This window comes from Leucobacter salsicius M1-8, from assembly GCF_000350525.1.
GTDB classification, from domain to species: Bacteria; Actinomycetota; Actinomycetes; order Actinomycetales; family Microbacteriaceae; genus Leucobacter; species Leucobacter salsicius.
Window position 1 is genome coordinate 1 of record NZ_AOCN01000027.1, and the last position, 57671, is coordinate 57671.

The following is a 57671-nucleotide window of genomic DNA, read 5'->3' on the forward strand; positions in this document are numbered from 1 at the left end:
CGCTCGGCATTCACTCACTGTCGAAATCGCAGGTCTCTCGCATGGCCACTGATCTCGACGAACACGTCACCGAGTTCCGCACCCGACCGCTCAGCGATGCCGGCCCGTTCACGTTCGTCGCGTGTGACGCCCTCACCATGAAAGTACGTGAGGGCGGGCGAGTGATCAACACGGTCGTGCTCGTCGCGACCGGCGTCAACGCCGATGGGCATCGTGAAGTGCTCGGCATGCAGGTCGCGACGAGCGAGACCGGGGCGGCGTGGAACATGTTCTTCGCGGACCTCGTCGCGAGAGGACTGACCGGAGTGCAGCTCATCACGTCAGACGCACACGCTGGCCTGGTCGAGGCCATGCGGGCCAACTTTCCCGGCACCAGTTGGCAGCGTTGCCGCACCCACTACGCCGCGAACCTCATGTCGGCCTGCCCGAAGCAGATGTGGCCTGCCGTGAAAGCAATGCTGCATTCCGTCTATGACCAGCCCGACGTTGCAGCTGTCGAGGCACAGTTCGACCGGCTCCTGGACTACGTCGGCGAGAAACTGCCTGGCGTGCACGATCATCTCGATGCTGCCCGCGCCGATATCCTCGCATTCACGGCGTTCCCGAAAGATGTGTGGCAGCAGATCTGGTCGAACAATCCCAACGAACGTCTCAACAAAGAAATCAGACGTCGCACTGACGTTGTCGGTATTTTCCCGAATCGAGACGCGATCACCCGGCTCGTTGGAGCGGTCCTGGCAGAGCAATCTGACGAGTGGGCGGAGGGCCGCCGATACCTCGGACTCGAGGTGTTGGCTCGTTGCAGGGTTCGCCTCATCACGGACAACGTTGCTGAGGAGGTGGCTGTGGAACTACCCCTCACGTTGACTGCGTAGCCAAGCTCATTCTCGAAGAATGTTCGTTACACCACTCCACGGGACTTGACCGGTGCGGCCGTTGTGGTCCCACAGCTCTGGCACCGTGGTCATAGCTCATTTCGGCGAAGTCGACCATGAGGCGCGAAAATCGCTTCGGGGCGGATACGCGGTACTGGAACCCAGGCAACGCTTTCGTCGGCGCAGTATGGGGAACAACATCGGTGAACGCGCCCACGACACCACGACATCAACGGGGCCAGCAGTGTGGAGCGCAGTAGTGACCGTCCACGATCCGCCGCCGTTATCTATGAGGTCGGTCGCACTGGTCCCCCAAACGAAGCCCCAGTTACTGTCACATGCGTAGGAATCGGAATCGACACAGGCCTCGTAGCCTAAGTGCTACCGCCCAGCCGCCCGTAGCCGTTGTGTCCCCAGGAATACGCGGTATCGTCCACAGCCAACTCGACCGAGAACTACGCGCCTGCACTCACCTGCGCAAACGTCACCCCGGGAGGGGGCGATAATGACCTCGGTGCTTCCTATTAGTGGCCCGCTCGCAGGAGTCAGCGCTGCGCTCACTGCGGCCCCCACCCCTGCGCAGGCTTCGGCGTGAGCGCCTCAATCACTGATTCAAGACCCGCGAGCCCACTCGACACTTCGATCTCCGCGCCCACCTTCCGGCTGCGTTCGGCATAGCCCGGGTCAGCGAGCACCCGCCGCACCGCAGCCCCGACCCGCTCGGGCGTCGGCTTGCTCGTGCGGAGGCTCACCCCAACCCCCGTCCACTGCGCACGCGCGGCAACCTCAGCTTTGTCTTCTGTCATACCCGCGACCACAAGCGGTACGCCGTGCTCGAGCGCATAATGCACTCCGCCGTACCCGCCGTTACTCACATACACATCGGTGAGAGGCAGCAGTCGGTCGTGCGGCAAATACTCGGCAACACGCACATTCGCGGGAAGCGGCGACGGCAGCGTCGACAGCGGCCGCCCACCCGTGCTCACCACAACAAGCACGTCATCATCCGCGAGCGCGGCCATAGTCGGGGCGATGAGCTCGTCAAAATCAGTGTTTGCGACCGTACCCTGACTCACATGGACCACCGGCCGCGGCCCATCAAGCTCAGCCCACCACTCGGGTAGCGGGCCGTCACTCATCGTCGCGCGCGACATTGGGCCCACGAAGTGCACCGTGTCTGGCAGGTCGCTTCGCTCGTACTCAAAGCCCGGAACAGTGAACTGCACAATCGCGTCAGCCTGCGATGCGCCCGACATGAAGAACCCATTGAGCTTCTTCCCGGTCGTCTCAAGCATCATCTGCTCGGCCTGCTTCTGCACCCCACCAAAGATGACCTTTTTGGTGAGCACGTCAAGCATTGAGTTGCGAATCCGACCGAGCGTTCCGGGCTTCGGGAGGACACCCAGGCCGAACGGTGCGGTGTCTTTGCTTTCTACCCCGAGCGGGATGATCCCGAGGTTCACAATCGCGGGGCGCTCTGCACGGGGTCTTGCCAGCAGCCCCACCGCTCCGATGAACATGCTCTCAACGAGGATCGCGTCGACAGGCTCCTGCGCGATCGCGTCATCGACCGCGCGAATCTGAGCCGGCGCCGGCTTCAGAAAAATATTGCTCACATCCCAGCGGATCCCCGCCACCCCGGTCTTGCCGACCCTGCCGGGGAACGCGACGTTCATGTCGGTGTCGTCGTAGTCCGCTTCTGCGGGTAGCGCCACGAATTCAGCCCCGGTGCCACGCACAGCGTCAGCGTAGCGCTGCCCGGTCATGAAGCGCACCCGGTGGCCCTGCCGCACGAGATGACGCGAAACCGTCAATAGGGGCGTGACGTGACCGTGGACGGGAGTGCTGCAAACGAGGAACGATTTCATGCGCGACTTTCATTAGGTGACAAACCAAGGTAGCCTGACCAGTGAAAAGTATTCACTAACCTTGGGGGCAAGTCAATATGTCAGGCGAGAATACTCGACCTCGCGGCCGCAGATATCAGTCGGAGCTGCGCACGAGTCAAGCCGCCGCAACACGATTCCGAATCTTGGATGCAGCGGCTGAGCGATTCACCGTCGCGGGTTACACCGGCACTTCTCTCGCCGACGTTGCACAAGCAGCGGGCGTCTCGGTCGAAACAGTGAAGCTCGGCGGCCCTAAGCGCCGCCTGCTACTCAACGCTTTTACACACACCTTTGCCGGACGCGAGGGACTTGAATCGCTCGCGAGCCATGGTCCGGTCGCCGACATTACCGCTGAACTCGACAACACTCGCTACCTAGCAGGTATTGCACATTTTGTCGCCGAGTCAAACCGGCGCAGCAGTCTCCTCTGGACCACGCTCCTGTCGGCTGCCGCTTCTGACGCTCTGCTAAGCAACGAACTCGACGAACTCCAGCGGCGTCGCCGGGCGGACATGCTGGTGCTGGTTGATGAGCTTCGCAGTCGCGGCCTCGCCGACAGAGCCCAGGCACGGGAAACGATCGCGGACACTGTCTCGTTTATCCTGTCGCCCGAGGGGTATAACCAACTTGTGTTAGGTGCCAAGTGGAGCCAACCCGACTATGAAGCGTGGCTCACACGCACAATACTTCTCACTTGCGGGTGAGGCGGACACCTGCGCGCCCTGCAGTACGCCGTCCTCCCGACACTTCCCGACCCGACTCAACCCAGCAGTTCGCGCACATCCTCGGCGGTCAGCGCCCGCGCAAATAGCTCCTCGTCATCAACCACGGCATCGAAGAGGGCTCGCTTGCGCTGCTGCAGCTCGAGCACCTTTTCCTCGATGGTGCCGAGCGCGATCATGCGGAGCACGTGCACCGGGTTGCGCTGCCCAATACGGTGGGTGCGGTCAATGGCCTGCGCCTCGCTCGCCGGGTTCCACCACGGGTCGAGCAGCAGCACGGTGTCCGCCTCGGTAAGGTTCAGGCCGAATCCCCCGGCCTTCAGACTGATGAGAAACACGTCGACCTCGCCGCGCCGAAATTGCTCGATGACCGCAGCGCGGTTGCGCGTGCTGCCGTCGAGGGTGACGGTTCGAAGACCGGCTGAATGCAGCCGCTCCCTCGCCCGATCGAGAAACGAGGTGAACTGGCTGAAGACGAGCGCCCGCCGACCCTCCCCCGCAAGCTCGGTGGCGTGCTCGGCGAGCGCCTCAAGCTTCGCCGAGGGCAACTCCGCATACTGTTCGTCGATGAGCGAGGCATCGAGTGCGAGCATGCGCAACAGCGTGAGCGAGCGAAACACCGTAAATCGATGGCGATCGAGATCTGCGATGAGCCCGTAGAGCTTCTGACGCTCCCGCTGTAGGAACGCGTCGTAGAGCTGCCTGTGCGCTGGGGCGAGCTCGATCTCGAGCACCTGCTCCTGTTTCTCGGGCAACTCGGTGGCGACCAGTGCCTTTGTGCGCCGCAGCATGAAGGGCCGCAGCTTGCGGCGCAGCTGCTGGAGCCGCTGGGCGCGAAGCCCAGCTTGCGTCTCAGGCCCGCTGCCGGCACCCTTGCCAGCTGAGATGCCCGGGGCCACCTGCTCGATGGTGCGCACGTACTCTTCCTCGAACCGGCGTGCGGAGGGAAAGAGCCCCGGCGCGACAACTCCCGCGATCGCGTGGAGCTCGCGTAGCGAATTCTCCATCGGCGTGCCAGTGACCGCGAGCTTCCAAGCCACCGGCAGCTCCGCCGACAGCTCGTTACTCATCGCGCGCGCGTTCTTGACGAACTGCGCCTCGTCGAGAATGAGGCCGGCAAGGCCACGATCCGGATCTTGCGCGATCGCGCGATACTGCTCGAAGTCGAGCCGAAAGAGCGCGTAGCTCGTCACAATAATGTCGGCTTCAGCAGCATCGTTCGCCACCGGTCGCCCCGACGTCGCCGCGGTCGCGGTGCGCACGCGCACCCGCAGCCCCGGGGCGAATCGGGCAGCCTCCGACGCCCAGTTGCCCATGACCGAGGTCGGGGCGACGACGAGAAACGGGCGGCGCTCGGCGGCACGCGGCGGCCCCTCAGCGGGCGCGGGGTCGCTCTGCTTGGCCCACGCAATCAAGGTGAGGCACTGCAGCGTCTTGCCCAGCCCCATGTCGTCGGCGAGGATTCCGCCGAGCCGGTGGCGCCACAGAAACGCGAGCCAGTGAAACCCCTCGCGCTGGTAGGGCCGAAGCTCTGCCTGGATGCCCTGCGGCACCTGCACCTGCACCGGGTGAGCCCGGCCGATATCGCGCACGAGCGCGCGCCAGTCGACCGCAGCCTCGGTTTCCTCGGCCAGGTCCTCAAAGTCGGCAAAGAAGGCTGCCTGGTGCCGGCTGATACGCAGCCCGGTCTCCCACTCGTCGAGTTCTTGCCCCTCAGCGATGAGCTCGGCCAGCGGGGCCAAGGCGGGGTGATTGAGGTACAGGTACGAGTTGTCGATCAGGAGCAGCTTCTTCGCTCCCTTTGCGAGGGCGCGAAACAGCGGCGCAAACGGCACGGTCTTGCCCTCGACGGTGACGAGCACGCCGAGGTCGAACCAGTCTGCGGTCTCGCTCGGTACGGTCGTGACTGAGAGCTGTGGCGTGCCCTGGGCGGCACGATACCTCGGGGCGGGTCCGGTCTGTCGCACCTCGATGCCCGGGGCGGAGTGGAGCAGGGGCGCAACGCTGTGCAAGAACTCTGCCGCGTCGGCGCCGCGCAGCTCGGTCGCCGCGGGCAGCGCGGGTGACTCATCGGCCCAAGCCGCGGGAACGACTTCCTCATCGAGTACCCCCTGCGGGAGCAGCCGTGCGACCACGGGACCGGGCGACCCCAGCGCCCCGGGCACGCGTTCTGCCGCCCATGTGAGCGTGAGGCAGTGACCCTGCTGCCAGGCCGCGGTCAGCACTGCGAGCGGCTGTCGGGGTGCCGGCAGCACGACGGACCCATCGGTACTCTCCACGGTGAACCCCGCGCGCAGCTCCGGAATGCCGTCGGCGAGAAACGCCTCGCGCTCTGTCGCGGGCAGCGTCACCGGAGCCGCGTCTTCCCGGCCCCCGAGCAAGGCAACCGCCGCGGCGCTCAGTCTCCCCGCCACCGGGGCAAGATGGACCTCGCGCCCCGCGTCGCGCTGCGCCAGGTACAGCCCGTGATCGCCAATGACGCCGCTGTCACGCAGCGGCACGTCGACCCCGTCCAACCGTAGCCGCGGGCGCAGCTCAACCCCACCCCCGGTTGTGGCTACTGCATCGAGGCTCAGCTGAGCCTCCGTGTGCAGCTGCACCGGCGCGTGCGTCCCCGAAACGATCAGTTTGATGCCCAGGCCCTCGGCCTGTCCCAGCATCGTCCAGAGCGCCGGGCTCACGAACTCATCGAGAAACACCCAGTTGGCGTCCTGGCCGACCGTGATGGTCGCGGCGGCCCGGTGCAGTGCGAACACCTGTCGAAACCACCGCTGCTGGGTGGCATCGAGGTGGAGCCGCCCGCCCTGGTGACCGATGTTGGACCAGGTGAGGGTGCCGCGCGCCCAGCCCCGCTGGGTTTGCATTGCCGGCCGGGTCCCGAGCCGGTACAGACCGCTCCCCACTTCTTGGCCCGGCTTCAGCGCGCGCGAGATGGGGCCGTTCCACAGCTCAGACGTGCGCGGAATCAGCTCGCGCACCTCGAACTGCAACGCGAGGGGGGTAACGCCGCCCGCATCGGGCGTCTCACTCGATGCCGAATCTGAAGCCACGGCCCCAGTGCGAGCATCTGGTGCAATCAGCTGACCGAGCCGCTCCCGCCAGCCAAGGGTGGGCGGCACGGGGGCTTCGCTGGCTGGCTGTGCTGAGTTCATCGTCCTGCCCATCGTAGAAGATCTGGCCGAGAATGCAGAAAACCCCCGGGTGAGATTTCTCTCACCCGGGGGTTTTCGATCCACGTGCGCGGAGGGGGACTTGAACCCCCACGCCCTAATACGGGCACTAGCACCTCAAGCTAGCGCGTCTGCCATTCCGCCACCCGCGCGAATCATTCTTGCCCGTCTCGCTCTCGCACTCACCGGCCGAACAAGTAATAATTTAGCACGGCTTTAAAGCTCCCTTCGAATCCCCCGGTGATCTCGCGTGTGTCGCGCGGAATCACGCCAATTTTCGGAAAGGGCCTAGGCCCGACCGATCGGGGCCCACGTCGCATCGCATGCGCGCGCCAGGTCCTCGGGGGCGAGTTCAATGTCGAATCCGCGCTTGCCACCCGACACCAACACGGTCTCGTGAGCCCGTGCGGACTCGTCAATCACGGTCGGCAGCGGCGTGCGCTGCCCCAGCGGACTAATGCCGCCCACGACGTACCCGGTCTTGCGCTCTGCGAGCGCGGGGTCGGCCATCACGGCGCGCTTTCCGCCACGCGCTGCGGCGATCGCCTTCAGGTCGAGCATGCCGCTCACTGGCACGACGCCCACCGCGAGCGCGCCGTCGACATCCACGAGCAGTGTCTTGTACACGCGCTCCGGAGCGATGCCGAGCTCGCGGGCGGCTTCGCCCCCGAAGTCGGTCTCTGCGGGATCGTGCGCGTAACTGCGCGCTTCAAACGCGATCCCGGCGCTCGCGAGCGCGACCGTCGCGGGCGTGCCCGCTGATCCGGATCCTTTTCGAGCCTTCTTTGCCATCCCTCCAGTGTATTGCGGCCCGCGCCTGCCCCGGCCGCCTACGGCCGCAGGCGCCTGCGCAGCAACTCGATACGCTTCTGAAGCTGCGTCACCGATGCTTGCGCCACCGCGGGGCCGCCGCAGACGCGGCGCAGTTCGGTGTGCACGTCCTTGTGGGGCTCCCCCGATACCCGCGAGTACATTCCGACGAGCTGGGACAGCAGCTTGCGCTGCTCGCCGAGGGTGCGGTGCAGCGCCTCGGGCGCCTCGGCCTTCTCGGGGGCGTGCTCGAGGATGCCCTGCTTCGACGCGCTGCGTTTGGCCTGGCGCGACTGCCTCGCCTGCAGCAGCGCCTTCACCTCCTGCGGCTCGAGCAGACCGGGGAACCCAAGAAAGTCGAGCTCCTCCTCGCTATCGACCTCGGCGTAGCCGCCAAACTCGACGCCATCAAACACCGCACGATCAAAGTGCGCGTCGGAGCCGAGCGCCTGATACTTGAACTCCTGTTCTAGCAGCTCAGACGAGGCCTGGTCACCGCGCTCAGCCTCGGCCATCATCGCGGCCTCGGCGTCCCACATCTCCTCGGCGCTCTTCGGGCCCTCGAGCACGTGGTTGCGCTCCTTCTCGAGCTCTGCCGCCAGTTGCATCAGGCCGGGCACGTTCGGAATGAATACCGAGGCGACCTCGCCGCGGCGCCTCGACCGCACGAAGCGCCCAATGGCCTGCGCAAAGAACAGCGGCGTCGCCGAACTCGTTGCGTACACACCGACCGCGAGCCGGGGCACGTCGACGCCTTCAGACACCATGCGCACGGCGACCATCCAGCGTGAGGTGCCCTGCGAGAACTCGTCGATGCGCGCCGACGATCCGTCTTCATCGGACAGAATCAGGGCGACATTCTCGCCGGTAATTTCGCGCAGCTGAAACGCATACGCTTTCGCCGCGGCGTGATCCGTCGCGATCACGAGGCCGCCGGCGTCGGGAATCTGCAGCCGCACCTCGCTGAGGCGCTTATCTGCGGCGCGCAGCACCTTCGAGATCCAATCGCCCGCCGGATCCAGCGCGGTGCGCCATGCCTGGCTCGTGACGTCCTTCGTGTTGCCCTCGCCCAGCGAGGCTTCCATCTCCTCGCCCGCGGAGGTCTGCCAGCGCATCTTGCCCGCGTAGACCATGAAGATCACGGGGCGCACGATGCCGTCCGCGAGGGCGCGGCCGTAGCCGTAGTCGTAGTCGGTGAGCGAGACGCGCGAGCCATCCCCCTGGGGTGCGTACTGCACAAAGGGAATGGGGGCCTCGTCTGAGCGAAACGGCGTGCCGGTGAGCGACAGCCTGCGACGCGCCGAGCCGTACGCCTCTCGAATCGCGTCTCCCCAGCTGAGCGCGTCGCCGCCGTGGTGCACCTCGTCCATGATCACGAGCGTGTCTGCGTTTTCGGTCAGCAGCCGGTGCTGAATCGGCTTCATCGCCACCTGGGCGTAGGTGACGACCACGCCGTGATAGTGAAGGCCGTACCCGAGTCCATCGGCGTTCGAGTAATCAGGATTGAGACGGATTCCGGCACGGGCTGCGGCGTCGGCCCACTGATTCTTCAGGTGCTCGGTGGGCGCCACCACGACGATCTGGCTCACCGTATGGTTGGAGCGCAGAATGGCCGCCAATCTGAGCGCAAAGGTCGTCTTACCGGCCCCGGGGGTAGCCGAGGCCAGAAAGTCGCGCGGCGAAGCCTCGAGGTACTGCCGAATCGCTTCCTCCTGCCACGCTCGCAGGGTGCCTGCGGTACCGTGCGCGGCGCGCTCGGGGTAAGCGGGAGGGAGCAGTTCGGCGGCACTCGTACCGGGAAGATGTAAGCCTGGATCCGAATCTGTCACAACGCTCTAGACTAGCTCGGAGAACCGGAGCGCACGTTCAGGTACGGTGCGCCACGAGTGACACGGGAGCAGTTCAGATGACATCGGTTGACGAAACAGCAGTCAGTGGGGGCGCCAGCATTGAGCTGCCCTGGTCGCGCTTTGTCGCCCTGGGCGACTCCTTCACGGAGGGAGTCGGTGACCCCGACGCCGACAGCCCGGGCGGGCTGCGCGGCTGGGCCGACCGCTTCGCCGAGGTGCTCGCGAGCTACGACGACGATTTTTCCTACGCTAACCTCGCGGTGCGCGGCCGCCTGATTCAACAGATTTCTGACGAGCAAATCGGAGTTGCGCTCGACCTGCGCCCCGATCTCATCAGCATCTGCGCGGGCGGCAACGATGTGATTCGCCCCGGATCAGACCCCGACGAGGTCGCCGCCCGGCTCGACGCCGCCGTCACCCGGCTCAAGGAATCCGGCGCCACCGTGATCCTGTTTACCGGCGTGGACACGGCCTTTCAGCCGGTCTTTCGCACGATCCGCGGCAAAGTCGCGATTTTCAACGAAAACGTCCGCAAGGTCGCGCTCAAGCACGACTGCATCGTGGTCGACCAGTGGGCGATCGAGGAGCTTCAGGACCCGCGCTACTGGGCCGACGACCGACTTCACCTGAACGCGCTGGGGCACCACACCATCGCGCGCACCGCGCTCGATGCGCTCGGAGTCCCGCACCACCTCACCCCGCTCAACCCGCCCCTACAGCCCCTCCACACCTGGCGTGCAGCCCGCAAGGAGGACGTCGTCTGGGCGCGCGAATACCTCGTGCCCTGGGTCATTCGGCGCATCAAACACGTTTCCTCGGGCGACGGGATCACCGCCAAGCGGCCCGTGCCCGAATACGTCAACGGGTCACGCCGCTCTTCGGAGTAAGAACTCAGCTGACAGCTGTGGCCCCAACGGATAGGCTGAGGCTATGGCACACCTCACGAAGGAAATTGCAGACACGCTCACCCAGGTGGGCGTCCACTCCGCCTACGGCGATCCGGTTCAGCTCGGCGACGCCACGATCATGCCCGTGGCATGCACCTCGTACGGCTTCGGTGCCGGTGAGGCCGGCGCCGGTACCGAGGGCGAAGGTTCAGGCGGGGGCGGGGGCGGCATGGCTGTCCCCGTCGGCGCATACGTCTCACGCGATGGTGTGACGCGGTTCGAGCCGAACATCATTGCGCTGCTCGTTGTTGGCGTGCCGTTCGTGTGTGTCGCTGGGCGCGCGTTGGCTCGGGTGATTCGGGCGTTGAAGCGGTAGGTTTCGCCGCAATCCGCTCTCAGTTGATGCGCTTAGACGCCCGGATGCCTTGGCGCGTTGACGCCTAGGGATGCCAGACCCAGGGGTCCCTGGGGAGTTGGGACGGGTCAAAGCGCGTGATGAGTTGCGTTGGCGTGACTCGTTCTGTTTCAGTTGCGAGGTTGAGCGAGCGGGCGAGTTGCGTAAGCACCGTCTGGGCGCTGGTTCCTACGGCTTCGAGTTCGCGCAGTGTGACGGCGCCGTCGCGCTTGGCGAGGCGAGCTCCCGTGGGCCCCAGCACGAGGGGTACGTGAGCGTAGCTCACCCTGGGCGGCGACGAGAAGTCGAGCAGGCGCTGCAACAGGATCTGACGCGGTGTTGACGAGGCGAGGTCAGCGCCGCGCACGATCTGATCGACGCCCATCTCGGCGTCATCCACGACGACCGCGAGGTTGTACGCGACGGTTCCATCGCCGCGGCGCAGCACGAGATCGTCGATGTCGCCGTGGACCTCGCCGAGCACCAGGTCGGTGAACGCCGGGGCCAAAGCATCGTCTGGCACCCGCAGTCGCAGCGCCGGGGTGCGCGGTGCGATCGCTGCCCGCACGGCCTCTCGCTCCGCCGAAGTACGGTCGCGGCAGGTGCCCGGGTAGGCCCCCGGCGGGGCATGTGGCGCCGAGACCGCCGCGAGAATATCCTTGCGCGTGCACGTGCACTCATAGACCAGGCCGGCGGCCGCAAGCCGCGCAATGGCGGCCTCGTGCGCCGCCCCTCGGTCGGTCTGCAACACGGGCTCGCCATCCCAGTCGAGGCCGAGCCGCGCTAGGTCTTCGAGCTGCGCAGCAGCTGATCCGGCATCGCGTGCGCGGTCGAGGTCCTCAATGCGCATCAGAAATGCGCGCCCCGTGGCCCGCGCAAACAGCCAGGCCAGCAGTGCCGTGCGCAGGTTGCCGAGGTGCAGATCGCCCGAGGGGCTGGGCGCATAGCGGCCCGCGCCCGTGGCGGGCTCGAGAGGTACGGGGAGTTCGCCACCGGGGCCGCGCGCAGACATGGCTCCAATTCTGGCACGCACGCGTGGTCGCCACGATACGCTGAGGCAGGAGGCATCAATGGACGATCGACACACACCCGAGGACGCACAAGCGAGCCTGCAGACTTTACGCGAACAGCTGGGCGATCGGTTACTCACCGATGCGCGCGATATCTCCGCATACGCGCACGATTCCTCGCGCGATGAGCCCCGCGGAGCTGCGCTGGCCGTTGTCGAGGCGAGGGACACCGCGGACGTTTCAGCGGCCCTTGCCTGGGCAAACGAGCGGGGCGTGCGAGTGAGCGTGCGCGGCGCTGGCACCGGCCTCGCCGGCGGCGCCAACGCCTATGACGGCGGGCTCATCTTGTCACTCGCACGCATGAACCGGATCATCGACATCAACGCCGACGACCGGCTCGCGGTCGTGCAGCCTGGAGTCATCACCGCCGAACTCGATGCCGAGGCGCGGCTGCAGGGGCTCTTCTATCCGCCCGACCCCGCCAGCGCCCGCAGCTGCACTATCGGCGGCAACATCGCGACGAACGCGGGCGGGCTGCGCTGCGTGGCGCACGGTGTCACCCGCGACGCCGTGGCGGCGCTCGAGGTAGTGCTTGCAGACGGACGCGTCATGCGCACCGGCTCCCGCACCCGCAAGGACGTCGTCGGCTACGACCTCACGAGCCTCATCGTCGGGTCGGAAGGCACGCTCGGCGTGGTCACCGAGGCGACCCTGCGCCTCAAGCCTGTACCCGAGGGCACGGCCTGCAGCTTTCGCGCCTCATTCGATGACCTCGAGTCGGCGGGGCGCGCCGTCACGGCGATCGTGGGCGGGCTGCACTCCCCCGAGATCCTCGAGCTCATGGACGCCGCGAGCGTCGAGATCATTGAGGCATACCGCCCCAGCGGCATCACCGTGCCGAAGGGAGCCATCCTCGTGGGGCAGACGGTGGGACCAGCGGCCGCCGCCGAGGCCGCCGCAATCGCCGAGGTGTGCACCGCGCACGGCGCAACCGAGACCGAGCTGTCAGACTCCGATGCACTGATCGAGGCGCGCCGGCTCTCAAACCCGGCGCTCACCGCGCGCGGACTCAAGATCTCGTGCGACGTGGGCGTGCCCGTGGCGCGCCTCGCCGAGATCTTTCACGGCATCACCGAGATATCGCGACGTCACGACCGGCTCGTGTCGACCGTCGCGCACGCGGGCGACGGCAATCTGCACTGCACCGTCGACTGCGCCGACGATGACGAGATCGCGGCAGACGCCTTGCTCGACGACGTCACCAAGCTCGCGCTGTCCCTCGGTGGCACGATCACGGGTGAACACGGCATCGGCTCGGTGAAGCGACACGAGCTGTCGTGGCAGCTCGACGAGGTGGCCCGCGCGACCCAGGTGGCGATCAAGCTCGCGCTCGATCCGCGCGGCACGCTCACCCCCGGGCGCGCGATCTAGGGGCAAGCATGCTTGGTTCAGTCGAACCAAGCATGCTTGGACCGCACTGGGGGCCAATGGCAGGATCGAACCATGCGAATCCTCTCGATCCAGTCATCGGTCGCGTACGGTCATGTCGGTAATTCTGCCGCGGTCTTCCCGCTGCAGCGCATCGGCGTCGATGTAATGCCCGTGCACACCGTCTGCTTCTCGAACCACACTGGCTATGGAGCCTGGCGCGGCCCGCTCATCTCGGGCAGCGATATCACCGAGATCATCACGGGTATCGAGGAGCGCGGCGGACTCGCTGGGGTCGATGCCGTACTCTCGGGATACCAAGGCGGCGACAGCATTGGAGACGCGATCCTTGACGCCGTAGCGCGGGTCAAGCGGCACAGCTCCGAGGCGATCTACGCCTGCGATCCGGTGCTCGGCAACGCGAAGTCGGGCTGCCATGTCGCGCCGGAGGTACAGAACCTCATTCGTGACCGCGTGGTGCCCGCGGCAGATCTCATTACCCCGAACCAGTTTGAGCTCGGCTTCATTACGGGCACCTCGCCAGAGTCACTCGAGGAGATTCTCGAGTCGGTCGACCTTGCCCGCGAGCGCGGCCCGCGCACCGTGCTCGTCACGAGCGTCGATCGCCCCGAGGCGGCCCCCGATTCTCTCGAGATGCTCGCGGTGCAGGGCGACGACGCCTGGCTCATTTCGACGCCTCGGCTGCCGATCAAGGCCAACGGCTCGGGTGACGTCACCGCCGCGCTGTTCACCGCCCACCTACTGCGCACGAGCGACGCGGCCGCTGCCCTGTCGCGCACGACCGCGAGTGTGTTCTCACTGCTTGAAACCACGCTCGCCGCGGGTACGCGCGAACTGCAGCTCGTCGCAGCGCAGGAGGCCTATGCCCACCCCGACGAGCGGTTCTCGGTGCGACGCGTGCGGTAGCGCGCGATCGCTAGAGCCCCGCTAGGCCACCAGCGCTGCCCCCAGTGCGATGCCGCCCACGGCGCAGGCCACCCCGGCCACGAGCACCCCGGCGCCATTCGCGAGGGCCGCCCCGAAGCGGCGTTCACCGAGCAGCTTGACGGTGTCGAGGCTCGCGGAGCTAAAGGTCGTGTATCCGCCGAGCAGTCCCGTGGCGAGGATCGTGTGCACCGGGTCTCCCAGCGCGAGACCGATGAGCAGCCCGAGCACGAACGACCCGGTGAGGTTCACGACGAAGAGCCCCCACGGAAAGATCGGCTTGCCCTTGGGAACCGCCTGGTCGACGAGGTGCCGCAGCGCGGCCCCCGCTCCCCCCGCGAGAGCGACCGCCAGCGCGAGCCAGGCGCCGGTCACGGCGCGCCCTCGCCCGGCTCAGCAGCCTGGCCGGGAACAATCCGCCCGCCGAGCCACAGGCCCAAAGCACTCGCGGTAAGACCCGTGACGATCGTCATACCGGCATACACGAGCCCTAAGCCTGCCTGGTCGCCGAGCAGCAGCTGCCCCGTCTCGGTCGCCAAGCCGCTATAGGTCGTGAATCCACCGAGTATGCCTGTTCCCATGAACAAGCGGATGTCGCGCATCCTCGCACCGCCAAATCGTGCGGTGCCGGGCATTCGTCCGATCACTGCTACGACGACACCGAGCAGGAGCGCCCCAACGACATTGACCGTGAACGTTGCTACGGGGAACCACCCCTCGACCTCATGGGTGCGCAAGGCCGCGCCGATGCCGTAGCGGGCGAGCGTTCCGAGGGTGCCGCCGAGCGCCACCAGGCCAAGATCGTTGAGTGGCGTCCGCAATCGAACCGCTCGCCCCGGACTCAACTCGCCTGACACGCTCATACACCCGCCTTTCGGCTCAATCCTAGACCCGGGAGAACGCGCGGGGCTCGCGACCATCGACTCTGCGCAGTGTCCGCGTCCTCGGAGGCGCGGTGGGATGCCGCCGGGGTAGCGCGGGCCGTAGCGTTCGCAGAACACGCACTGCGGTAACGACCCCGGCGGGGCCAGACACGGGGAGCTTAGGCAAGATCATCATTAAAGTTCGTGATGCCGAACTTTTAGGTTAGGCTGCACGATAGAGGCGGTGAGTCGCCCACCATCAAACGTCGCCCACCATCAAAAGGGAGCCAGGCAATCTTGATTCGGATCACACGCCACCCACGACCATTGAAATTCGTCGGCCTCGTGGCCCTTTCATGCACCGCAGCCATCGCCCTCGCGGGATGCACAACGACTACCACCGGGACCGCGAGCGACGAGGAGGCTGATCGGCCCATCGTGCTCACCACGTTCACGGTGCTTGCTGACATGGCGGAGAACGTCGCGGGGGACGACCTCGAGGTGCGCTCGATCACCAAGCCGGGCGCAGAGATTCACTGCTACGAGCCCACCCCGCTCGACATCGCCAAGGCCACGGAGGCCGACTTGATCCTCGACAACGGGTTTGGGCTCGAGGCCTGGTTCTCGCAGTTCGTCGACCAAATCGACGTGCCTCACGTCGTCGTCACCGAGGGCATTGACCCCATCGATATCAGCTCAGACGCGTACGCAGGCAAGCCCAACCCGCACGCTTGGATGAGCCCCGACGCTGGCGCGATCTACATCGAGAACATGGTGGCCGCGTTTAGTGAGCTCGACCCCGAGCACGCCGACGGCTTTGCGCAGCGCGGTGACGACTACACCGCTGAGATCAATCGAGTGGGCGACGCCCTGAAAGCCGAGCTCGCACGTATTCCCGAGACACAGCGGGCGCTCGTCACCTGCGAGGGTGCGTTTTCCTACCTCGCCCGCGACGTCGGGCTGACCGAGCGATTCATCTGGCCGGTGAACGCCGAGCAACAGGCGACGCCGCGACAGATCTCCAACGCCATAGAGTTCGTGCAGGGGCACAGCATCCCGGCTGTGTTCTGCGAGTCCACCGTCTCCGACAAGCCCATGCGACAGGTGGTGGTGGCCACCGGTGCACAGTATGGGGGAACGCTCTACGTCGATTCACTCTCGGAGCCCGATGGCCCCGTGCCCACCTACCTGAAGCTGCTGCAATACGACGCCGACACCATCGTCGCAGCCCTCGTACCCAAGAAGGATGCATGATGCACGGCGTCACCGGCACGGAGCACCGTATCGTCGTCGACGACATCACGGTGCGCTACGGCGAAGTCACAGCGCTCGAGGGGGCCATCCTGCGGGTCTCGGCAGGCCGCGTCACAGGGCTCATCGGCATGAACGGCTCTGGAAAGTCCACGCTCTTCAAATCCATCATGGGGGCGGTGAAGCCACAGGCTGGAACCGTACGCATTGCGGGCGAGGACCCGTCGCGGGCCCGGCGACTCGGGCTCATCGGCTACGTGCCCCAGTCCGAAGCCGTCGACTGGGCATTTCCCGTGAGCGTGCGCGACGTCGTCATGATGGGTCGATACGGCCACATGGGGGTCACCAGGCGGGCCCGCGCCACGGACCATCGTGCCGTCGAGGAGGCCCTCGAGCGCGTCGAACTTACTGAGCTTGCCGGCCGCCAGATCGGGCAACTTTCGGGTGGCCAAAAGAAGCGTGCCTTCGTCGCACGCGGAATTGCGCAAGAAGCCGATGTGCTGCTCCTCGACGAGCCGTTCGCGGGCGTCGATAAACGCTCCGAAGCGACCATCGTGCGGCTACTGCGCGAGCTCGCGGCAGGCGGTCGCACGATTCTGGTATCCACGCATGATCTGCACGCGCTGCCGGGGCTCGCCGACGAAGCAGCGTTGCTGCTGCGCCGGATCCTGTTCCACGGCGACGTGCGCGAAGCACTCGCGCCCGAGCGGCTCGCGCTCGCGTTCGGACTCCCGCCGGGCAGCACCCTCGGCACGACGCACAGCACCAACCTCAGCTCCAACACCACCACCGACAAACCTGCGCACCCCACGGATCCGGAGCCCCTCGCATGAACCCCCTCGACCTATTCCTCGAGCCGCTGCAGTACGAGTTCATGACCCACGCGCTGATCACCACGTCGATCGCGGCGATCCTGTGTGCGCTGCTGTCGTGCTGGCTCGTGCTGATCGGCTGGTCACTGATGGGCGACGCAGTGTCACACGCCGTGCTGCCGGGCGTCGTACTCGCGTACGTATTTGGCGCGCCCTTCGCGCTCGGCGCACTCGTGTTCGGCTTTATCGCGGTCTCGCTGATCGGCGCAATTCGCTCGACCACCCGCGTGAAGGAAGACGCCGCGATTGGCATCGTATTCACGACCTTGTTTGCGCTGGGGCTCGTGCTGATCTCGGCCACGCCCAGCCAGACCGACCTGAACCACATCATCTTCGGCAACATTCTGGGAGTCTCCAACGCCGAGCTCGCACAGATCGCGCTGCTCGCCGCGATCGCGTTCGCGGTGCTCGTCATCAAGCGCCGAGACCTCACGCTCTACGCGTTCGACCCCACGCACGCGCACGCCATCGGCCTGAACCCCAAGTTCCTGGGCGCCCTGCTGCTCGGCCTGCTCGCGCTCACCTCGGTCGTCGCGCTGCAGGTCGTCGGTGTGATTCTGGTCGTTGCGATGCTCATCATTCCGGGGGCAACGGCGTACCTACTCACCGACCGGTTCAGTCGCATGCTCGTGATCGCCCCGGCCCTCTCAGTCGCCAGCGCGATCACCGGCATCTACCTGAGCTACTGGCTCGATGCCGCGTCTGGGGGCCTCGTCGTTGTTGTGCAGGGCTGCGCTTTTGGACTTGCGTACGTGTTCGCACCTCGGCATGGACTGCTCAGCAAGTTGCACCAGCACCGGATCGCACAGCCCGCAACGCCGTAACCGCAGACGATTCCCCACCATGCCCTGGCGTGTTCGCCGGGGGGCTCGACCGCTAGAGGCGTACGCTCGAATGACACCCCGTCAGCAGAAAGAAACTACCGTGCCGCACGCCTCTTCTCGCCCCGCTCACCGCCTCGCCCGCGCAGCCATTGCAGCGGTCTTCTTCGCGGTAACGCTCGCGGGATGCGCCGCGCCCGCCGATCCGGGAGTCGCACGCGACGCGCTGCAGGAGGCAGCCCAGGCACCCGCCCCTGAGCACGAGGCCAAGGCCGACGAGGCAGAGGCCGAGCCGCTCGAGCTCGAGCCGCTCGAGTGCCTGCCCTACCTTGTCATCACCGCGCGCGGCACGGGCGAGCCCCACCGCGGCCAGCTGCTCTCGCCGGTCTCGCGCGCGATTGCAGAAGCAAGGCCGGATCAGGCCGTGCGCACCGACCTTGATTATCCCGCCGACACCGATATCAACGGGGGCGCCAGCCTCGGGGTGCGCACGCTCGTGACCATGCTGAACCTGCAGGCTCAGACGTGCCCCGAGCAGAAGTTTGTGCTGTTGGGCTACTCACAGGGTGCGATGGTCGTGGGAGATGCGCTGTCGGAGCCGGCCGCCCGGTTCGTGGGCACCAAGGCCGATGAGTTGCGGCCCGAGGCCGCGGCGGCCGTGAGCGCGATCGTGTTTTACGGCGACCCTCGGTTTGTGGGGGCGGAGCCCTTCAACGACGGCAGCTACGACGAAACTCGCGACGGGCTGCTGCCCCGCCCCGCCGGGTCACTCGAGGAGTTCGCAGACCGCCTGCGCGACTACTGTGTGAGCGACGACTTCATCTGCCAGGCGACCACGGCCGGTCTCGACGAGGCCGGCCACGTCGAGTACTTCGACAACGGCATGCAGCAGGATGGTGCGGCGTTCGCGATCACCCAACTCGCCCCGCTCACCAAGACCGCACAGGATGCGAAGAAGTCGGGTGAGACGCAGCCCGCAGATAAGGGTGCACCAGACGCACCAAAATCAGACGATCCCGCCACGGAGTAGCCCGGCGCAGCGGGCCCCAGCTCAGCTGTTCCCCCTTATACGGCCACGTCAATAAGCGGCACGCTCGGATCGCTGAGCTTTGCTATGTCGACCTGTGTGCCGCTGCGCACGAGCTCCTGGATCTGCTCGTTCACGTCCCACACGTTGACGTTCATGCCGCCGCCCACCCGACCATCCTTCACCCAGAAGGCTAGGTATTCGCGCGTTGCGAGGTCGCCCCGCACCACGATCTCGGCGTCTCGCATGAGGTGCGGGTAGCCGGCGAGTTCCATCCCGAGGTCCCACTGGTCGGTGAAAAAGAACGGAATCACGTCGTATCTCACCTCTTGGCCCAGCATCGCCTTCGCAGCAGCCTGGCCCGTCGCGAGCGCGACCGCCCAGTGTTCGCTCCGCACGCGGACGCCCGCGCCCGCATGGTCGATGTTCGCGATGTCACCGGCGGCAAACACGTCGGGCGCGCTCGTGCGCAGGGAGGCATCGACGAGGACGCCGTTGTCCACCCGCATCCCGGCAGCCTCCGCGAGCTCGACGTTGGGAATCGCGCCGACCCCCACCAGCACGAGATCAGCGGGCAGCGTCTCCCCGTCCACGGTTACCCCCGTGACCCGGTTGTCCGTGCCGACGATTCCTTCGACCCCCGCTTGCATCCGAAATACCGTCCCGTGGGCCTCGTGTAGTTGCTGAAAGTTGTGGCCGAGCGATTCTCCGAGAACCGCCTCCAGTGGCGCATTCCCGCGCTCGAGCACGGTGACGGTGTTGCCCTTCTCCCGTGCGGCAGCGGCGGCCTCCATGCCGATCCAGCCGGATCCAATCAACACGATGTTCTTGTCCCCCGCGGCGAACACCTCACGCAGCGCCTGGGAGTCCTCGAGGGTGCGGAGGGTGTGTACTCCTGCGAGTTTGGCCCCGGGAATCGGAAGCGTGCGCGCACGCGATCCCGTGGCGAGTAGGAGTTTGTCGTAGCCCAGTGATTCGCCGCTTGTCAGTGACACCGTGTGGGCCACCGCGTCGATGGCGTCCGCGGTGACACCCGTGCGGACGACAATGTCATGTTTCTCGTACCACTCAGACGGGTGGGAGAAAAGCGACGCCTCATCCTCGTTGCCCTGCAGAAATCCCTTGGAGAGCCCCGGGCGTTCGTAGGGCAGGTGCGGCTCCTTCGCGACGATGGTGATGCTGCCCGCAAAGCCTTCGTGTCGCAGCTGCTGCGCTGCACTTGCTCCAGCAAATCCGCCGCCGATGATCACCATTGCATTCATTTGCGCCACCTCTTTCTTTGCGTTACCGCGCTGAGACTTCGCCGTCACTTCGCACTCTATGGAGCCGCCGCTCTAGTGTCAACAAGTTTCGCCGATAGACTATTGGCATGGACGAATTCGACAGCATTCACGCAGTGGGGGCCCTCGCGGACCCGGTTCGCAGGAACCTGTATGAGTACGTTGTGGCGCAGCATGAAGCCGTCGGCCGCAAACAAGCCGCCGAGGCCGTCGGCACACCGCAGCACACCGCGAAGTTTCACCTCGACCGCCTAGTGGAGGAAGGGTTGCTCGCTGTGGAGTATCGCAGGCTCTCCGGCAAGACCGGCCCGGGGGCCGGCCGCCCCTCCAAGCTCTACCGACGTTCGGGTGCGCAGATCGAGGTGTCCCTGCCGGGCCGCCAGTACGACCTCATGGGCGGAATCCTTGCCGCCGCCGTCGAGCGCAACGACTCCCCGGCGATGCAGGACGCTCTCAAGTCGGTCGCGCACGCCGCGGGGCTGAGCGCGGGCGAGGAACATCGCGCAGCGTTTCCCGCCCCGGAATCCGCGCTCTTCGAAATCGCTGATGCGCTCGCGGACCACGAGTTTGAACCGGTGATCGCCGACGACGTGGTGCGACTGCGCAATTGCCCGTTCGACCATCTCGCCAAGGACCACACGCAGCTCGTGTGCGGCGTCAATCAAAACTACATTCAGGGTGTGGTCGACGGCCTCGGGTGCCGGTGCGCGCACGCGAGTCTCGAACCCGAGGCCGGGTACTGCTGCGTCACGATCCGCGAGGGAGCGGTGGCCGAGCCAGCCACGGCCTGTGGCTGCCAGCGCCACGACTAACGTCAGCCGGACCGGTGCTAGCGGGTCTCGCCCTTGACGACCGGTAGGTTGCCGGTGACGCTGTGCTCGTTCTCCCAGCACTCGATGCCACTCACCTCGGGGAGGAGCGCGCGCGTGAATACGGGATCGAGTCCGAGCTTGCGTTGGCGGGAGTAATCGCGCATCAGTTTGAATGCGATGCCCGAGAGCAGACCGATCGCGATCAGGTTGACGAGGGCCATGACGCCCATGATCGTGTCGGCCGAATTCCAGATCACGTCAGCCGAGGCGATCGAGCCCACAAAGATCGCGGCGACCGCGAGCAGGCGATAGCCGAGGAGCACCGCGGGGCGCGTCGAGATGAACTCGATGTTCGATTCGCCGTAGTAGTAGTTGCCGAGGATCGAGCTGAACGCGAGCAAGAAGATGATCACCGAGAGCAGCACGTTTGACCAAGGTCCCAGCGCCCCCACGATCGCATCCTGAGTGAGGTCGATGCCCTTGGCAGCATTCGCCAAGTCGGGGGTCGACACGAGAATAATGAACGCCGTGATCGAGCACACCAGGAACGTGTCGAAGTAGACGCCCAGGGTCTGCACGAGACCCTGCTTGACCGGGTGGGTGACCGCGGCGCTCGCACCCGCGTTCGGGGCAGAGCCGAGGCCAGCCTCGTTCGAGAACATGCCGCGCTTGATGCCGGTCATGAGCACCGTTCCAAACGCGGCCCCAACGACCTGGTTGGCACCGAACGCGCTCGTGTAGATCGAGGCGAACACCTCGGGCAGGCGCTCGATGTTGAGACCCACGATCACGAGACCGAGCAGCAGGTAGAGCAGCGCCATCGCCGGCACAACGGCCTGCGTGACGCTCGCGATGCGGCGCACGCCGCCAAACACGACAAGGGCCGTGAGGATCGCCAGCACGATGCCAATTACGACGGGCAGCCATTCAAGCTTGCCACCAAAGCTCGAGGACACCGTGGCCGTGATGGTGTTGGCTTGCAGCGAGCTAAACGCGAAGGGGAAGCAGATGATCAGGATGCCCGCAAACAGCGTGCCCATCCAACGGGCATTCAGCCCCTTCCACATGTAATACGCCGGGCCGCCGCGAAACCCGCTCTTATCCCTCACCTTGAAGAGCTGGCCCAGGGTCGACTCGACAAAGCTGGAGGCGCCACCGACAAGCGCCATCGTCCACATCCAGAAGACCGCGCCGGGGCCTCCGATCGCGATGGCCGTGCCCACGCCCGCAATGTTGCCCACTCCGACGCGCGAGGCGGCCGAGATCGTGAATGCCTGAAACGCCGAGACCGACTGTGGTTTACCGTGCTCGTCGGTGGGCGTCTTGTTCGTGAGTGTGCGGAGCATTTCAGGGAACCACCGTAGCTGCACGACTCCTGACCTGATCGTGAAGTACAGCCCGAGCCCGAGGAGCACGGGCAGCACAATCCAGGTCCACAGCCGGTCACCAGCGAGCAGCATAAAATCGTTCAGCACGTCCATGGGTCAAGCATTACAGCGCGCGGCCCGTTCTCGCCCTCTTTTGAATTTCGGATTTCGACGAACCCCAAAGAAGACGACAACGGGCCGCATCTATATCGCCTAGATCCGGCGTCGTGTGCGCAGCGCGAGCAAGAGACCGCCCGCCGCGAGCATCGCACCCGCTGCCACGCCCACCGCGATCATCGGCGAACCGCCGGTATTCGACAGCGATGACCCTGTTTTTGTTCCGGGCGCCTCCGGCGTCGTCCCGGTCGTCGGCGCACCCGCAGCAAATTGCACAGCGACACCTGCACCGGTGTTCCCTGCTACGTCGACCGCCCGTAGCTGTACCGTTGTGGCTTCCTTGCCGAGCGAAACCTCGGCCGTGGAGGCGCCAGCACCCCGGTCACCAGCGCCTAGGTCTCCAGCACCTAGGTCTCCAGCGCCTACGAGTTGCTGCCACGTCTGGGCATCGCCGATCCGGAACTCGACGCGCGCAACACCCGAGGTCGCGTCCTGTGCCTCGAAGCTGATGTGCCCGCGCTGGGCCGCGGCCTGAGCCGTGAGCGTAGGGGCAACGGTGTCGATGTCGACCCGGCGCTGTGCGACCTCGCCAACGTTGCCAAAGTCGTCCGTCGCACGCGCCCGGACGGTGTGGCTACCGTCGGTCGTGAGTTCGACCGGGGCCGCGTAGGCTGCCCACGTCGCGCCGTCGAGCGAGAACTCGACCGCCGGTGCGTCGTCGGCGTTATCGGTGGCCTGCGCGGTCACGGCCACCGGTACTGCGCGGTGCCAACCCGATTCTTCCGCAGCAGCTGAACCCAGGCTCACCACAGGCGCCTCGGCATCGCGCTGGAGCTGGATCTTGACGGTGGGGTCGCCCGACATTTTGACGGCCTTGGCCGAACCGCGCGCACCGTCAGCTCCAACCGCGACGACGTCGCAGGTGGAAGCTGGAGTGTTGGTCACGACAGCACCCGCGGTGTCGGTGTCACCGGCGTCGCGCCAGCCAGCGTCGCCCTCGCAACTGAGCGCAATGCTCGCAGCCTCCGACGGCTGACCGACCTCGTCGGTCACCTCCACTGTGACTTCTTCGAGGGCCGCACGGAACACCGAACCACCGAGGATTCGGGCGGCAATTGCCATGCGCTCCTCAGACACAAACTCGAGGGTGTCCGTCGTCTGATGGTAGGCCGGCTCCAGCACGATATTTGAGCCGCCGGCCCAGAACATCCAACTGAATACGACCGCCGGAATGCCGACTTCATGGAATGACTGGTGATCGCTGCGGCCGACCTGGCCGATATGGAGATCGCCTTCGCCAGCGAGCTTCGAGACGATGTTGGCGAGCCAGAGCACCGGGTTGTCTTCCTTCTTCGCACCGTCAACGGTGAGCGCCCAGAAGCCAAACGGCTGGGCGGCCGTCCCCTCATAGCTGGTACCAGCCATGTCCATGTTCCAGGCGCCGACCGTGCGATCGCGCTCCGCCTGCGTCATCACGTTGGTTGCGTGGTGCTTCGAGCCCCGAATTCCTTGCTCTTCAGCGCCCCAAGCCCCCACACGCACCTCAGTGTCGAGCGAGTAGGAGGTCAAGATGCGTGCGAGTTCGAGCATGATGCTCGCGCCCGAACCGTTGTCACTCGCGCCGTGGCTGCCCACCACCGAGTCGATATGCGCGCCGATGTACACGATGGGCGCGTTGGGGTTGCCGTTCGCGGCCTTCCGCACCCCAATCACGTTTGTGCTCTCGTTCGCACCGGTCTGGGTCGTGATTGTGAGCGACAGCGGCCCATCCTTGAGCAGCGCACGCATGCGAGCGCCCTGGTTGACCGCCGATCCGACGACGACCATTCCCTGGGCTGCTGCTGGTACCGTGCCCGGGTTGGGCAGGGCCTCCGGGCTACTCATTCCTGCCACCTTCGTGAACACTACGGCGCTCACGCCAACTGCCGCCAGATCCTGCAGCAGTGCTGTCCGGGTGGCCACGGAGACATTCCAGTCGGCGAGCACAAACTTACCCGCGAGATCCGTGCGGGAATCGAGCCCGGTCAGGGTGCTGCCGATGTCGATCAGGTCTCCAGACACCGGGGGCGTCAGCACCGGTGAACACCGCATTGGATGCCGGCTTGAACTGCCAGCTCGCATAGCCCGGCTGGGTGCGACTCGGCGTCACGTCAGCGAACGTCTGCGGGGTGGCCGCAAATTTCTCACGTGAGGTGTCAAAACCGTACGATGTGAGCGTCGACTCGACATAGTCCGCAGCTGCGAGCTCCCCCGAGGTACCCGCCACTCGCGGGCCGATGGTGTCGGCAAAATGGACGTCGTGGTTCCAAATGTTCTGGGAGTTCACCGCGCCCAAAAATTCCTGTTGAAAACCGGGCAGGGTCGTGCCGTTCGAAATCGCCTCGACCGCGTCGATCGGTGCGAAGCTCTCGGCATGCGCGACCGTGCCCTGCAGCGCCAGTGGTAGCGCGAGCGCCGCCGCCGCGACTGCGATTAGTGGCCTGCACCGGCGACCTGCGGGTCGCGCGAGAGCACGTGAGTGCGCGTGCTGAATAGTCATGTAACCGGGGTGTCCTCGCTGACATCGTGCATGTGCCAGACCGTCATGGCACACCCGGTTGAGACTATCGAGTTTCGAGCCTTACGCGACAGGTGAGTGACGCTTTATTGCGAGGTCGTCGCCGTAGACGCCCCTCGCGCTAAGTGCGCTACTCCGACTGATCGCGCAGGCGCACGAGGCGCTCGTGGCCCGTCTCCTCTAGCTCGGCGATGTCGGATCGAGACTTCAAGAAGTCAGAAAACGACCGAAACCCGAGCGCCTTCTCGTTGAATGAAGGATCCATGCGGCGCATCTGCTGCTTCACCGCAGAGCTGTGGAGCCATTCGGAGTCGTCCTTTTCTTGGCCGAGCCACAGCGCACGAATCAGAAGACCCGTGATCTCGATGTCATTGTCATCAGAGTTCTCGTCGTCGCCGTCGAGGTCGTGATCAAACTCGATGTCGTCGTAGTCATCACCAAAGATGCTGTCGAGAAGGCTGTGGCGTGCCGGCTCGTTGGCCTCCGCGGCGGCTTCTGCAAGCTCTGCGGCGGTCGTGGCGTCAACAGCTGTCGCTGCGGCATTCGCAGTGGCGTCGCGCGATGCTCGCGCGGGCCTCCGGGACCGGGACTTTGCCGGGGCCACGCTCTCGGCCCCATCGGCGGACGTTGCAGCCGCCTCCTTCCCCGCTGACTCGTCGGGTCCGACCGCAGACGTCGAGGCGGCGGGCCCCGTCGAGACCGTTGAATCGCCTGACACCCCTGCTTCGGTGCGTGCGTTCTTGGCCGCTGAGGCTCGCCCACCCGCCCCGCGGGATCCGCGGCCACCCGCCGACTTCACGGGTGCTATCCCAGTGTCGGCAGCCACATCCTGCTTCGAGTACGCTGATGCTTCGGTCGAGGCGGCTCCGGCAGCATCGGCAGATCCAGCCGAACCTGCCTTCGCAGAAGCCTCAGCACTCACAGGCACCCCAGTACCCTCAGCAGCTGCAGTCGGCTCAGTCGCGGCCCTGCGGCCGCGCCCACCCCGACCCCCGCGCGCAGGGGCCTCCTCGCGCCGCGGCCGTTCCACTCCGGGCAGCGTGTCGTACGACGCGAACTCATCGCAGGCCGCCGTCAGCGACTTCGCGGTCGAGCCCGCGACTCCGATGCCGACGACGTATCGCCCGAGCCGCTTGCAGCGCTGTGCGAGCGGCACGTAGTCGGAGTCGCCACCCACAATTACCACGTGGGTCAGGTCGTCCAGCCGGAACATGTCTTCGACCGTGTCGACCGCGAGCCGAATATCGGCACCGTTCTTGGCGTAGGCGGCAGCGGGAAACAACTGCACCAGGTCAATGGCGCGGGCCACCAGCTGCGTGCGGTACTGCGCGTTGATTTGGGATGACCAGTCGGCGTACCCGCGGGTCAACACCAGGGTGCCAAACGACGAGGCATAGTCGATAATGGCCCCCACATCGATGGCCGCGGCCTCGAGCCGTGCCACGATTTCTGGGTCGTCCGGAGTCTCCGCGATCCGGTGCCGGTCGCGCCCGAACGAGTTTCGCCCGTGCACGCGGTCGTACCACGAGAGCACAATGTTGTCGAAGTCTAGATAGACCGCGACTCGGCCGTTCTGGTTGTCTGCCACACCCCTAGTGTGACAGGCCCCGCGCCCGACGCGCACACAATCGCGGTTATTGAGGCCGCAGAGCCTCAATCGCGAGATCGGCACGATCGGTCACGATGCCGTCAACGCCCATCGCGACGAGCTCGCGCATGCGATCCGGATCATTCACGGTCCACACGTGCACCTCGACGCCATGGCGATGCGCCGCCGCGATGAGGCGCGGCGTGAGCACCCGCAGCGGGCCCTGTCGCTCGGGAATCTGCAGCGCATCGAACCCACGCAGGGCCTTCGCGACCCCGAGGCCCAAGAGCAGCGAGGCTACGATCCGGATCACTCCCCGCTGCCCAGGGGAGGCCGCGGGCCGCCCCGGGGCAGCAGCCGCGAGGGCGCGTTCGCGGTATGTGTCGGAGAAACTCGTGACGAGCACGCGGTGCGCATGCTCGGCGAGGATGCGTCCCGCGGGATCGGCCGCCGCTAACGCCTTGATGTCGACGTTGAAGCGGGTCTCGGGGTACGCCGTGAGCGCCTCGTCGAGCGTGATGACTCCGCCGCGCGCGCGCATGATGCCGACCAGTTCGTCGAGTGTGACGTCGGCGACCTTGCGCGGGTCGCCAGTGACGCGCATGAGATCGGCGTCGTGAAACAGCACGACCCTGCCGTCGCGGGTGAGATGGCAGTCGGTCTCGACCATGTCGCAGCCCGCGCTGATGGCGGCCTCAATCGCGGCCCGGGAGTTTTCGACCTGACCGGCGTCGTGCATCGCTGGGGTCGTGAGTCCCCGGTGCGCGAGGATGCGGGGTCGGCGGGCCCCTGCGAGGTACGGGTGTGGCATGCCTTCAATACTGTCACCTCGATAGGCTGGTGGCTGGCCACTGGACCTTACAGAATCGAGCAAGACATGAACGACATCACCGCCCAGAAGGAACTCGTCAAGGCCCACATGGGTTCGCTGTTTGAAGGCGTGGAGATCGACACCGACGGTGATTTTTCAATTCGCTACGGCTCGAGCCGCGTATTCGTGCGTGTGCACGAGTTCGCAGAGAACTCGGCCCTCGCAATGGTCTTCTCCCCTGTGCTCACCAACGCCGAGAACACGGCCGAGCTGCGCGACTTCGTCGCGTTTGCCGGAGCCGACTATGTCTTTGGCAACTTCCTGCTCGTCGAGCGCGAGGGTACCAAGGTTGACCTGCTCATGAAGCACAACCTTCTGGCCGATCACCTTGAGGCCGACGAGCTCGGGTTCGTCGTCGCTGGCATCGCTTCGACCTGCGATGAGCTCGATTCCGAGCTCGCGGCCCGCTTTGGTGGCGAGGTATTCCACGCGGACGACGCGGAGTAATTTCCCCTGGGGTTACTAGGCATGAGCCTCCGCAGGGCCCCCGTGAGCTTTGGTTCTGATCGACCCGGTGCCGTTTTCGTCAATGCGCACCGGGTCGTTCGCGAGCATCGCCAGCCCCTTCGTCGTGATCATGAAGGATTCGAGCGACTCATTCCGCTTCGAGGCGTTCGGGGCATGCTGGGTCACTGCTGATTCAGATCCGGATCCGGACTGCTCAATGAATCCCATCTGCCGCAGCGTGGCGAGCGCCCAATGCACTCTCACCTCGAGCCGGTTCTCCCCCGAGCGCGTGTGCTGCTCAACCACGGCGGCACCGAGCTCAAACTCGTGCACGATCGCCTGAAGCGCATCGTGGGCCGAGCCCTCGCCCTTCGCAAGCAGACGCAGCACTGCCACGCGACAAATACTGATTGTGGGCATCCCGCCCCTGGTCGCGTCGCGGTGCGGCCCACCCCACCGTCGTTCGTCGTAGGTGATCGGCTCGCCGTAGTCGGGCGGATGCTCCCCCGCCTCATCTAGGTAGAGTCCCCCCACCACGGGTTCTTCGTGGTCGGATTCCTTCCCGGCGTGGCCACGCGATTCAGAATCTCGTCGGTTCATCACGGCCCTTCCTCTCACACGCCACTTCGGTGAGGCGCGAGCTTTCGTGGTGCCTCACTTCGACCATACGCCTGACTCGCGGTTGGCGACAGGGTGGGGACAGGATGGGCACTCAGGCTCCGCACCTCATTTGGGTGGCTCGGCTGAATTCGGTCTTGAATTCGGTCTTGAATTCGGTCCTGAATTCGGTCCTGAATTCGGTCTCATAAACCATTAGAACAAATGTTCGAATCGTGATAAAATGAGACCATGTCCAGCAACAACGCGGGCGCCCCTTTTGCCCCACTCCACCCCAGCCTTCAGGCCGCTTGGCCTGCCGGGTTTGGCTCGAGTGCCGCGGGATTGAGTGCCGCTGGTTCGAGTGCCGCGGGCCTGGTCACGCAAATGCAGGCGAGTCTCGCGGAGTGCGTCAGCCAGCTAGATGCTCAAGAGATCTCGTTCATGTCAGACGACGATCTCCTGTCACTCACCCACCAGTTCGAGAAGGCTGCTCATCTGCTCGATGCGCTGCTTGTTCGACTCTCGGGTGCGCTCGACGTTCGATCGGCACCACAACTCGAAGATTCCCTCGCGAAGAAGGCCGGGTGCCGCAACGTCACTGAGCTTCTGCAGCAACTTTCGCAGCGCCCCGCCTCCGCTATCGGCCGCCGACTCAAGATTGCTCGCGCCACGCGAGCAGAGGTGGGCATCTCAGGCTCGCCGCTTTCGCCGCGGTTCCCGGCGGTGGCGGCAGCGCTCGACGCAGGGCATCTGCCCGAGGACTCCGCATTTCAGATTATTCAAGCGCTCACGCGACTCCCCCACCACGTCGACCCGGAGCGCGTCTGGGTGGCGGAGCGCAGCATCGTCGCGCAGGCCGCCGGGTACCCATTTGACGATGCCGACGATGACACAGATCTTGATGCCGCCGACGATCAGTCCGCCGATGCCCCGCTTCCCCAAGACAGTGACACGGTTCGGCTCATTTGCGAGCGCTGGTGCGCATACCTTGACCAGGACGGCTCGGAGCCTGCCGAGGAAGAAGCGCTGGCGAATCGATACTTCAAGCTCGGCCGCGAGAAGAACGGGCTTGTGCCCGCGCACGGACTCCTCACCCCGGACACCGCGGCGCTCATGGGCAGCCTGTTCTCCTCGATCAATTCGCCGTTGACCAGCACCAATCTAGACGCGGGCGCGGGCGCGGGCGCGGGCGCGGATCAGTCTCGTGTTCGGTTCGTTGAATCCGGCCCCACGGCACTCCTCCCTGAGTCGGCCCAGGGAGATCCCAGCAGCGCGCTCAGCGACAGCAGCAGGTTTGCCCCCGAAATCCCGTCCGATGGCCGCTCCTACGGACAAAAGGTGCACGACGCCCTGCGCATCGTCGCCGAGATCGCGGCTCGAGCCGCGGAGACACCGCAGCTCGGCGGCGCCCCGGTCACGGTGCTCATTCAGACCACCCAGGAGGAGCTTACAGACAGCCTCCAGCGGGACCTCGAGCTGGCGGCGGAGTTCCCACTCGCCGCTAGCGTAAACACAGCCGCCAACACAGCGAGCAGTGGCGCTGCCGGCACCGCCTGGTTGCACGGCCACGATGGGCTCCCGACCCCCGTCAGCATGGCGGTAGCTCGCCACGGCATCTGCACCGGTGCCACCCAGCGCGTGATCACGGGGCCTCACGGCGAGATCCTCGGGATCGAGAGCCCCACGCGAACGTTTACGCCGCATCAGCGCCGGGCAATCACAGCGCGAGACGGCGGGTGCATCATTCCAGGCTGCACGGTTCCCGCGCTCTGGTGTGAGGTGCACCACGTCGTCGAATGGGCACAGGGCGGGCCAACGTCTACCGACAACGGGGTATTGCTCTGTTGGTACCACCATCGAAATATTGACAGCAACGACTGGCACATTCGCATGATGGAAGGGCTCCCCGAGGTGCTCGCCCCGCCATGGATCGATCCGCACCAGCTCTGGCGAAAGACGCGCCCACCGCTACGCACGAACCCGACGCGAGCGGGTGGCTCAAGCCGTCGGGTCCGTGCGAGATTCGGCTAGTTTGCGGCGGCCCCGCCCGCGATCTCAGACTCGCGTAATACAGTGCTTTCGTTCGCAATAAACGTCTCGATCTCCTCACGGTTCGCATACGACGACTGCGCGCCGACCCGCTGCACCGAAACCGCCGAAACCGCCGTAGCAAAACGAACGGCATCGGTCAGCGTCTCGCCAGCGGCAAGCTCACCCGCCACCGCTCCCACAAAAGCATCGCCTGCACCAGTGGTGTCGACCGCGCGCACCCGGTACGCCGGCACGGCTACCGAACCCGCGCGCTCCGCGACGATCGCACCGTCAGCACCGAGCGTCACCACGACCGACTGCGCACCGGCTTCCAGCAGGCGTTCGGCAAGTCGCCCGTAGATCTCGGCCTCGGGGTCGTCTGACGCCGCGCCCAGCACCTCCAGTGCCTCGTGCTCATTCACAATCAGCGGATCGCACAGCTCAAGCACCGAGCCCGGGAGCTGCACCGAGGGGGCCGCATTAAGCACGACGCGAGCGCCCGCCGAGCGCGCCTCAGCCGCAACATGCAACGCAGTCTCGAGGGGAATCTCGAGGCTCAGCACCACCACACGCGCGTCGCGCCACACACCGCCCGGACGCGCGTCATGACTTGCGGCACTGGCCGTAGCAGCGTCAGCATCGGCGTCAGCATCGGCGGCAGCACCAGCCCTTGCTTCCACGGTCGCCACGTCGAGCGCATGATTCGCACCGGGCGACACCACGATTGAGTTCTCACCATCGGGAGTCAGGAAAATGATGGCGGTGCCCGTGGGGCGATCCACCTGCGCCACGTGATCGACGTTCACCCCGGCAGCCGCGAGCTCCGACAGCAAGAACCCACCGTTCGCATCGGCACCCACGCACGCCACAAACGACACGTCGGCTCCACACCTGGCCGCCGCAGCTGCCTGATTCGCACCCTTGCCACCGGGCAACAGCGCGAGGTCACCGCCGAGCAGGGTCTCCCCGCCGCCGGGACGGCGCGGCACCTCCACGACTAGGTCGGCATTAGCGCTGCCGACGACCGCGACGCGGGCATTCCCCGCCACGTCAGGCACGACTACGCGCCCTGAAAGTCGGTGATCAGGCTCACCACGGTGTCGGCGATGGAGTCAGAGATCTCCATCAGCACGGTCGTGTGCGCGCCCTCCTGTTCGGGGTACCCGCGGTACTTGCCGCGCAGGTCGACGAGCGTCTGGCCATGTCCGGGACCGCCCGTCGTATCAACCTCCACGTTCACCACGGGGGCAAGCTGCACGTCGAGGTGCCCGGCCGCCGCCGCGACGGCGATCGAGTCGTGCATCGCACAGCTCCAGTCACCAAACACCATGTCGCGGTAAAACTCTCCGTAGAACTCGATGATGCGGCCCATGTACTGGCCAGCCGGGCCACCCGCCAACATCTGGTCGCGATGCTCGGCGGTGATCAGCACCTTCATGGTGACGTCGAGACCGGCCATCACGACGGGCCACTTCGCCGCGAACACGGCCTGTGCGGCCTCGGCGTCGTGCCAGATGTTGGCCTCGGCCACAAAGGACACGTTGCCCGGAGCCGACGCCGATCCACCCATCAATGACACGCCCGCCACGAGCTTTGGCAGCTCCGGATCGAGCGCGAGCGCCGTCGCGATGTTCGTGAGCGGGCCTACCGGTACGAGCCAGACCTCACCCGGGTGCTGTCGCACGATGTCGATGATCTGCTGCGCGGCTGTGGTCGGCTCGGCCGCGCGCACGGGCTCGGCGTCGCCTGCATTGCCCTGGCCGTCGTCACCGTGCACGTGGTACGCGTACTCCGTCGGCCCACCCAGCAGCGGCCCGGCTGCACCCTGCGCGACCGGCACCTCGCCACGGCCCACGATGTCGAGCACACGCAGCGTGTTGCGCGTACCGCGCTCCACCTCAACGTTGCCCCACACGGTTCCGACCGCGAGCAGGTCGATGTCGGGGTGCAGCGCCGCGTACATGATCGCCATCGTGTCATCGACACCGGTGTCACAGTCGAGGATCATTTTGGTCGCCATGTTTAGGCCTCCTTGAGCCGCTCATCGAGCGCGGCAATTCGTGTGTTCAATAGTGTTCTGAGGCGCGCCACGTCGACGCTTAGCGCGACGTCGCAGTTCGGCGCGTTGCCGCTGAGCCCCAGGTGGTCAACGACCGTCATGCCGCTCGTGAGCCGCCCGATGTTCTCGACATCGACGAAGAGCGAACGTGTCTCCAGGATATCGGGGTCGATGACTGCGGCGAGCGCGACGGCGTCGTGTTGCGCGGTGCCATCGCCTGACCGGTCCGTCGCGTAGTTCGCCATGATGTGTCCGACCATTTGCGCGCAGGGCCCGTCCGAGGCGAAGAGTGCGGGGAGGTGCGCCGGTCCGACGAGCGCGTGGTCGGTGACGTTGAGTCCCACCATGGTGATGGGGACCCCCGTCTCGCTCCCGAAGGCGAAGAGCCGGGCGGCCGCGTCGGGGTCGTAGTAAATGTTGAACTCCGCAGCGGGCGTCGTGTTGCCCGGCCTGTCGAGCGTGGCCCCTCCCATAATGACAAAGCGAGCAACTCTGGCAGCGGCGCGCGGAAAGTGCGTAATGAGTCCCGCAATATTGGTGAGCGGTCCGATCGCGGCCACGGTCACGGGCCGCTCACTCCCTTCGATGAGCCGAGCGAGCAGCGGGAGCGCGGGTTCGAGGATCCGTTCTGTCGCGGGCAACTCGTACCCACCCAGTCCGTTCTCACCGTGCACGTCCCAGGCGGGCAGCGTGTCTTGCCGCCACAGCGGCCCGGCTGCTCCAATCCCTATGGGCCCAGCAAACCCTACGAGGTCAGCGAGCGCCGCGAGGTTGGGGGCGGTCTTGTCGAGTCCCACGTTGCCGGCGACCGCGGTCATGCCCAGCACCTCCACCTCGGGGCTCGCCACGGCGAGCATGATGGCGAGCGCGTCATCGATCCCCGGGTCGGTATCAATAATGAGCGGGGTGCGTGCTTCGAGGCCGGTCATGATCGCGGCTCCGGATCATGCCCGGCGCCGGTGTTCCCGTCGCCCAGCTGGCGCACCGATTCCACAACGAGTGCCGCGAATCGTTCCCAGTTGAGCTCGGTGGCGACGAGTGTGCGCAGGTCGCTCATGCGCTCCGCGACCCCGGTTGAGTGCCTCATGCCCGGCTTGGTCTCGAAGTTCACGACGGTTTGGCCTTTGGTCCATTCCCCGTGGAGTTCGACACTGACGTGCGCTCGTTCCGTGCGCACGAGATCCGGATCAATGAGCATCGCGACGCAGCAGGCGTCGTGCACCGGGGGTGCCTCGAAGTCGAAGACCTCGCGGTAGGTCTTGCCAAAGAACTCCCAGATGTCGAGCATGAACTGGGCGACCTCCCGGCCGCGTTCGCCCGCTTCTTCCCCTGCCTGGCGCACCCGCTGCTGCAGCGCATCGGTGGCGAGTGCCTGGTGGGTGAGATCGAGGCCCACCATGACGACCTCCCATGCCCCGCGAAACACGACCTCGGCGGCCTCGGGATCGACGTAGATGTTGTACTCGGCGGCGGGGGTCACGTTGCCGCGTGTATAGGAGCCGCCCATCAGCACCACCTGCCGCACGCGGTCCACGATTTCTGGGGCCTTGCGCATGGCGAGCGCGATGTTCGTGAGCGGCCCCGTGGGTACGAGGGTGACCGTCCCGGGTTCGTGCGCCATGACCGTGTCGATGATCAGGTCGACCGCGTGGCGTGCGTCGAGCTGTCCGGTCACCTCGGGCAGCACCGGGCCATCCATGCCGCTGTTGCCGTGGATGTCTTCGGACACGATCTGCGGGGTCACGAGGGGCCGGTCGGCTCCCTGGGCGATCGGTACGTCGATGCCCGCGATCTGACACACAGCCTGTGCGTTGCGGGTGACGTTGTCGAGCGAGTGGTTCCCCGCCACCGTGGTGATCGCGAGCAGGTCGATGGCGGGGCTTCCCGCGGCGAGCAGGATCGCGATTGCGTCGTCGTGCCCCGGATCACAATCGAGGATGATTTTGCGGGCTGGGCTGGCGTTGGTCATGCTGTCACCGTCCCCACACCCGCATCCGAGGTTTCTCGGTCCTTTGCGGCGAGCGCCTTCTTCGTGCGGGCCTTGAGTGCCGAGCGCACTCGTACGGAGGCGAAGACCAGCGCGACGATCGTGATGATGTAGGGCACCGTCAGCGAGAGTGAGGAGTTCGCGCCGAGCAGACCGAGCCGATCGGCGAGCGCGTCGGCTGCACCGAAGATGAGGCAGGCGATCATCGTGCGGTACGGGCGCGCCAGCCCGAAGGTGAGCGCCGCGACGGCGATAAACCCGCGCGATGCCGTCATGCCCGAGGTGAAGGACCCGACAGTCGCCATCGCGAGCTGTGCGCCCGCGATACCCGAGAGCGCTCCCGAGATGAGGATCGAGATGAACTTCACGCGAAACACGTTGATGCCAGCAGCGACGGCGGCGGGCTCGTCCTCGCCCACCGCGCGCAGGTGCACTCCGTATCTCGTGCGGTACAGCACGTAGGAGTACACGGGCACCGCGATGATGGCGAACCACACGAGCAGGGTCTGGTTGTTCAGCGCGCTGCCGAGCACGGGGATGTCGCCGATCGGGCCGAGGTCGATCCGTGGCAGAATGGCCTTCACCTCGCCCGGGGTCGCTCCCGCATTGCCGTAGAGCACAGTGAGCATGAGCACCGTCAGGCCCACTGCGAGCAGGTTGATGCCGATACCGACGACGATGAAGTCGGCCTTGAACACGAGGGCCGCGACCGCGAAGATCACGGCCATGAAGAGGCCCGCACCCATTGCCGCGAGGATTCCGACGTAGGGGTTCGTGACGGATCCCACCGCGATGGCGGTAAATGCCCCGGTGAGCATCATGCCTTCGAGGCCGATGTTGAGGATGTTGCCGGTCTGTGTGAATGCGCCGCCGATGGCGGCCAGCAGAATCGGGGTGACCTTGAGCAGGATCACGCCGAGCATGCCGAGCGTGAAAATATTGCCGATGAGTTCCATCAGGCAGCGCTCCCCTCGAGTTTTTCAAACTTGGTGGTGTCTGCGAGCCCATTGCTTGCCGAGCCTCGCTTGAGTTTCTTCCAGTTCCACGCGATCGTGGCGGTGATCGCGATGATGATGAGGCCCTGGAGCACGTTGACGATCGGGAACGGAACCCCGATGGCTTGGATGCCGGTGGATCCGGCCATCATGGTCGCGTAGAACAGTGCTGCGACCATCGAAGCCCATGGGTTGAGCCGAGCGAGCAGCGCGACCGTGATGGCGAGGAATCCGAAGCCGGGCGAGAACTGCTGCAGGAACCTGCCGCCGTTCGGGCCGATCACATACAGCGCGCCGGCGAATCCTGCGACGGCGCCTGAGAGCACCATCACCTGGATCGACATGCGCTTCACCGAGACGCCCGTGTACTCGGCGAACCGGTTCATCTCGCCGAGCTGCTTGACCTTGAGCCCCCACGCCGAGCGGTTCAGCACGAGCGCGATGATCACGGCGACGACGATCGCGATGATCAGGTCGGGGCCGATGCCATAGGCCGCATCGAACATCGTGAGCCGCGCCTCGGGGGCGATCTTGGCCGAGCCTGCAATGCCGGCCGACTTGTCCTGGAACGGGCCCGTCACGAAGAAGTTCGTGATGAGCATCGCGACCTCGCTCAGGAGCAGCGTGGTGACGATGATGTCAACCCGCCAGAAGCCGTACAGCCAGCCGGGCAGGAGTCCCCACAGTGCACCCGCGAGCGTGCCGAAGCCGAGCACGAGGATGGTGAGGGTGAGGGGCGGGAGGTCGGTAAACGTAAACCCGGCGTAGGCGCCGAAGAAGGCGCCGAAGTACATTTGCCCCTCGGCACCAATGTTGAAGAAGCCGGCCCTGAACGAGACGATCGTCGCGGCCGACACAATGGCCAGCGGCACGAACATGGCGATGGTGTTCGCGACGCCGAAGGGGGTGCGCCACCCCGAGGTGAAGAGTTCGATGTACGCCTCGATCGGATTCTTACCGATTGCGAGAATCACGAAGGCGCCGATCACGAGTGCGACGAGCACGGCGAGCACGGGCTGCGCCGCCCCCGTAAACGCTCGAGTCGCGAGGTTCGCGAAGAACCTGGGCTGGCGATCGACGGGAATGGTGACGGCGGTCGTATCGAATTCGGGGCCCGCTACCGTGACGCTGTCGGTCACCAGCTGGGTCATCGCCTGCCCGGCACCCGAGGCCTCGAGCTCCTGCTGCACGCGCGCGTGCTCTGCTTCAGCCTCGGCCAGCGCCTCGGGCGTCGGGGTAGTGCCGGCCATCGCCAGGCCCACCGCGACCTCGCTCATGTTTTCCTGCGTGAACTCGGCCACCAGCTCCCCGCGGAACATCACGAACAGCCGGTCCGACAGGCTCATGACCTCGTTGAGGTCGGCCGAGACGAGCAGCACGCCCGCCCCGCGGTCGCGTGCCGCCACGATCGAGTTGTGCACGAACTCCATGGCTCCCACGTCGACGCCGCGGGTCGGTTGCGAGATCACGAGCAGATCGGGGTCCGCGCTGAACTCGCGCGCGATGATGACCTTCTGCATGTTGCCGCCCGACAGCTCACCGATCGCGGTGGCCGGTTCGGCTCCGCGCACGTCAAACTTGGCGATCAGCTTCTTTGCGTAATCGCGGGCACGTGCGAGCGACAGCCATCCGGCCCGGGTGAGCGGGGGCGATACGTCCTGGGGCGACAGATTGGTCGCGGCAATGTTCTCGGTAATGGAGAGCGCGGGCCCTGCCCCCTCGTCGTGCCGGTCCTCCGGTACGTAGGCAAGGCCAGCCTCGCGGCGGGCATGCACGCTCGCGCGCGTCATATCCTTGCCCGCGATCCGGATCGAGCCGCGCGGTACCTCGTGCATACCGGCGACCATGCCGGCCAGCTCGGATTGCCCGTTCCCCTCGACTCCGGCGATGCCTACGATTTCACCGCGGCGTACCGTGAGCGAGACGTTGTTGACGGCGATGATGCCGCGGGAGTCGACGGCTGACACCCCGTCGAGGTTGAGCACCTCGTCGACCGGGTGTGCCTCGGTGTGTTTGATGCGCAGCAGTACTTCGCGCCCGACCATCATAGTGGCGATGTCGGACTGGCTGAGGCCTGCCGCCAGCTGGGTCGCGATGTGTTTGCCATCGCGAATCACCGTGATGTCGTCGGCGACGGCGAGCACCTCCCCCAGCTTGTGTGAGATAAACACGACGGCACAGCCCTTGGCGGCGAGATCGTGCACGACGACAAAGAGCTCGTCGGCCTCTGCCGGGGTGAGCACGGCCGTGGGCTCGTCGAGAATGAGGAGCCGGGTGTCGTGCGACAGCGCCTTCAGGATTTCTACGCGCTGGCGTTCGCCCACCGAGAGGTCTTGCACGATCTCGGTCGGGTCGATTGCGAGCCCAAATCGTTCGGAGAGCTCGGTGACACGAGCGGCCATCGCCTGCTGGTCGAGTCTGCCGAGCGGGGTGGTGAGTTCCTTGCCGAGGAAGACGTTTGAGGCGACCGACAGGGAGGGCACAAGCTTAAAGTGTTGATGCACCATGCCGATACCGAGGGCGTCCGCCTGATTGGGGTCGTCTACGGTCACCGGAGTGCCGTCAAACAGGATCTGACCTGCGTTGGGCTGCAGGTTGCCCGAGATCATGTTCATCAGCGTCGTCTTGCCTGCGCCGTTCTCGCCCACGATCGCGTGTACGCGCCCCGGCCAGAACGAGACCGAGACATTTTCGTTGGCGATCTTCTCACCAAAGGTTTTCGTAATGCCCTTCAGCTCGAGGATCGGAGCGTTCGCTTTCACCGCGGTGTTCATGTGAGATCCATTCCCGTGAGTCCCTTCGGGGTGATTCGGGTGGTGGCCCCGTGAGGCCACCACCCGGTGAGGTACTGAGGCGGCTACTCGCTCGCCGTGGGCACCTCGATCTCGCCCGAGATCACCTTCTGCTTGTACTCCTCAATCTGGGCGATCATGTCGTCGGGCACGAGCCCACCGTTGTCGTCGAATGTGAGGCCGACGCCGTCGTTTGCCAGACCGTAGGCCGTGGTCTCGCCGAACTTGAGCTTGCCGTCCTTGGCATCATTGACCGCGAGCACGATCGAGTTGCCAATGTTCTTGAGCATCGATGCGAGGATGTGGCCCTCTTGCAGCGTGTTTTGGTTGCTGTCGACGCCAATGCCATACTTGTTGGCGTCCTTTGCGGCTTGCAACGCGCCCACGCCCGCGCCACCCGCGACCTGGAAGACGACGCCCGCGCCGTCGTCGAACATGCCCTTGCCGAGGTCGTAGCCCTTGGCCGAGTCGGCAAAGTCACCGACGTAGCTCACGAGCACCTCAATCTTGGGGTCGACCGATTCGACGCCCTTCTCGAATCCGACCACGAAGTCGTTAATGACCGGAATGTCCATGCCGCCGACGACACCGACCTTCGTGGATCCCTCGGCGAGCGGGAACGTGTCGGGGTTCGTCACCGCGAGGGCGGCAAGCACGCCCGCGAGGTACGAGCCCTCGTTCTGCTTGTAAACGATCGACGCCACATTGGGAGCCTCAACCACGGCGTCGTAGTAGACGTACTGCTGGTCAGGGAACTTCGGTGCGGCCTCGGCGAGGATGTCGGTCATCTGGGTGGTGCCCGTCACGACAATGTCCCAGTCGCCCGTCGACACCGACTCGAGGTTCGCCTTCCACTGGGCCGGGTTGTTGACGTCGGCCTGCAGCGTCTTCGTCTCGTTGCCTTCGCCCTTCAGCTCCTCGATGCCGCGCTCGGCGTCATCGAAGAAACCCTGGTCGCCCAGGTTGCCGTTGACCACGTTCGCGATCTTGAACGGGGCATCGCCGCCGGCGTCACCCGATCCGGCATCGCCTCCACCGCCAGAGCCACCGCCGCTGCAGCCCGAGAGGGCGAGCGCCGCGGTCGCGGCGAGAGCCAGGCCGCTGAGTAAGTGCTTCTTCTTCATGAGAACTCCTTTGTTCGTGTACTGATGTTCGTGTGCTGCTGAGGGTTGTGTGAGCCGGTGACCGCCGGTGAGAATGCTCCTAGGGCGGCCCGCACCCGCAGGTGTCGCGGCGCGTCAGTTCCGTCGGAAGCACGAGGTGCATCGCGGCCCGATCGCTCGCCGGATCGGCAATGATCCGGCCGAGCATGCCCACCGCTTCGGTGGCGAGCTGCGCGTAGGGCTGCGTTATCGTGGTGAGGCGGGGAGTCGTGTATTCGCTGAGTTTCGTGCCGTCGAACCCGACGATCGCGAGGTCTGCGCCCGGGGTTCGGCCGACATCCGCCACCGCGCGCAGCACGCCCATCGCCTGCATGTCGGAGGCGACGAAGATGGCGTCGACCGAGGGATCCCTGCGCAGCAGCTCCGTGGCCGCCGTGTACCCCGAGTCCACCGTGAACGCCCCGTAGCTGAGCAGCGGTGATACCGGCTGTGCCTCCCCGACCCGGGTTCCGGCGGCAACTCCTCCGCCCACGAGCCCCGCGTCAGCGAGCGCCTCGCTCCAGCCCCGGGCCCTGTCCCTCGCCGACGAGAGCTCAGCCCCGCCGGTGATGCAGGCGATCCGGCGCCGACCGTGCTCGACGAGGTGTTCCGTGGCGACGCGGGCGCCGCCGATGTTGTCGACGACCACGGAGGGAACATCGAGGCCCGGCGGCAGACGGTCAAGTGACACTGCGGGCATTCGCCGTTTGCTGATCTCACGCCAACCCTCTTCGAAGCCGGCCCCGAACACGGCGATCACGCCGTCGACCTGGCGATCCCGAAACGCGCGCAGGTACCCGAGCTCTCGGCCGGCATCGTCGGCCCCGTTGCCCAGCAGCACCACCAGGTTCGACGCGAGGGCGGCGTCCTCGACCGCAGAGGCGAGCTCGGCGAAGTAGGGGTTCGACGAGTCGGGGATGAGGAGCCCCAGCGTGTGCGAGCGGGAGGTCGCCAGGCTGCGAGCGAGCGCATTGGGACGGTAGTCGAGCTCGAGAATGGCCGCTTCAACACGCAACCGCGTCTCGTCTGACACCGGATGGGAACCGTTGAGCACATACGACACCACGGCGGGGCTGACTCCAGCCCTGCGCGCAACGTCTACTCGTCCCACCATCTGATTCACGTCCTTGTGTTCTGATGCTCGGCGGTCAGCGGTGACCACCGTCCCGAAACCCGGGTTTCGTGTGTCGTCAAGTATCGCCACGACACACCCTGACGTAAACCCCACCAACAAGCTTCGTGACCGAGTTGTGATGAACGGCGCCACGCAAACACCACTTGCCCGGCGCGGGTTTTGCGGCGTATGGTGGCCGCACGCGTCATCGCAACGGTGCGATCGCTTGGAAAGGCAACCCCAACATGTCTCAAGGTCTGCTACACGTGTCAGATGAAGTGCGTGACGCCGTCGCCGCGGGCAAGCCCGTGCTCGCCCTCGAGTCCACGATTTTCACGCACGGCCTGCCACGCCCGCACAACGAAGAGCTGGCCCTCGCAACCGAGCAACAGGTGCGCGAGGCGGGAGTCGTGCCGGCCACCATCGGGGTCGTCGAGGGGCGCCCGACCGTGGGGCTGTCGAGCGATGAGATCGTGCAGCTCTCACGTGATGACTCGGCGGTGAAGGCGAGCCTGCGCGACCTGCCCATTGTCGCGGGCAAACGACTGAGCGCAGGCACCACCGTCGCCGCCACTGGTTACTTGGCGCACCTCGCGGGGGTGCGAGTGTTCTCGACCGGCGGGCTGGGCGGGGTACATCGCGGCGCCGAGACCAGCTTCGACGAGTCAGCCGACCTCGGTACGCTTGCAACGCTGCCCATCGTGGTCGTCAGCGCGGGCGTTAAATCGATTCTCGATATCGGGCTCACGCTCGAGCGATTGGAAACCCTCAACCTCGCGGTGGTCGGATATCGCACCACCCACTACCCCGGGTTTTACGTCGCTGATTCGGGATATAACCTCGAGTATTCGGCGGACTCACCGAGCGAGGTCGCGCGCATGGCCGAGGCCCGCGATGCGCTCCACATCAATTCGACCCTGCTCGTGGCGAACCCGGTCCCCGAGTCCGAGCAGCTCGACCCCGAGATGCACGACGCGATCCTCGCGCAGGCCTGGGCCGAGGCCGAGAACCGGGGCATCGCGGGCAACGACACGACCCCGTTCCTGCTCGACTACATCGCGACACACACGCAGGGCGAGAGCATGCGCGCGAACCTCGCCGCGTATCGCGGCAATGTTGCGCTTGGCGCCCTGATCGCGGCCGAGCTCACGGGCGGCGCGGGCGGGCGGCCGTGACCCAGCATCCCGGCGCGCCAACCTCCACAGCATCAGTTCCCACCGTGGGAGTCGCGGGTGACCTCGTTGAGGACGTCATCGTGTGGCTCGGCGGCGAGGTCGCCTACGGCACCGACACCCCCTCGCAGATCTTTCGCGTGCGCGGCGGCAGTGCAGCCAACGTGGCCCACGCACTCGCCGTGCACGACTGCGGTTCACGCCTCATCACTCGCGTCGGGAGCGATGCGGTGGGCGACGGACTCGTGCGCGATCTCGCCGACTCGGGGGTCGACGTGCGGGCTCAACGCGGCGAGCGCAGCGACACGATCGTGATTCTGATTGACGCCTCTGGCGAGCGCACCATGATGCCGGATCGCTCAACCGCCCGCGCGGTAACCCCGTTCGATCCTTTGTGGCTCGACGGGCTCGACTGGCTCCACGTGCCGCTCTACGGCTTCGACTCGACGCGCGAATCGGCGGTGTTTGAACGGCTCTGCGCGCAGGCCACGGCGCGAGGCATTCCGCTGAGCGTTGACGTGTCGTCGGTCGGCCTCATTCGGGGGATGGGGCGCGGGCGGGTGCTCGATTTGCTGCGCCGCATTGCCCCGACCGTGCTGTTCGCCAACGCCGAGGAGGCCGAGGTGCTCGGTCTCGAGGGTGGATCCGCGCCGCCGCGCGCATGCACCTGGGTGGTGAAGCGGGGCGGGGACCCGATACTGCTGCGCACGGCTTCGGCAACCCGGGAGGTGCCGGTGCCGCGCGTGCCCGAGATCATTGACACGACGGGCGCGGGCGACCACTTCGCGGCGGGCTTCTTGGCGGCGTACGCCCGGGATCCGGATCCGGTCGCTGCTGCGCTCGCGGGTTCACACGCCGCAGCCCATATTCTCGCGATCCCGGGGGCGCACGCCCCCGGGCCGGTCAGCGCCGGTTAGTTTCGGTACGTGATGCCGCGCACGATCTGGCTCACGGCCTGCTGGCTCGTGCCGAACTCGGCGGCGAGCGCGGTCTGCGACTCACCAGCGGCGTGACGCTGCCGGATCGACTCAGCCTGCTCGGTGGTGAGCGCGCGCGTCGCCACGGGCGTCGCGCCCGTCGTGCGTCCCCGCCGCACCGAATCGATCGTGTAGACCGAGACGCCGAAGGCCGCGGCGAGCGCGGCGCGGCCTTCTCCGGCTTGTGACCGGGCGAGAATGTCGGCGACCTGGTCCTGTGTGAGCGCGGGCGCTGCCATGTTCGTTACTCCTTGAGTGTGGGTTAGCGCCAGCAGTCGTTCGCTGCGGCGGCCGTCTGAAACTTGATCGCGGCGACCTGAGGCTCCGGCGCCTCTTTTTACCCTACTCGGGCGTTAGTCAGTCTGTGCGAGCAGCCGAGTCAGCCCCGGCTCGTCATGCAGCCGAGGTTCGGTTCGGAGCTCGGGTCGCACGCCCGCCTTGTCGCGATAGAACTCGCGGATCAGGTTCATGTCGGCCTCGACGTCGCCCGTGAGGTGGAGCGTGGGGCCGAGCCCTGCGGTGCGGGTGGTGCGGTCGACGAAGCCGAGGCTGACCGGGAGCTCGGCCGCATATGCAATGCGATAGAAGCCGCTGCGCCATCCCGACCCCCGTCGGGTGCCCTCCGGCGTCACGACCAACATAAACTGCGGATCGGCTCGCACCCGCGCCACGACCTGATCTACAACGCGCTCGGGGTGCGCGCGGTTGACCGCGATGCCTCCCAGCGCTCGCATCACGGGGCCAGCAATCCACCGAAACAGTTCCTGCTTACCGAGCCAGTGAATGCGGAGCCGGGCATCCCAGGCGATCGCGAGCATGAACACGAAGTCAAGGTTCGACGTGTGCGGCGCTCCGAGGAGGATGCGCGGCCCGGTGACCGCGGGAGCCTCGCGCTGGAGGCGCCACTTCGAGAGCCGCCAAAATAGGCGGGCGATGCTGTGCCGGATCCCTGTCATGAGCATGACAGCCACTCTATGCCGCTCAGCAGTTGCACCCTGTTGCAATACCCCCGGGTGACGCTAGGCTGGTGTACAGGAATCCTTTGGCCGAGAATCGGCCGAAGCACTGCAAGGGGGCATCATGGGATTCATCCAGGCATTTACCGGCGCCGTGGGCGGCATGCTCGCAGACCAGTGGCTTGATTTTCTACTGCCGCCAGAGAACTTGGCCCCGACTGCGGCTCTCTTTCCCGCCGTCGCGAAGGGTCAGAACGCGGGGCGCGGGTCCAATACCCGCGGATCAGAGAACATCATCACGAACGGTTCGAAGATCATCGTGCCCGAGGGCTACGCCCTCATGACGTTTCAGGACGGCCAGCTCACCGGTTTCATTGCTGACCCGGGCGGGTACGAGTATCGCCCCGATGACCCCCAGTCACAGTCGATGTTCGCGGGCGACGGTTTCGTTGCCCCCGTGGTTAAGCAGTCTTGGGAGCGCTTCAAGTTTGGTGGCCAGCCGGCAGCGCAGCAGCTCGGCTTCTACGTCAGCCTCAAGGAACTTCCTAACAACCGCTTTGGCACCCAGTCCGAAATTTACTGGGATGACGCGTTTCTCGGCACGCAGGTGGGCGCACTCACGCGCGGCAGCTATACGGCCCGCATCGTCGACCCGATCCTGTTCGTCAAGCAGTTCGTGCCCTACACCTACTACAGCGCCGATGCGCGGATCTTTGATTTCACGGATCTCGATAACGACGCTGCCGCCCAGCTGTTCAACGAGGTCGTGTCGTCGCTCGCGCCCGCCTTCTCCGCCTATACGAATGATCCCACCAAGGGCAACCGTATGGCCCGCATCCAGAGCGACTCGCTCGGATTCGCACAGTCGCTTTCGGCGGCGGTTGAGGCTGGGTATCAGTGGCGCTCAACGCGAGGGCTCGAGATCGTCAGTGTCGCCATTCAGGCGGTCGAGTATGACGAAGATACCCGCAAGCTGCTGAGCGATGTGAAGAAGGCCGATGCGCTTTCGGGCAATCGCGGCGGGTCGTTCCTGCAGCAGTCGGTGGCGCGCGGCTTTGAGGCCGCGGGCGAGGGGGGCGGCGGCAACATGGCCATGATGGGCATGGGGCTCGGCATGACGGGCCAGGCGCTGAACTTCCAGCAGCAGCAACCCCCGGCCGCGGCTCCCGCCGCAACCCAGACTGAGGCGGCAGCAGCACCGGCAGCGGCCGAGGATCCGGTCGCGAAGCTCGCCCAGTACAAGCAGATGCTCGATCAGGGGCTCATCACCGCCGAAGATTTCGAGGCGGCCAAAAAGAAGACGCTCGGGCTGTAAGCCGCACGCGGTCACGCCCGCGGGTAATTGCCCGCGGGCGACACGTCAAGGTTTCAGGGGTGAAGCATGAACGATAACGCCACCTGGGGCGATCCTGGGGCACAGGCACCTCCGCCCCAGCCGCAGCAGCCACAGCCACAGCCACAGCCACAGCCAGGCTTTGATCCGGCGCAGCCGCCCATCGATCCGACGCAACAGCAGGCCCCAGGCCAGTCACCGATCCCGCACCAGCCAACGACCCCGGATCAGTTCCCACCGCCGCAGTTTGAGGAGCCGGACGGGCCCGCCTACATCGATACCTCGAGCGGCAAGAGCGATGGCCTCGATAAATGCCCCCGCTGCGGATCCACGGAGATTTCCCTGCGCACCCAAACTGGCATGCTGACCTGCCACTTCTGTCGCTATGAGTGGCACGAGGCCCGCATTGATGAGGCGTTCGCGCTCAACTCCCCCATCGGCGACCTGCGCGGGCGCGTCATCGGCACGGGCGCCGGCACCATTTCCGAGGACGTATCCGAGGTGCTCACGCTACGGTGCGGGGCCTGCGGGGCCGAGGTTGTCGTGAACACGGGCGAGGCGATGCAGGCGCGCTGCCACTGGTGCCGCAACACGCTCTCCGCCTCGGAGCAACTCCCCAACGGCGCGGTGCCCGACGGCGTGCTGCCCTTTAGTGTGACGCGCGAAACGGCCATTGAAAACATCTCCGCGTTCGTCAAGAGCCGCAAGTTCTTCGCGCATCCCGCCTTCGTGCGCGGGTTCGAACCGACCGAGGTGGTGGGCGTCTACCTGCCCTACCTGGTGGTCGACGCGAACGCGCATGCCGAGTTGCACGGTGAAGCCGAGATCGAGACCGGCCGCCGCAGGGTGTCGCGGGGCGACAACGACTCGGTGACCCTGTACGACGCCGACGTGTACGACATGAGCCGCAGTTTCGATCTACTCGTTGACGATCTGGTGCTCGAGTCTTCGTCCGAGCGCGCAGACATGTCCATGTTTCGCAACACCAACAATGTGATCAACGCGATTCAGCCCTTCGACATCGACGCCACCGTCGCATACAACGCGAACTATCTGCGAGGGTTCACCTCGGAGAAGCGCAACCTCGACGTCGACGGCATCATGCCCCGGGCCGCCGACGCGACCCTCTCAATCGCCCGCGTGCGGGCGGGCGAGGCTGCGCAGGCCTATGACCGTGGCATTCGCTGGTACCGCGAGGAGCTCACTGTGCACGGCACCCGCTGGGTCTCCGTGTACCTACCGGTATGGCTGTACAGCTACTACCAGCCCCGCGGAGGCGCCGGCCAGGGCCTCGTCCACTACGTCGCGGTGAACGGTCGCACCGGCGAGACGATGGGCAGCGTCCCCATTCGCCAGGGGCGACTGATCGGCATTTCGGTGGCGATTGGCATCGTGGGCACCGTGCTCGGCGGCCTCGCCAGCATCTTCATGTAACCAACTACCTGTGTAGCGGAAAGGAGCAACGTGTTTCCGAGTTTTGTCGCCAGCACCACCGTCGTCGATTGGCTGGCCACCGCCACGATCAATGTGTCGCTGCCCTGGAGCAGCGACAGCGACGGCTCAGCACTGTGGCTCATCGGGCCCGGCGCGGGCATCGGTTTCTACGTGTTCCACTTTCTGCGCTATCGCAACACCCACCAGCGTCACGCCTTCGAACGAGAGACGCGCACCGAGATCTTGGGAATGACGGGGCACGACACGCTCGTGCGCCGGGTGAGCGGCGTCGAGAACAGCAAAATACCCGGTGAGAACTCCTCGTCCCCGAGGCAGCGACTCGGGCAGGGCACCCGCTTCACCGAGGAGTAGGCGGCACGCCCGGGGTCACTCAATCACCGCCTCCGATTTGCGTCAGCCACCCCGCCCTGGTGTACAGTAAAGGAGTTGTCGCGGGAGCATTCCTTCGACTTCAACGGGTCTGTGGCGCAGTTGGTAGCGCACCTGCATGGCATGCAGGGGGTCAGGGGTTCGAATCCCCTCAGATCCACCATCAACTCCCGGTTGCAGAGCTTTTGCCCTCAACCGGGAGTTTTTTGTTTCCCCCTGAATCATCGAGGTGATGTCGAACGTGCGTGCCCACGCCGCCTATCAGCGGGCCACCGCCGCGTTCAAGAACCCTACGCTCGATCTGCTGCACGGCCGCTACGCCCCGTTCGTCGTGGCCGCGCTCTCGCTGGTGTTCACCGCCGATCGCACCGCCGTGGCGGTCGCCGACGCCCACGTCGAGGTCGGCGAGATGATCGACGAACTGCGGGTGGGCGGCTATGCCGACCTCGAGCCAGGGCTACCCGCAGGCAGCGGGCGGGAGATCTGCCGCTACTGGGTGCGGGTGGGCTGGCTCGTGCCCCAGATCGAAGACGGGGCCGAGGTCTACCGGCTTTCAGCTCAGGCTGTTGGTGCCCTCGAGATCGCCGGCCGCGCCGGCGGCGGGCGCGTATCGCGCTCGCGCGTGCGCACTCTGCTCGAATCGGTGGATCAGTTGGCCCAGCACGCAGAGACCGATCCGGATCTGCGCCTCGCTCACCTCGCCGCTCAGCGGGCCGAGCTTGATGCCGAGATGGATCGCCTGCAGGCTGGCGAAGTGGAGGAGGCCGACGACGAGCTGCTGCTCGAGGAGGCCGAGAACGTGCTGCACCTTGCGCGCGAGCTCCCCGCAGACTTCTCCCGTGTGGCCGAGTCCATCAACGCGATGCAGCGCGACGTCGTCGCAGACCTGCGCCGCGACGTGCGCCCGGCTGGTGAGGTGCTGCGCGAGTACCTGCACCGCGGCCAACACGTCATGCAGGCCACGCCCGAGGGGCGCGCGTTCGCCGGCGCACTCAGGCTTATCGGCGACCCCGAGCACATCGACGAGCTCACCGATCAGGTACACGAGCTGCTCGCCAAGCCGTTCTCACGGCTCCTCGATGCGGCGCAGCGCGAGGAACTCAGCGCGATCGCCAAACGCGTGGAGCAGGGCGTCCAGGAGGTACTCACGGCCCAGCGCCGCGCCTCCCACGTCATCACCGCCCAGGTGCGCACCCACGACCCCGCCCGAGATCGCGAGGTCGACGATCTGCTCCGCGGCGTCATGTCAGGGCTCCAGTCCTGGATGCGAGTGTCCAAGCCCGCCGACCGGGTGACCCCGCTCGAACACTTCCCCACCGCCCACATCGGCCATCTACGGCAGACGCTGAGCGATCCGCGGCCGCCTCGCGGCCCGGCCCCCCTGGTACACGCCGCCGATGTCCTCGACGCCGCGAGCGTGAGCGAGGGAGACGCGCGTGCCTGGGGCGGACCCGATTACCCGGAGCTCGAAGCTCACGTGGCGGGCCTCGGCGACTCGTTCGACCTCGGTGACGCGTTCGGTTCCTCGGGCACCCGTCGCCCCGTGGACCTACTCGGGCTCCTCGAGATCGTGCATCGCGGCGGGATGACCGAGCGCGAGGACATCTCGGTGGTCACCGCCCAGCGCCCCGACGGCACCACCCGCAAGTTCGCCTTCGTTGCGGTGCAGGCCGACAACACACCGGCAGACACCGCAGACTCTGACTCCGCAACACCGAACTCCCCGAAGGGCCCCTCGCATGTTTGAACCCACCCCCGCGACGCCCCCAGTCGAGGCGCTCGACAGCGAGGCTTCCAACACCACGACGCCCGGCATTGATCTCACGGACAGCACCGATCCGTTCGTCACCCCGGTGTCGATGGAACAGGATCCGGATCAGGCCTTTGCCGGCGACCGCGGCTCGCTCGCTCCCGAGGTGCGTCGCGTACTCGTGCGTCTGCTGCAGCGCCGGTTCTTGCTCGCGGATCGCAATAGCGAGGACTGGGCCGTGCTGCTCGAACATCAGCAGATCATCGAGTCGCGCCTGCACGACCTGTTCGTGCGCCTGGTCGTAGACCCTGCACGCGGCGTCGCGTACAAGCAGCAGGTGCGCTCCGAGGAGCTCGACGTGCCGATCTTGCTGCGGGACGAGGCGTACACCCGGGCCGAGACGCTCGTACTCGTCTACCTGCGGACGGTGTTTCAGCGCGAGTCGACCGCGGGCGAGCCATCGGTGCGCATCGACGTCGAGGAGATCGAGCAGACCGTGCTCACTTACTTCACCGCGGCAGACGGCGACATTGCGCGGCGCCAGAAGGCGGTGCGCGCCGCGCTCGCCCGGCTGCGGCAGGAGGGCATCGTCACCGAGGAATCCGAGGGCCGCTATCTGGTCAGCTCGCTCGTGGAGATCGTGCTGAGCGCCGATCGCCTGCGCGAGCTCTCAGACTGGCTGCGGCAGCAGACCGCGGCCGCCCAGCGCCCCACCACGGCCTCCGCAGATTCGAACTCCGCGGACACCCCCTCCGCGCCCCTGCTTGATCCCCGAGGAGACCACACACTGTGACCATGCTCGACACCCTCTTCGGCCTGATTCCCGCGGCTTCACGGGGCCAGCAGTGGCTCGCGCACGAGCTGCAGCTCGTCAACTGGGGCGGCTACGACGGCGCGCACCGGGTGCGCTTCTCCCCCGGCGCGACGCTGCTGTGCGGCGGCTCCGGATCGGGCAAGTCGACGCTCATGGACGCGTACATCGCCCTCATGATGCCGCACACCACCCCTTTCAACGGCGCATCAAACGGTGGCGTCACGGGCCGCCCGCGCGGCGAAGACCAGCGCAACATCCTCTCCTACGGGCGCGGCAAGATCGATGAGACCCGCACCGAGCAGGGCACGCGGGTACGCGTCATGCGCGGTGATGACACCGACACGTGGACCGCGATTGCGATGACCTGGGTCGACCACGACGGCTCGAAGTTCACCGCAGTGCGCGCCTGGTACATTCCCGCTGGCGCACGCGTCGTCGAGGACACCGTGCGGGTGCGCGCGAGCGTCGACGGCGCGTTCGACCTCGCAGATCTCGCCCCCGCGGCCGCGCAGCGCCTCAGCGACGCCCAGGTGCGCGCCTGCGGACTCGAGACCGTGGCGACCGACCGCGAGTTCACCGCCAAGCTTCACTCAGTGCTCGGCATCGGGGCAGCTGGTGCGGGTGCGAAGGCGATGAGCTTGCTCGCCCGTATCCAGGCCGGCCAGCAGATCACCACGGTCGACGAACTCTACAAGCGCATGGTGCTCGAGGAGCCCGAGACCATGGCTGCGGCGGACGCGGTCGTCGCGCACTTCGACGAGCTCGAGGGCACCCGCACGCGCATGGTCACCGCGCAGCGGCAGGTGCACGCGCTGCGCCCGATCCGCACCATTCGCACCCGCATCGACGAGGCCTTCGACCGGCTGCGCATTCTCGACGAGGTCGGTCAGCTCACCGACCCCGCGTCGCTCGCCTCCCTCTGGCGCGCCGAGCACCGCCTCCGGCTGCTGCGCGAGACCGAGGCGGCGCTGCAGCGCGCGAAAAGCACCGCCGACGCAGCCGTCCGCGAGCAGCAGGCACTCGCGGACGCCGCAGAGGCCGAGCGCGACGGACTCGTGGAGGTGCTGCGCGGGGCGGGCGGCGAACGCCTCGAATCCGCCGAGCGCGAGCTACGCGACGTGGAACGCCGCCTCGCGTCCGTACAGCAGGCACGCGTGCGCGTGCGGGCGCTGTGCGAGGCCCTGGGTGAAGACGTGGCCACTCGCGCCAGCTTCGAGAAGCTCGTGAAGCGCGCCCGCACCGCCCTCACGAGCGACGATGCGAAGTCGGCCGCCCGCGACACCTACGCCGAGGCACGCGCGGCCTCCCGCGCCGCTGAGACGCTCGTGGCGGCTCTCGAGGCCGACCTGACCCAACTGGCCGGCCAGAACGACAATATTCCGCCCGCACTGCACGAGGCGCGCGCCGTGCTCGCGCAGGCCGCCGGGATCGACCCTGGCGATCTCCCCTTCGTGGGCGAGCTCGTCGAGGTGCGTGCCGAGTACGAGCCGTGGCGTGATGCCTTCGGGCTCGCCCTGGGCGGCTTCGCCACGACCATTCTCGTCGACCAGGATCGGGTACCCGCGTTCCGCGGCGCGATCAACGACGTCCAAACTCGCGTCCGTGTGCGCTACGAGGGGGTCCCCACCGAGCAGCCCCGTCGCACGGGCCTCGACCCCGTCTCTTTGCCGGGGCGCCTCGACTACCGCGATTCCACCTTCACCGGCTGGCTGCAGGAGCGACTCGAACAGCAGTTCGGGTTCGTGTGCGTCACCGAACCCGGTGAACTGGGCAAGCACGCGCAAGCCATCACCATCACGGGCCAGCTCACCCGCGGCCGCCGCGGCTCGCACGGCGGGCACGGGCGCGCGAGCGTGCTGGGGTTCTCGAATCAGCGCCGGATCGAAGAGCTCACCGACGAGATCCTGTCGGCTCGGGCCGACCAGGCCGAGGCTGTCGAACGCGAGCGCGCGGCGGCGGCCGCCCTCGACCGCCTCGACGAGCGTCAGGCAGCGTTCGCGAAGCTCGCAGAGACGTCGTGGGACGACATCGACGAAGCCAGCGTTGAAGCCGAGCGCGAGCGCTGGACCGGCATCATCGCCGAGGCCGCTGCCGGAAGCTCCGAGATCTCGGGCCTCCAGCAGCAGATCGCGGCCGCAAAGCGCAAGGTAGCCAAGCTCCAGCAGGCGATCGGCCGCGCGCACAGCGACCAGGAGCGGGCTGCATCCCAGTGGGCCGACATTACCGACGAGGTCGACCTCGCCCAGGGCCTCGTCGATGCAGCCGAGGATGACGGGCGCAAGCTCTCCCCCGCCCAGGCGGCCTATCTCGGTGACCGCTTCACCCCCGAGACCGATGCAGCGGCCGACGGTGTGCCGAGCACCCGTACCCTCGCACGCTTCGACGCCGCGCTGGAGGCCGCCTCACGGCAGCTGTCTGACGACCGCCGCACGGCCAAGGAGTCCCTCGTCGATCAGCGCGAGGCCCTCAGCCGCACGCTCGAGCGCTTCCTCGAGAACTGGCCCAACCCGAACCTGCGGGCAGACCCCGATTCGTCGCTGCCCGACTTCGAGCGGATCCTGGCCGAACTCGAGGCGAGCGGATTGCACGAGCTTGAGGCGGAGTGGAAAGATAGTCTCCTCAATCTCTCGGGCAATGACCTGACAAGCCTCGATTCTTCCCTGGGGCGGGCGCTGCGCGAGATCCGCGAGCGTATCGAGCCCATCAACCAGATCATGCGCGATCTCCCGTTCTACGACGACGATCACCGCCTGCAGATCACGCCGCGGGAGCACCAGAGTGACGCACGTCGCCGCTTCCGCCGTGAACTGCGCGACGTGCGCGGGCTCATCGTTTCGGCTGCCACCGAAGAGGAGCGCGAGCGCGCCTACGGCCGCATGGAGCGCTTGATCGGGCGGATCCGGCGCAGCTCACCCGATTTCTCCGAACTTATTGACGTGCGCAATCACGTGCGCGTGAGTGCCGAGAAGGTGCATGCCGTAACTGGAGCCCATGCGGCGCTCTACGATCACATCGGTGAGAAGTCGGGCGGCGAGTCCCAAGAGCTGATCGCGTTCATTGTGGGCGCCGCGCTGCGATACCAGCTGGGTGACGCTGGCTCGGAACGCCCACGGTACGCACCGGTGTTCCTCGACGAGGCACTCATCAAGGCTGACGCGCACTTCACGAAGCGCGCCATTGGGGCTTGGCGCGGGCTGGGCTTCCAACTCGTGATCGGTGCACCCAACGACAAGTACAGCGCCATCGAGCCACACGTGGACGTCGAATATGCCATTCTCAAGGACACCCAGGGTCGATCCTGGGCGAAGCCGAAGGTCGGATTGGCCAACTAAACGACAACGCGCGGCCTCCCCGAAGGGAGGCCGCGCGTGTATTGTGCGTGGGGACTTACTGAGCAGTCATCAGGCTTTCGATTTCCATGACCGGGCAGTCCTGCCACAGACGCTCGAGCTGGTAGAAGTCGCGTTCTTCGTTGTGGAAGATGTGCACCATAATGTCGCCGAAGTCGAGCAGCACCCAGCGGCCGGTTGCCCGACCCTCGCGCCGGATGGTGCGAATGCCAGCGGCATTCATCTCGTCTTCGATCTCGTCTGAGATGGCCTGCACGTTGCGCTCAACGCTACCCGTGAGGACGAGAAACACGTCGGCGAGGCCGAAGTGCTCTGCCACGTCGAGCGCGACCGGCTCGGTGGCGCCCTTAGAGTCGGCGGCGCGCAGGGCAACGCCCAGCGCCTCTCGGACCTGCTGGCTGTGGCTTGCTTCGTTATTCAGGGGGTGCTCCCGTAGTAGTGATGATGACATTGCTGCCGGATGATGTGGCGGCGAATTAACCGAACATGCCGTTCGAGGCGCCCCAGATGCCGAGTCCGACGACCACGACGAGGAGTCCACCGCCGGTCAGTCCCAGAACGAGCGGCAACTTAGTGCGCTCCTTCGTCGGCTTGGCCACTGCAGGAACGCCCGACACCACGCGCGCGCTCACCGCGTGACGCGCTGACACGGGAGCGGGGCCCGCTACCGTGCCGTGCTCGTCGACGGTCTCGGCGCCCGTGATCGGATCAATCTCGGCCGAGTCGTGGAGCGATACGTGACCGCCCGTTTCACCGAGCGACTTCGGCAGTCGCAGTGATCCGGTGACGTAGAGCTCTCCGGTAGCACCGAGCGGGCCCGTGAGCCCACCGGTGTCTTCGGGCATCGTGGGCAGGATCAGCGCAGAAGTGCCGTTGGTCGAGCCCTCCTGTGCCACCGCACGCGAGATCAGGTCGTCGAAGTCGCCCTGGGGCTCCTCGGCGGGTGAGGGCACGTTGCGGGTCGCCGGATCGTCAAACACCGAGCGCCACTCTTCGGGGGGCGCGATGTCAGGAAACGAGTACGTCTCTTTCGGCTGCTGCTCTGGTTCCTCGACTACGACAACGGCCTCTTCGACCGTGGGCGCGTCGACCACAGGAGCGTCAAAGGCGACCGTCTCGGCAACCGGCTCTTCAGGAGCAGACTCTGTATCAGCGGTGTCCGCGTCAGCGAGTTCCGCGTCGGCGAGTTCCGCGTCAGCGGCCCCTACCGCTACCGGGAGCTCCTCGGGAGCTGTTTCGGCGGCGTCTTCGTTGACGTCGTCTACCGCGGGAGCCTCGGGCTCACCTTCGACTGCCTCGGCGCTTGCCTCAGCAGACTCGGCCTCAGTGATCTCGGGCTCGACAGCCGCGAGTTCAACAACCTCAGGCTCGACAGCCTGAGCTTCGACTGCTTCAACCTCAGCAGGCTCCGGAACCACGGCTTCGGCAGCCTTGTCACGCTTCCAAAATTTGAGGCGCGACTTGCCGCCTGACGCCGGAGTGGCCGTATCGGCAACGACCGGTGCGTCTTCCGACTCATCCTGCGAGGCATCCGCCTCGGGCTCCTGGGTCTCGGCCAGGGCTTCCGCTGCGCGCAGCTCTTCGACAGTGAAGGGCTCGGTTGGCGGAGAAATCAGGGAATCAAAATCTTCGACGGGCTCATCGTCTTCGGGTGCGACAGTGACGTCTGCCTCTGCGTCGACGACTTCTAGGTCAACGACCTCTACGTCAGCGTCAGCGTCAGCAACATCGATGTCGGCTACAGCGACGTCAGCAACCTCGGCCGCGGACTCGGTGTCTGCCTCTTCGCCTGCCCCGGCCGCAGCCGGCTCGGCGGGAGACTCTGACTCTGCTTCTGTCTCAGGCGCAGCGGTGACCGCCGCCTCCTGGGCCGCAGTTCGGGCCGCAAGAGCCTGCTCACGCAGGGTGCGAATCTCGCGACGGCTGCGAGGCGTGCCGTCAGCGTTGAGCGGCGAAATCTCGATGTCGTCGGCAACAATGCTGGGCTCGGGGTCGACAACGGGCGCGGCATCCGCTTCAGCGGCGGCTGCGGCCAGCTCGGAAAGGTCCAGCGCGCCGGTTTCGCCCTGCTCACGCAGACGGCGTTCCCGCCGTGTCAGCGGTACCTGCTCTTCGTTCTCACTCATTTTCCGTCGCTTCCTCGGTGTACAACCCGTACTTGGCGATGTACTGCACCACACCATCTGGGACCAAATACCAGACCGGATCGCCCCGGCCTACTCGTGCCCTACAGTCGGTTGATGATATCGCCAACGCGGGAACTTCCAACAAGCTTATGTGTTTGCCCGAGAGCCCCGACAGTGACAGTTCGTGCCCGGGGCGCGAAACGGCAATAAAATGTGCAAGATTCCACAGCTGCTCGACATCTTTCCAGCTCACGATCTGCTCGACCGCGTCAGCACCGGAGATGAAGAACAACTCGGCGTCTGGCCACTGCTTGCGCAGATCCCGCAGGGTGTCCACGGTGTACGTGGCACCGCTCCGGTCGATATCGACGCGACTCACGGTGAACCTGGGGTTTGATGCCGTCGCAATCACCGTCATGAGATAGCGGTGCTCGCTGGGCGACACGCCGCTCTTCTGCCACGGTCGCCCAGTCGGCACAAACACGACCTCATCGAGGTCAAAGCTCTGCGCAACCTCGCTCGCGGCGACGAGGTGACCATTGTGGATCGGGTCGAACGTTCCGCCCATTACCCCAATACGTCGCCGCGTAGCCACCGGTTGCCGAACCTACTAGTGCGTGGGCTGCTGGGTGCCGTGCTCGCGAGCGTACGCCTCAGCCTTGGCCGAGTGACGGTTCGCCACATCACGGAAGGAAAAAGTCACGGCAGCGAGCACCACGAAAATCGAAAATACGATCACGCCGTACATAACTGGGGGCATCGGCAGTTCCTTAAGAACGTGCCCTCCCTCTTCTGCTGCAACAGCAAGCGTGGCGAGAACAGACATTGAGACCTCTGCATTCATGGCGAATTGGATAATCGGATTAAGTCTACCGGGTTTGGCTAGCGAATCTGGCCCGCGCCGCGCACAAGCCACTTGGTGCTTGTCAGCTCAGCAAGACCCATGGGCCCTCGCGCGTGCAGTTTCTGGGTCGAAATACCCACCTCTGCACCGAAGCCAAACTCGCCGCCGTCCGTGAACCGGGTTGATGCGTTCACCATCACCACGGCGGAGTCGACCCGAGCAAGGAACTGCTCAGCGTTACGGTAGTTAGCGGTGACGATCGCATCTGTGTGTCGCGTGGAGTAGCGCTCGATGTGCGCAAGTGCATCCTCGAGCGAGTCCACAATCTTGACGCCCATCTCGAGCGCGTGATGCTCCGTTTCCCAGGTGGCATCTGTCGCAGCTTGGATCGATCCGGATCCCGGCTCCGCCGTGTCGCTACCGGGCGCGCCGCCCACGAGCGTGAGGGTACGCGCGTCGGCTTCGATGCGCACGTCCTTCTCGCGCAGCGCGGCGATGATGGGCGGCAACAGCCGCTGTGCCGCAGCGCGGTGCACGAGCAGCGTCTCTGCGGCGTTGCAGACGCTGGGACGGTGTGTCTTGGCGTTGCGCACGATGGACACGGCCATGTCTTTGTCGGCGGTTTCATCGACGAACACGTGTACCACGCCGGATCCGGTCTCGATGACCGGCACCGTGGACTCTTGGACAACGGTTGAGATGAGTCCCGCGCTCCCGCGGGGAATCAAGACGTCGACGTAGCCGCGGGCACGCATCAGCCGGCTGGCGCCCTCGCGACCGAATTCGTCGATCGTCTGGATCGCGTCGCCCGCGAGACCAGCGCTCGTCACGGCGTCCTGGATGACGCGCACGAGCACCCGGTTTGTCTGCTCTGCGGCGCTGCCGCCGCGCAGCACGGCGCCGTTGCCACTCTTAAGCGCGAGCGCCGCAATATCAACGGTCACGTTGGGGCGCGCCTCGTAGATCGCGCCCACAACGCCAAACGGGACGCGTACCTGACTGATGGCGACCCCGTTTTCGAGGGTGCCCCCACGCACCACCTGGCCCACAGGGTCGGGCAGGCCAATGATGTCGCGCACGGCGTCGCTCAGCGCGGCAACGCGCGCGGCATCGAGCGTGAGTCGGTCGAGCAGACCGGCCCCGATCTGCTGCTCCTCGCCGCGGGCGAGGTCGAGCGCATTGGCCGCGACAATATCGTCGACATTGGCCACCAACGCATCAGCGATCGAGGCGAGCGCGGCGTTCTTTGCCGCGGTCGACACCGTAGCAAGCGACTTCGCCGCGACGCGTGCACGGTCAAGGGTAGTCAAAAACCGATCTTCGTGTGACATGGGGTCAGCCTATCTCGCGCCCGGCGACACTGGCTCGGGCGTGGGGATTCTAAGGAAACGTAAGGAGTAGTACGAGGCGTGTTCGGCTATGCCGATGGAGCCGCTGAAGCAGCTGGCACCGGTGGCGCCGCCGGGTAGGCTCCCGGCGCCGCATCAAACACGGTGCCGTGGTCCTCGCCGTCGAGCACTGCAGCCAACAGGCCAGTCTCGGTGAGTAGCACGGCGGCTCCCGCCTCGGCTGCCAATCGGGCAGCCTGAACCTTCGTGGATGCACCCCCGGTGCCCCAGCCAGACTGGCTTTCGCCGATCGTGATGCCGTCGAGCGGGTCGCCGTATGGCACATGTGCAACCCGCTCGGCTCCAACGATGTTGGGCGGAGCGGTGTAGAGCGCATCGACATCTGAGAGCAGCACGAGCTGATCGGCACAGATCAGGCGTGCAACCAGCGCGGCCAGTCGGTCATTATCGCCGAACCGGATCTCGTGAGTTGCGACCGTATCGTTCTCATTGATGATCGGCAGAATGCCGAGCTGCAACAGGCGTTCGAGCGATCGCCGCGCGTTACCTCGGTGCGTGGGGTTCTCAAAGTCTTGTGCGGTCAGGAGCACCTGACCGGCCACG

General features: G+C 66.1%; 51 protein-coding genes, 2 tRNA genes and 1 pseudogene (1 of these 54 running past the window's edge). 22 read left to right on the top strand and 32 right to left on the bottom strand.

Annotated features, from left to right (window positions below):
- The coding region (locus C795_RS16125) for an IS256 family transposase (protein ID WP_017792467.1) at positions 1-875 on the top strand (875 nt) is incomplete at its 5' end.
- 557 nt (positions 876-1432) lie between these two features.
- Here C795_RS16125 and C795_RS0113700 read toward each other — a convergent pair.
- Positions 1433-2743, bottom strand: a complete 1311-nt coding sequence (locus C795_RS0113700) for a glycosyltransferase (RefSeq protein WP_017794316.1) — start codon at positions 2741-2743, stop codon at positions 1433-1435.
- A gap of 164 nt (positions 2744-2907) precedes the next feature.
- Between C795_RS0113700 and C795_RS0113705 the strand changes: the two genes are divergently transcribed.
- Complete coding sequence (locus C795_RS0113705; RefSeq protein ID WP_017794317.1) at positions 2908-3468, top strand: TetR family transcriptional regulator; 561 nt, start codon at positions 2908-2910, stop codon at positions 3466-3468.
- A 56-nt stretch (positions 3469-3524) separates the two neighbouring features.
- On the opposite strand, the gene C795_RS16130 is transcribed toward C795_RS0113705, so the two are convergent.
- The 4 genes from C795_RS16130 to C795_RS0113725 all read right to left on the bottom strand — a co-directional run bounded on the left by C795_RS16130 (position 3525) and on the right by C795_RS0113725 (position 9295).
- Positions 3525-6638: a DEAD/DEAH box helicase gene (locus C795_RS16130; protein WP_017794318.1), complete on the bottom strand. Its 3114-nt coding sequence runs from the start codon at positions 6636-6638 to the stop codon at positions 3525-3527.
- A gap of 85 nt (positions 6639-6723) precedes the next feature.
- Positions 6724-6808: transfer RNA gene (locus C795_RS0113715), tRNA-Leu, on the bottom strand.
- Positions 6809-6944: 136 nt separating this feature from the next.
- Entirely contained in the window at positions 6945-7448 is a 504-nt protein-coding gene (ybaK, locus tag C795_RS0113720) for a Cys-tRNA(Pro) deacylase (protein WP_017794319.1), read from the bottom strand.
- A gap of 38 nt (positions 7449-7486) precedes the next feature.
- Entirely contained in the window at positions 7487-9295 is a 1809-nt protein-coding gene (locus C795_RS0113725; RefSeq protein ID WP_017794320.1) for a DEAD/DEAH box helicase, read from the bottom strand.
- Positions 9296-9372: 77 nt separating this feature from the next.
- On the opposite strand from C795_RS0113725, the gene C795_RS0113730 reads away from it, so the two are divergent.
- Positions 9373-10203, top strand: a complete 831-nt coding sequence (locus C795_RS0113730) for an SGNH/GDSL hydrolase family protein (RefSeq protein ID WP_017794321.1) — start codon at positions 9373-9375, stop codon at positions 10201-10203.
- A gap of 43 nt (positions 10204-10246) precedes the next feature.
- Positions 10247-10579, top strand: a complete 333-nt coding sequence (locus C795_RS0113735) for a spore germination protein GerW family protein (protein ID WP_017794322.1) — start codon at positions 10247-10249, stop codon at positions 10577-10579.
- Positions 10580-10643: 64 nt separating this feature from the next.
- Here the strand turns inward: C795_RS0113735 and gluQRS are convergent, their stop codons facing one another.
- A complete protein-coding gene (gene gluQRS / locus C795_RS0113740; RefSeq protein WP_017794323.1) occupies positions 10644-11609 on the bottom strand; it encodes a tRNA glutamyl-Q(34) synthetase GluQRS in 966 nt (321 codons plus the stop codon).
- 58 nt (positions 11610-11667) lie between these two features.
- On the opposite strand from gluQRS, the gene C795_RS0113745 reads away from it, so the two are divergent.
- Complete coding sequence (locus C795_RS0113745) at positions 11668-13038, top strand: FAD-binding oxidoreductase (RefSeq protein WP_017794324.1); 1371 nt, start codon at positions 11668-11670, stop codon at positions 13036-13038.
- Positions 13039-13110: 72 nt separating this feature from the next.
- A complete protein-coding gene (pdxY, locus tag C795_RS0113750) occupies positions 13111-13962 on the top strand; it encodes a pyridoxal kinase PdxY (RefSeq protein WP_017794325.1) in 852 nt (283 codons plus the stop codon).
- A gap of 21 nt (positions 13963-13983) precedes the next feature.
- Here the strand turns inward: pdxY and C795_RS0113755 are convergent, their stop codons facing one another.
- Positions 13984-14355 (bottom strand): fluoride efflux transporter FluC, encoded by a 372-nt coding sequence (locus C795_RS0113755; RefSeq protein WP_017794326.1) that lies wholly within the window; start codon positions 14353-14355, stop codon positions 13984-13986.
- The gene (locus C795_RS0113760; RefSeq protein WP_083879327.1) at positions 14352-14843 is read right to left on the bottom strand and encodes a fluoride efflux transporter FluC; all 492 of its coding nucleotides are present in this window, start codon (positions 14841-14843) and stop codon (positions 14352-14354) included. The genes C795_RS0113755 and C795_RS0113760 overlap by 4 nt, the downstream gene beginning before the upstream one ends.
- A gap of 327 nt (positions 14844-15170) precedes the next feature.
- Between C795_RS0113760 and C795_RS0113765 the strand changes: the two genes are divergently transcribed.
- The 4 genes from C795_RS0113765 (at position 15171) to C795_RS16710 (ending at position 18817) form a co-directional block, all read left to right on the top strand.
- Complete coding sequence (locus C795_RS0113765) at positions 15171-16097, top strand: metal ABC transporter substrate-binding protein (protein WP_157487157.1); 927 nt, start codon at positions 15171-15173, stop codon at positions 16095-16097.
- Entirely contained in the window at positions 16097-16927 is an 831-nt protein-coding gene (locus tag C795_RS0113770; RefSeq protein ID WP_017794329.1) for a metal ABC transporter ATP-binding protein, read from the top strand. Before C795_RS0113765 ends, C795_RS0113770 begins: the two co-directional genes overlap by 1 nt.
- The gene (locus C795_RS0113775; protein ID WP_017794330.1) at positions 16924-17790 is read left to right on the top strand and encodes a metal ABC transporter permease; all 867 of its coding nucleotides are present in this window, start codon (positions 16924-16926) and stop codon (positions 17788-17790) included. The genes C795_RS0113770 and C795_RS0113775 overlap by 4 nt, the downstream gene beginning before the upstream one ends.
- A gap of 70 nt (positions 17791-17860) precedes the next feature.
- Positions 17861-18817 carry a cutinase family protein gene (locus C795_RS16710; protein WP_157487158.1) on the top strand — a complete coding sequence of 319 codons (957 nt, stop codon included), beginning with the start codon at positions 17861-17863 and terminating at the stop codon, positions 18815-18817.
- Between the two features lie 35 nt (positions 18818-18852).
- Here C795_RS16710 and C795_RS0113785 read toward each other — a convergent pair whose 3' ends face one another.
- Entirely contained in the window at positions 18853-20076 is a 1224-nt protein-coding gene (locus tag C795_RS0113785) for an NAD(P)/FAD-dependent oxidoreductase (RefSeq protein WP_033349838.1), read from the bottom strand.
- Positions 20077-20183: 107 nt separating this feature from the next.
- Between C795_RS0113785 and C795_RS16140 the strand changes: the two genes are divergently transcribed.
- On the top strand, positions 20184-20906 hold the full coding sequence (locus C795_RS16140; protein ID WP_017794333.1) for a helix-turn-helix transcriptional regulator: 723 nt from the start codon (positions 20184-20186) through the stop codon (positions 20904-20906).
- 17 nt (positions 20907-20923) lie between these two features.
- On the opposite strand, the gene C795_RS0113795 is transcribed toward C795_RS16140, so the two are convergent.
- The 6 genes and pseudogenes from C795_RS0113795 to C795_RS0113815 form a co-directional block, all read right to left on the bottom strand.
- Entirely contained in the window at positions 20924-22387 is a 1464-nt protein-coding gene (locus C795_RS0113795; RefSeq protein WP_017794334.1) for an alanine/glycine:cation symporter family protein, read from the bottom strand.
- A gap of 99 nt (positions 22388-22486) precedes the next feature.
- Positions 22487-24466 (bottom strand): M28 family peptidase, encoded by a 1980-nt coding sequence (locus tag C795_RS0113800; RefSeq protein ID WP_198008481.1) that lies wholly within the window; start codon positions 24464-24466, stop codon positions 22487-22489.
- Complete coding sequence (locus C795_RS17450; protein ID WP_017794336.1) at positions 24381-24929, bottom strand: hypothetical protein; 549 nt, start codon at positions 24927-24929, stop codon at positions 24381-24383. The genes C795_RS0113800 and C795_RS17450 overlap by 86 nt, the downstream gene beginning before the upstream one ends.
- A 148-nt stretch (positions 24930-25077) precedes the next feature.
- The gene (locus C795_RS17625; protein ID WP_083879333.1) at positions 25078-25875 is read right to left on the bottom strand and encodes an OST-HTH/LOTUS domain-containing protein; all 798 of its coding nucleotides are present in this window, start codon (positions 25873-25875) and stop codon (positions 25078-25080) included.
- 24 nt (positions 25876-25899) lie between these two features.
- Positions 25900-26535: pseudogene (locus tag C795_RS16145) on the bottom strand (NYN domain-containing protein); the annotation flags it as partial.
- 46 nt (positions 26536-26581) lie between these two features.
- Entirely contained in the window at positions 26582-27346 is a 765-nt protein-coding gene (locus C795_RS0113815) for a glycerophosphodiester phosphodiesterase family protein (protein WP_017794338.1), read from the bottom strand.
- Between the two features lie 66 nt (positions 27347-27412).
- On the opposite strand from C795_RS0113815, the gene C795_RS0113820 reads away from it, so the two are divergent.
- Complete coding sequence (locus C795_RS0113820; RefSeq protein WP_017794339.1) at positions 27413-27853, top strand: T3SS (YopN, CesT) and YbjN peptide-binding chaperone 1; 441 nt, start codon at positions 27413-27415, stop codon at positions 27851-27853.
- 15 nt (positions 27854-27868) lie between these two features.
- Here C795_RS0113820 and C795_RS0113825 read toward each other — a convergent pair whose 3' ends face one another.
- Positions 27869-28453 (bottom strand): winged helix-turn-helix domain-containing protein, encoded by a 585-nt coding sequence (locus C795_RS0113825; protein ID WP_017794340.1) that lies wholly within the window; start codon positions 28451-28453, stop codon positions 27869-27871.
- A gap of 249 nt (positions 28454-28702) precedes the next feature.
- On the opposite strand from C795_RS0113825, the gene C795_RS0113835 reads away from it, so the two are divergent.
- Positions 28703-30484, top strand: a complete 1782-nt coding sequence (locus C795_RS0113835) for an HNH endonuclease signature motif containing protein (protein ID WP_017794342.1) — start codon at positions 28703-28705, stop codon at positions 30482-30484.
- Here C795_RS0113835 and C795_RS16150 read toward each other — a convergent pair.
- The 8 genes from C795_RS16150 to C795_RS0113875 form a co-directional block, all read right to left on the bottom strand.
- Entirely contained in the window at positions 30481-31542 is a 1062-nt protein-coding gene (locus C795_RS16150; RefSeq protein WP_017794343.1) for a ribokinase, read from the bottom strand. The two genes, C795_RS0113835 and C795_RS16150, sit on opposite strands and share 4 nt — an antisense overlap.
- 2 nt (positions 31543-31544) lie before the next feature.
- Complete coding sequence (locus C795_RS0113845; RefSeq protein WP_017794344.1) at positions 31545-32504, bottom strand: nucleoside hydrolase; 960 nt, start codon at positions 32502-32504, stop codon at positions 31545-31547.
- A 2-nt stretch (positions 32505-32506) separates the two neighbouring features.
- A complete protein-coding gene (locus tag C795_RS0113850) occupies positions 32507-33472 on the bottom strand; it encodes a nucleoside hydrolase (RefSeq protein ID WP_017794345.1) in 966 nt (321 codons plus the stop codon).
- On the bottom strand, positions 33469-34512 hold the full coding sequence (locus C795_RS0113855; RefSeq protein ID WP_017794346.1) for a nucleoside hydrolase: 1044 nt from the start codon (positions 34510-34512) through the stop codon (positions 33469-33471). The genes C795_RS0113850 and C795_RS0113855 overlap by 4 nt, the downstream gene beginning before the upstream one ends.
- On the bottom strand, positions 34509-35486 hold the full coding sequence (locus C795_RS0113860; protein WP_017794347.1) for an ABC transporter permease: 978 nt from the start codon (positions 35484-35486) through the stop codon (positions 34509-34511). Before C795_RS0113860 ends, C795_RS0113855 begins: the two co-directional genes overlap by 4 nt.
- A complete protein-coding gene (locus tag C795_RS17055; RefSeq protein ID WP_017794348.1) occupies positions 35486-38299 on the bottom strand; it encodes an ATP-binding cassette domain-containing protein in 2814 nt (937 codons plus the stop codon). Before C795_RS17055 ends, C795_RS0113860 begins: the two co-directional genes overlap by 1 nt.
- An 83-nt stretch (positions 38300-38382) precedes the next feature.
- On the bottom strand, positions 38383-39441 hold the full coding sequence (locus C795_RS16160; protein ID WP_017794349.1) for a BMP family lipoprotein: 1059 nt from the start codon (positions 39439-39441) through the stop codon (positions 38383-38385).
- A 79-nt stretch (positions 39442-39520) separates the two neighbouring features.
- A complete protein-coding gene (locus C795_RS0113875) occupies positions 39521-40573 on the bottom strand; it encodes a LacI family DNA-binding transcriptional regulator (protein WP_033349846.1) in 1053 nt (350 codons plus the stop codon).
- Between the two features lie 245 nt (positions 40574-40818).
- Here C795_RS0113875 and C795_RS0113880 point away from each other — a divergent pair, with 245 nt between their 5' ends.
- Positions 40819-41748, top strand: a complete 930-nt coding sequence (locus tag C795_RS0113880) for a pseudouridine-5'-phosphate glycosidase (protein ID WP_026139694.1) — start codon at positions 40819-40821, stop codon at positions 41746-41748.
- Positions 41745-42662, top strand: coding sequence for a carbohydrate kinase family protein (locus C795_RS0113885; protein WP_017794352.1), 918 nt, complete (start codon positions 41745-41747; stop codon positions 42660-42662). Before C795_RS0113880 ends, C795_RS0113885 begins: the two co-directional genes overlap by 4 nt.
- On the opposite strand, the gene C795_RS0113890 is transcribed toward C795_RS0113885, so the two are convergent.
- Both C795_RS0113890 and C795_RS0113895 read right to left on the bottom strand, forming a co-directional pair.
- Positions 42659-42961 carry a helix-turn-helix domain-containing protein gene (locus tag C795_RS0113890; protein WP_017794353.1) on the bottom strand — a complete coding sequence of 101 codons (303 nt, stop codon included), beginning with the start codon at positions 42959-42961 and terminating at the stop codon, positions 42659-42661. The genes C795_RS0113885 and C795_RS0113890 overlap by 4 nt on opposite strands.
- Positions 42962-43075: 114 nt before the next feature.
- Positions 43076-43684, bottom strand: coding sequence for a 1-acyl-sn-glycerol-3-phosphate acyltransferase (locus tag C795_RS0113895; protein WP_017794354.1), 609 nt, complete (start codon positions 43682-43684; stop codon positions 43076-43078).
- Positions 43685-43802: 118 nt separating this feature from the next.
- Here C795_RS0113895 and C795_RS0113900 point away from each other — a divergent pair, with 118 nt between their 5' ends.
- The 7 genes from C795_RS0113900 to C795_RS0113930 all read left to right on the top strand — a co-directional run bounded on the left by C795_RS0113900 (position 43803) and on the right by C795_RS0113930 (position 52731).
- Complete coding sequence (locus tag C795_RS0113900) at positions 43803-44993, top strand: SPFH domain-containing protein (RefSeq protein ID WP_017794355.1); 1191 nt, start codon at positions 43803-43805, stop codon at positions 44991-44993.
- 66 nt (positions 44994-45059) lie between these two features.
- The gene (locus C795_RS0113905; RefSeq protein ID WP_026139696.1) at positions 45060-46445 is read left to right on the top strand and encodes a TFIIB-type zinc ribbon-containing protein; all 1386 of its coding nucleotides are present in this window, start codon (positions 45060-45062) and stop codon (positions 46443-46445) included.
- Positions 46446-46475: 30 nt separating this feature from the next.
- Positions 46476-46817, top strand: a complete 342-nt coding sequence (locus C795_RS0113910) for a hypothetical protein (RefSeq protein ID WP_017794357.1) — start codon at positions 46476-46478, stop codon at positions 46815-46817.
- A 105-nt stretch (positions 46818-46922) separates the two neighbouring features.
- Positions 46923-46998 (top strand) — tRNA-Ala (locus C795_RS0113915).
- 69 nt (positions 46999-47067) lie between these two features.
- Entirely contained in the window at positions 47068-48582 is a 1515-nt protein-coding gene (locus C795_RS0113920; protein ID WP_017794358.1) for a DUF3375 domain-containing protein, read from the top strand.
- Positions 48575-49378 carry a DUF4194 domain-containing protein gene (locus C795_RS0113925; RefSeq protein ID WP_017794359.1) on the top strand — a complete coding sequence of 268 codons (804 nt, stop codon included), beginning with the start codon at positions 48575-48577 and terminating at the stop codon, positions 49376-49378. Before C795_RS0113920 ends, C795_RS0113925 begins: the two co-directional genes overlap by 8 nt.
- Positions 49375-52731, top strand: coding sequence for an ATP-binding protein (locus C795_RS0113930; protein ID WP_017794360.1), 3357 nt, complete (start codon positions 49375-49377; stop codon positions 52729-52731). The genes C795_RS0113925 and C795_RS0113930 overlap by 4 nt, the downstream gene beginning before the upstream one ends.
- Before the next feature lie 55 nt (positions 52732-52786).
- Here C795_RS0113930 and rsfS read toward each other — a convergent pair whose 3' ends face one another.
- The 6 genes from rsfS to proB all read right to left on the bottom strand — a co-directional run.
- On the bottom strand, positions 52787-53200 hold the full coding sequence (rsfS, locus tag C795_RS0113935) for a ribosome silencing factor (protein ID WP_017794361.1): 414 nt from the start codon (positions 53198-53200) through the stop codon (positions 52787-52789).
- 25 nt (positions 53201-53225) lie between these two features.
- Complete coding sequence (locus tag C795_RS0113940) at positions 53226-54875, bottom strand: hypothetical protein (RefSeq protein WP_026139699.1); 1650 nt, start codon at positions 54873-54875, stop codon at positions 53226-53228.
- Complete coding sequence (gene nadD, locus C795_RS0113945) at positions 54868-55470, bottom strand: nicotinate-nucleotide adenylyltransferase (protein WP_026139700.1); 603 nt, start codon at positions 55468-55470, stop codon at positions 54868-54870. Before nadD ends, C795_RS0113940 begins: the two co-directional genes overlap by 8 nt.
- A 15-nt stretch (positions 55471-55485) precedes the next feature.
- A complete protein-coding gene (locus C795_RS0113950; protein ID WP_232225499.1) occupies positions 55486-55635 on the bottom strand; it encodes a hypothetical protein in 150 nt (49 codons plus the stop codon).
- A 122-nt stretch (positions 55636-55757) separates the two neighbouring features.
- Positions 55758-57050, bottom strand: a complete 1293-nt coding sequence (locus C795_RS0113955) for a glutamate-5-semialdehyde dehydrogenase (RefSeq protein ID WP_017794364.1) — start codon at positions 57048-57050, stop codon at positions 55758-55760.
- Positions 57051-57136: 86 nt separating this feature from the next.
- Positions 57137-57671, bottom strand: the 3' portion of a protein-coding gene (gene proB / locus C795_RS0113960; protein ID WP_017794365.1) for a glutamate 5-kinase. The gene runs 293 nt beyond the window's last position; the window shows 535 of its 828 coding nt (coding positions 294-828); its start codon lies beyond the right edge, outside the window; the stop codon is at positions 57137-57139.

Coding starts and splice junctions, on each gene's coding strand:
- C795_RS0113700 (WP_017794316.1), bottom strand. CDS start 2,743: ATGAAATCGTTCCTCGTTTGCAGCACTCCCGTCCACGGTCACGTCACG.
- C795_RS16130 (WP_017794318.1), bottom strand. CDS start 6,638: ATGAACTCAGCACAGCCAGCCAGCGAAGCCCCCGTGCCGCCCACCCTT.
- ybaK (WP_017794319.1), bottom strand. CDS start 7,448: ATGGCAAAGAAGGCTCGAAAAGGATCCGGATCAGCGGGCACGCCCGCG.
- C795_RS0113730 (WP_017794321.1), top strand. CDS start 9,373: ATGACATCGGTTGACGAAACAGCAGTCAGTGGGGGCGCCAGCATTGAG.
- C795_RS0113735 (WP_017794322.1), top strand. CDS start 10,247: ATGGCACACCTCACGAAGGAAATTGCAGACACGCTCACCCAGGTGGGC.
- gluQRS (WP_017794323.1), bottom strand. CDS start 11,609: ATGTCTGCGCGCGGCCCCGGTGGCGAACTCCCCGTACCTCTCGAGCCC.
- C795_RS0113745 (WP_017794324.1), top strand. CDS start 11,668: ATGGACGATCGACACACACCCGAGGACGCACAAGCGAGCCTGCAGACT.
- pdxY (WP_017794325.1), top strand. CDS start 13,111: ATGCGAATCCTCTCGATCCAGTCATCGGTCGCGTACGGTCATGTCGGT.
- C795_RS0113760 (WP_083879327.1), bottom strand. CDS start 14,843: ATGAGCGTGTCAGGCGAGTTGAGTCCGGGGCGAGCGGTTCGATTGCGG.
- C795_RS0113770 (WP_017794329.1), top strand. CDS start 16,097: ATGCACGGCGTCACCGGCACGGAGCACCGTATCGTCGTCGACGACATC.
- C795_RS0113775 (WP_017794330.1), top strand. CDS start 16,924: ATGAACCCCCTCGACCTATTCCTCGAGCCGCTGCAGTACGAGTTCATG.
- C795_RS16710 (WP_157487158.1), top strand. CDS start 17,861: ATGACACCCCGTCAGCAGAAAGAAACTACCGTGCCGCACGCCTCTTCT.
- C795_RS0113785 (WP_033349838.1), bottom strand. CDS start 20,076: ATGAATGCAATGGTGATCATCGGCGGCGGATTTGCTGGAGCAAGTGCA.
- C795_RS16140 (WP_017794333.1), top strand. CDS start 20,184: ATGGACGAATTCGACAGCATTCACGCAGTGGGGGCCCTCGCGGACCCG.
- C795_RS0113795 (WP_017794334.1), bottom strand. CDS start 22,387: ATGGACGTGCTGAACGATTTTATGCTGCTCGCTGGTGACCGGCTGTGG.
- C795_RS17450 (WP_017794336.1), bottom strand. CDS start 24,929: ATGACTATTCAGCACGCGCACTCACGTGCTCTCGCGCGACCCGCAGGT.
- C795_RS0113815 (WP_017794338.1), bottom strand. CDS start 27,346: ATGCCACACCCGTACCTCGCAGGGGCCCGCCGACCCCGCATCCTCGCG.
- C795_RS0113820 (WP_017794339.1), top strand. CDS start 27,413: ATGAACGACATCACCGCCCAGAAGGAACTCGTCAAGGCCCACATGGGT.
- C795_RS0113825 (WP_017794340.1), bottom strand. CDS start 28,453: ATGAACCGACGAGATTCTGAATCGCGTGGCCACGCCGGGAAGGAATCC.
- C795_RS0113835 (WP_017794342.1), top strand. CDS start 28,703: ATGTCCAGCAACAACGCGGGCGCCCCTTTTGCCCCACTCCACCCCAGC.
- C795_RS0113845 (WP_017794344.1), bottom strand. CDS start 32,504: ATGGCGACCAAAATGATCCTCGACTGTGACACCGGTGTCGATGACACG.
- C795_RS0113850 (WP_017794345.1), bottom strand. CDS start 33,472: ATGACCGGCCTCGAAGCACGCACCCCGCTCATTATTGATACCGACCCG.
- C795_RS0113855 (WP_017794346.1), bottom strand. CDS start 34,512: ATGACCAACGCCAGCCCAGCCCGCAAAATCATCCTCGATTGTGATCCG.
- C795_RS0113860 (WP_017794347.1), bottom strand. CDS start 35,486: ATGGAACTCATCGGCAATATTTTCACGCTCGGCATGCTCGGCGTGATC.
- C795_RS17055 (WP_017794348.1), bottom strand. CDS start 38,299: ATGAACACCGCGGTGAAAGCGAACGCTCCGATCCTCGAGCTGAAGGGC.
- C795_RS16160 (WP_017794349.1), bottom strand. CDS start 39,441: ATGAAGAAGAAGCACTTACTCAGCGGCCTGGCTCTCGCCGCGACCGCG.
- C795_RS0113875 (WP_033349846.1), bottom strand. CDS start 40,573: ATGGTGGGACGAGTAGACGTTGCGCGCAGGGCTGGAGTCAGCCCCGCC.
- C795_RS0113880 (WP_026139694.1), top strand. CDS start 40,819: ATGTCTCAAGGTCTGCTACACGTGTCAGATGAAGTGCGTGACGCCGTC.
- C795_RS0113890 (WP_017794353.1), bottom strand. CDS start 42,961: ATGGCAGCGCCCGCGCTCACACAGGACCAGGTCGCCGACATTCTCGCC.
- C795_RS0113895 (WP_017794354.1), bottom strand. CDS start 43,684: ATGCTCATGACAGGGATCCGGCACAGCATCGCCCGCCTATTTTGGCGG.
- C795_RS0113900 (WP_017794355.1), top strand. CDS start 43,803: ATGGGATTCATCCAGGCATTTACCGGCGCCGTGGGCGGCATGCTCGCA.
- C795_RS0113905 (WP_026139696.1), top strand. CDS start 45,060: ATGAACGATAACGCCACCTGGGGCGATCCTGGGGCACAGGCACCTCCG.
- C795_RS0113920 (WP_017794358.1), top strand. CDS start 47,068: ATGTCGAACGTGCGTGCCCACGCCGCCTATCAGCGGGCCACCGCCGCG.
- C795_RS0113925 (WP_017794359.1), top strand. CDS start 48,575: ATGTTTGAACCCACCCCCGCGACGCCCCCAGTCGAGGCGCTCGACAGC.
- rsfS (WP_017794361.1), bottom strand. CDS start 53,200: ATGTCATCATCACTACTACGGGAGCACCCCCTGAATAACGAAGCAAGC.
- C795_RS0113940 (WP_026139699.1), bottom strand. CDS start 54,875: ATGAGTGAGAACGAAGAGCAGGTACCGCTGACACGGCGGGAACGCCGT.
- C795_RS0113950 (WP_232225499.1), bottom strand. CDS start 55,635: ATGCCCCCAGTTATGTACGGCGTGATCGTATTTTCGATTTTCGTGGTG.
- C795_RS0113955 (WP_017794364.1), bottom strand. CDS start 57,050: ATGTCACACGAAGATCGGTTTTTGACTACCCTTGACCGTGCACGCGTC.